Annotated in this window: 47 protein-coding genes and 2 pseudogenes; 32 read left to right on the top strand and 17 right to left on the bottom strand. The window is 60.3% G+C overall.

The annotated features are described in order from the left end of the window. Positions 1–201: 201 nt before the first annotated feature. The 4 genes from Q1B16_RS20975 to torT form a co-directional block, all read right to left on the bottom strand. Positions 202–447 carry an FCD domain-containing protein gene (locus Q1B16_RS20975; RefSeq protein WP_366140183.1) on the bottom strand — a complete coding sequence of 82 codons (246 nt, stop codon included), beginning with the start codon at positions 445–447 and terminating at the stop codon, positions 202–204. After that, positions 437–724 carry a hypothetical protein gene (locus Q1B16_RS20970; protein ID WP_299793966.1) on the bottom strand — a complete coding sequence of 96 codons (288 nt, stop codon included), beginning with the start codon at positions 722–724 and terminating at the stop codon, positions 437–439. The genes Q1B16_RS20975 and Q1B16_RS20970 overlap by 11 nt, the downstream gene beginning before the upstream one ends. A 721-nt stretch (positions 725–1,445) precedes the next feature. Next, positions 1,446–1,898: a uroporphyrinogen-III synthase gene (locus Q1B16_RS20965; RefSeq protein ID WP_299793963.1), complete on the bottom strand. Its 453-nt coding sequence runs from the start codon at positions 1,896–1,898 to the stop codon at positions 1,446–1,448. A gap of 78 nt (positions 1,899–1,976) precedes the next feature. Beyond that, complete coding sequence (torT, locus tag Q1B16_RS20960) at positions 1,977–2,969, bottom strand: TMAO reductase system periplasmic protein TorT (protein WP_299793960.1); 993 nt, start codon at positions 2,967–2,969, stop codon at positions 1,977–1,979. Between torT and Q1B16_RS20955 the strand changes: the two genes are divergently transcribed. Continuing rightward, entirely contained in the window at positions 2,968–5,745 is a 2,778-nt protein-coding gene (locus Q1B16_RS20955) for an ATP-binding protein (RefSeq protein WP_299793957.1), read from the top strand. The two genes, torT and Q1B16_RS20955, sit on opposite strands and share 2 nt — an antisense overlap. Here Q1B16_RS20955 and Q1B16_RS20950 read toward each other — a convergent pair. After that, complete coding sequence (locus Q1B16_RS20950) at positions 5,718–6,422, bottom strand: response regulator (RefSeq protein WP_299793978.1); 705 nt, start codon at positions 6,420–6,422, stop codon at positions 5,718–5,720. The genes Q1B16_RS20955 and Q1B16_RS20950 overlap by 28 nt on opposite strands. 114 nt (positions 6,423–6,536) lie before the next feature. On the opposite strand from Q1B16_RS20950, the gene Q1B16_RS20945 reads away from it, so the two are divergent. The 7 genes from Q1B16_RS20945 to Q1B16_RS20915 all read left to right on the top strand — a co-directional run bounded on the left by Q1B16_RS20945 (position 6,537) and on the right by Q1B16_RS20915 (position 13,715). Next, positions 6,537–9,206, top strand: coding sequence for a molybdopterin-dependent oxidoreductase (locus Q1B16_RS20945; protein WP_299793954.1), 2,670 nt, complete (start codon positions 6,537–6,539; stop codon positions 9,204–9,206). An 86-nt stretch (positions 9,207–9,292) separates the two neighbouring features. Further along, positions 9,293–10,564, top strand: coding sequence for a gephyrin-like molybdotransferase Glp (gene glp / locus Q1B16_RS20940; protein WP_299793952.1), 1,272 nt, complete (start codon positions 9,293–9,295; stop codon positions 10,562–10,564). Further along, entirely contained in the window at positions 10,561–11,088 is a 528-nt protein-coding gene (locus Q1B16_RS20935; RefSeq protein WP_299793950.1) for a DUF2478 domain-containing protein, read from the top strand. The genes glp and Q1B16_RS20935 overlap by 4 nt, the downstream gene beginning before the upstream one ends. Further along, positions 11,000–12,085, top strand: coding sequence for a GTP 3',8-cyclase MoaA (moaA, locus tag Q1B16_RS20930; RefSeq protein ID WP_366140182.1), 1,086 nt, complete (start codon positions 11,000–11,002; stop codon positions 12,083–12,085). Before Q1B16_RS20935 ends, moaA begins: the two co-directional genes overlap by 89 nt. A 28-nt stretch (positions 12,086–12,113) precedes the next feature. Further along, positions 12,114–12,551, top strand: a complete 438-nt coding sequence (locus tag Q1B16_RS20925) for a pseudoazurin (protein ID WP_299793948.1) — start codon at positions 12,114–12,116, stop codon at positions 12,549–12,551. Positions 12,552–12,565: 14 nt separating this feature from the next. Then, positions 12,566–12,880, top strand: a complete 315-nt coding sequence (locus tag Q1B16_RS20920) for a carboxymuconolactone decarboxylase family protein (protein ID WP_299793946.1) — start codon at positions 12,566–12,568, stop codon at positions 12,878–12,880. A 286-nt stretch (positions 12,881–13,166) separates the two neighbouring features. Beyond that, positions 13,167–13,715, top strand: coding sequence for a cytochrome c oxidase subunit 3 (locus Q1B16_RS20915; protein WP_299793944.1), 549 nt, complete (start codon positions 13,167–13,169; stop codon positions 13,713–13,715). 290 nt (positions 13,716–14,005) lie between these two features. On the opposite strand, the gene Q1B16_RS20910 is transcribed toward Q1B16_RS20915, so the two are convergent. Together Q1B16_RS20910 and Q1B16_RS20905 are read right to left on the bottom strand one after the other, a co-directional pair. Continuing rightward, entirely contained in the window at positions 14,006–14,239 is a 234-nt protein-coding gene (locus Q1B16_RS20910; RefSeq protein ID WP_299793941.1) for a hexameric tyrosine-coordinated heme protein, read from the bottom strand. A gap of 32 nt (positions 14,240–14,271) precedes the next feature. Continuing rightward, positions 14,272–14,691 (bottom strand): Rrf2 family transcriptional regulator, encoded by a 420-nt coding sequence (locus Q1B16_RS20905; RefSeq protein WP_299793938.1) that lies wholly within the window; start codon positions 14,689–14,691, stop codon positions 14,272–14,274. An 82-nt stretch (positions 14,692–14,773) separates the two neighbouring features. Here Q1B16_RS20905 and Q1B16_RS20900 point away from each other — a divergent pair, with 82 nt between their 5' ends. Together Q1B16_RS20900 and Q1B16_RS20895 are read left to right on the top strand one after the other, a co-directional pair. After that, positions 14,774–15,256 carry a group III truncated hemoglobin gene (locus tag Q1B16_RS20900; protein WP_366140181.1) on the top strand — a complete coding sequence of 161 codons (483 nt, stop codon included), beginning with the start codon at positions 14,774–14,776 and terminating at the stop codon, positions 15,254–15,256. A gap of 8 nt (positions 15,257–15,264) precedes the next feature. Beyond that, complete coding sequence (locus Q1B16_RS20895) at positions 15,265–15,798, top strand: DUF2478 domain-containing protein (protein ID WP_299793936.1); 534 nt, start codon at positions 15,265–15,267, stop codon at positions 15,796–15,798. Between the two features lie 161 nt (positions 15,799–15,959). Here Q1B16_RS20895 and Q1B16_RS20890 read toward each other — a convergent pair whose 3' ends face one another. The 4 genes from Q1B16_RS20890 to Q1B16_RS20875 form a co-directional block, all read right to left on the bottom strand. After that, a complete protein-coding gene (locus tag Q1B16_RS20890; RefSeq protein ID WP_299793933.1) occupies positions 15,960–16,115 on the bottom strand; it encodes a hypothetical protein in 156 nt (51 codons plus the stop codon). 427 nt (positions 16,116–16,542) lie between these two features. Further along, complete coding sequence (locus Q1B16_RS20885; protein ID WP_299793930.1) at positions 16,543–18,042, bottom strand: tripartite tricarboxylate transporter permease; 1,500 nt, start codon at positions 18,040–18,042, stop codon at positions 16,543–16,545. A 12-nt stretch (positions 18,043–18,054) separates the two neighbouring features. Further along, positions 18,055–18,513, bottom strand: coding sequence for a tripartite tricarboxylate transporter TctB family protein (locus Q1B16_RS20880; RefSeq protein WP_299793927.1), 459 nt, complete (start codon positions 18,511–18,513; stop codon positions 18,055–18,057). Between the two features lie 65 nt (positions 18,514–18,578). Beyond that, positions 18,579–19,622: a tripartite tricarboxylate transporter substrate binding protein gene (locus Q1B16_RS20875; protein ID WP_299793924.1), complete on the bottom strand. Its 1,044-nt coding sequence runs from the start codon at positions 19,620–19,622 to the stop codon at positions 18,579–18,581. Positions 19,623–19,661: 39 nt separating this feature from the next. Between Q1B16_RS20875 and Q1B16_RS20870 the strand changes: the two genes are divergently transcribed. Then, positions 19,662–20,696 (top strand): LacI family DNA-binding transcriptional regulator, encoded by a 1,035-nt coding sequence (locus tag Q1B16_RS20870; RefSeq protein ID WP_299793921.1) that lies wholly within the window; start codon positions 19,662–19,664, stop codon positions 20,694–20,696. Between the two features lie 252 nt (positions 20,697–20,948). Here Q1B16_RS20870 and Q1B16_RS20865 read toward each other — a convergent pair. From Q1B16_RS20865 to Q1B16_RS20845, 5 genes and pseudogenes are all read right to left on the bottom strand, one after another. Continuing rightward, positions 20,949–22,139: pseudogene (locus tag Q1B16_RS20865) on the bottom strand (ISL3 family transposase); the annotation flags it as partial. Between the two features lie 387 nt (positions 22,140–22,526). Continuing rightward, a complete protein-coding gene (locus Q1B16_RS20860) occupies positions 22,527–23,759 on the bottom strand; it encodes an ABC transporter substrate-binding protein (protein WP_299793918.1) in 1,233 nt (410 codons plus the stop codon). Between the two features lie 50 nt (positions 23,760–23,809). Further along, positions 23,810–24,601: a carbohydrate ABC transporter permease gene (locus Q1B16_RS20855; RefSeq protein WP_299793915.1), complete on the bottom strand. Its 792-nt coding sequence runs from the start codon at positions 24,599–24,601 to the stop codon at positions 23,810–23,812. A 13-nt stretch (positions 24,602–24,614) separates the two neighbouring features. Continuing rightward, on the bottom strand, positions 24,615–25,538 hold the full coding sequence (locus Q1B16_RS20850; RefSeq protein WP_299793912.1) for a sugar ABC transporter permease: 924 nt from the start codon (positions 25,536–25,538) through the stop codon (positions 24,615–24,617). Further along, positions 25,539–26,747 carry an ABC transporter ATP-binding protein gene (locus tag Q1B16_RS20845; RefSeq protein ID WP_299793909.1) on the bottom strand — a complete coding sequence of 403 codons (1,209 nt, stop codon included), beginning with the start codon at positions 26,745–26,747 and terminating at the stop codon, positions 25,539–25,541. It lies immediately after the preceding gene. Positions 26,748–26,900: 153 nt separating this feature from the next. Between Q1B16_RS20845 and Q1B16_RS20840 the strand changes: the two genes are divergently transcribed. The 5 genes and pseudogenes from Q1B16_RS20840 to Q1B16_RS20820 form a co-directional block, all read left to right on the top strand. Continuing rightward, positions 26,901–27,089, top strand: coding sequence for a hypothetical protein (locus Q1B16_RS20840; protein ID WP_299793907.1), 189 nt, complete (start codon positions 26,901–26,903; stop codon positions 27,087–27,089). Positions 27,090–27,311: 222 nt separating this feature from the next. After that, positions 27,312–27,728 (top strand): CopG family transcriptional regulator, encoded by a 417-nt coding sequence (locus Q1B16_RS20835; protein WP_299793904.1) that lies wholly within the window; start codon positions 27,312–27,314, stop codon positions 27,726–27,728. A gap of 19 nt (positions 27,729–27,747) precedes the next feature. Beyond that, the gene (locus Q1B16_RS20830; RefSeq protein ID WP_299793902.1) at positions 27,748–28,857 is read left to right on the top strand and encodes a PHB depolymerase family esterase; all 1,110 of its coding nucleotides are present in this window, start codon (positions 27,748–27,750) and stop codon (positions 28,855–28,857) included. After that, positions 28,854–29,171, top strand: coding sequence for a hypothetical protein (locus tag Q1B16_RS20825; RefSeq protein WP_366140184.1), 318 nt, complete (start codon positions 28,854–28,856; stop codon positions 29,169–29,171). Before Q1B16_RS20830 ends, Q1B16_RS20825 begins: the two co-directional genes overlap by 4 nt. Further along, positions 29,104–29,283 (top strand): annotated as a pseudogene (locus Q1B16_RS20820) (hypothetical protein); the annotation flags it as partial. The gene Q1B16_RS20825 and the pseudogene Q1B16_RS20820, both read left to right, overlap by 68 nt. A gap of 40 nt (positions 29,284–29,323) precedes the next feature. On the opposite strand, the gene Q1B16_RS20815 reads toward Q1B16_RS20820, so the two are convergent. Further along, positions 29,324–29,839: a YetF domain-containing protein gene (locus Q1B16_RS20815; RefSeq protein ID WP_299793899.1), complete on the bottom strand. Its 516-nt coding sequence runs from the start codon at positions 29,837–29,839 to the stop codon at positions 29,324–29,326. A 170-nt stretch (positions 29,840–30,009) separates the two neighbouring features. On the opposite strand from Q1B16_RS20815, the gene Q1B16_RS20810 reads away from it, so the two are divergent. The 16 genes from Q1B16_RS20810 to Q1B16_RS20735 all read left to right on the top strand — a co-directional run bounded on the left by Q1B16_RS20810 (position 30,010) and on the right by Q1B16_RS20735 (position 43,091). After that, positions 30,010–30,453: an MgtC/SapB family protein gene (locus Q1B16_RS20810; RefSeq protein WP_299793896.1), complete on the top strand. Its 444-nt coding sequence runs from the start codon at positions 30,010–30,012 to the stop codon at positions 30,451–30,453. A 10-nt stretch (positions 30,454–30,463) separates the two neighbouring features. Then, positions 30,464–31,201, top strand: a complete 738-nt coding sequence (locus Q1B16_RS20805; protein ID WP_299793894.1) for a Crp/Fnr family transcriptional regulator — start codon at positions 30,464–30,466, stop codon at positions 31,199–31,201. Positions 31,202–31,400: 199 nt separating this feature from the next. Next, positions 31,401–32,858 (top strand): glycosyltransferase family 2 protein, encoded by a 1,458-nt coding sequence (locus Q1B16_RS20800; protein ID WP_299793891.1) that lies wholly within the window; start codon positions 31,401–31,403, stop codon positions 32,856–32,858. Further along, positions 32,855–33,823: a glycosyltransferase family 2 protein gene (locus tag Q1B16_RS20795; protein WP_299793888.1), complete on the top strand. Its 969-nt coding sequence runs from the start codon at positions 32,855–32,857 to the stop codon at positions 33,821–33,823. The genes Q1B16_RS20800 and Q1B16_RS20795 overlap by 4 nt, the downstream gene beginning before the upstream one ends. Continuing rightward, entirely contained in the window at positions 33,820–34,875 is a 1,056-nt protein-coding gene (locus tag Q1B16_RS20790; protein ID WP_299793884.1) for a glycosyltransferase, read from the top strand. The genes Q1B16_RS20795 and Q1B16_RS20790 overlap by 4 nt, the downstream gene beginning before the upstream one ends. Continuing rightward, on the top strand, positions 34,872–35,969 hold the full coding sequence (locus Q1B16_RS20785) for an acyl-CoA dehydrogenase (protein WP_299793881.1): 1,098 nt from the start codon (positions 34,872–34,874) through the stop codon (positions 35,967–35,969). The genes Q1B16_RS20790 and Q1B16_RS20785 overlap by 4 nt, the downstream gene beginning before the upstream one ends. Continuing rightward, entirely contained in the window at positions 35,966–36,670 is a 705-nt protein-coding gene (locus Q1B16_RS20780) for a PIG-L family deacetylase (protein WP_299793878.1), read from the top strand. Before Q1B16_RS20785 ends, Q1B16_RS20780 begins: the two co-directional genes overlap by 4 nt. Next, complete coding sequence (locus Q1B16_RS20775) at positions 36,670–37,233, top strand: SAM-dependent methyltransferase (RefSeq protein WP_299793875.1); 564 nt, start codon at positions 36,670–36,672, stop codon at positions 37,231–37,233. Before Q1B16_RS20780 ends, Q1B16_RS20775 begins: the two co-directional genes overlap by 1 nt. After that, positions 37,230–38,336, top strand: coding sequence for a glycosyltransferase family 2 protein (locus tag Q1B16_RS20770; RefSeq protein WP_299793872.1), 1,107 nt, complete (start codon positions 37,230–37,232; stop codon positions 38,334–38,336). The genes Q1B16_RS20775 and Q1B16_RS20770 overlap by 4 nt, the downstream gene beginning before the upstream one ends. A gap of 1 nt (position 38,337) precedes the next feature. Further along, positions 38,338–38,826, top strand: a complete 489-nt coding sequence (locus Q1B16_RS20765; RefSeq protein WP_299793869.1) for a DUF892 family protein — start codon at positions 38,338–38,340, stop codon at positions 38,824–38,826. A gap of 72 nt (positions 38,827–38,898) precedes the next feature. Further along, on the top strand, positions 38,899–39,306 hold the full coding sequence (locus tag Q1B16_RS20760; protein WP_299793866.1) for a hypothetical protein: 408 nt from the start codon (positions 38,899–38,901) through the stop codon (positions 39,304–39,306). A gap of 133 nt (positions 39,307–39,439) precedes the next feature. Next, entirely contained in the window at positions 39,440–40,003 is a 564-nt protein-coding gene (locus Q1B16_RS20755; protein WP_299793863.1) for a hypothetical protein, read from the top strand. Then, positions 40,000–40,398, top strand: coding sequence for a phage holin family protein (locus Q1B16_RS20750; RefSeq protein WP_299793860.1), 399 nt, complete (start codon positions 40,000–40,002; stop codon positions 40,396–40,398). Before Q1B16_RS20755 ends, Q1B16_RS20750 begins: the two co-directional genes overlap by 4 nt. Next, positions 40,388–41,605, top strand: coding sequence for a DUF3618 domain-containing protein (locus tag Q1B16_RS20745; RefSeq protein WP_299793857.1), 1,218 nt, complete (start codon positions 40,388–40,390; stop codon positions 41,603–41,605). Before Q1B16_RS20750 ends, Q1B16_RS20745 begins: the two co-directional genes overlap by 11 nt. Before the next feature lie 69 nt (positions 41,606–41,674). Next, positions 41,675–42,625, top strand: coding sequence for a YihY/virulence factor BrkB family protein (locus Q1B16_RS20740; RefSeq protein ID WP_299793854.1), 951 nt, complete (start codon positions 41,675–41,677; stop codon positions 42,623–42,625). Positions 42,626–42,794: 169 nt separating this feature from the next. Then, positions 42,795–43,091, top strand: coding sequence for a PRC-barrel domain-containing protein (locus Q1B16_RS20735; protein ID WP_299793851.1), 297 nt, complete (start codon positions 42,795–42,797; stop codon positions 43,089–43,091). Positions 43,092–43,621: the final 530 nt, after the last annotated feature.

The following is a 43,621-nucleotide window of genomic DNA, read 5'->3' as shown; positions in this document are numbered from 1 at the left end:
CTTCTTCGAACTCACAACTATCCCTCCTGAATTTTCCAGTTTCAGGATAGTTGCGCCACACAAAGTGAGGCAGAGCCGACTTATGGGCTACGCGACAGCAGGGTTTTCGTCAACGGAGCGAAAACAGTCGTGCTCTGAACAGCTCGAATACGCTGAAGCGGTCCAGGGGTCTTTCTGATACTCCGCCGTCGAGGCATCGCCTCAGAGGTTCTCTGACATGTTCGCCTTTATGGGTTCAAGGTGTTCTGTCATGAACACGGGCGCACCTTCCGCATCACGTTGTTCGATCACGTCGACGATGCGTTCATGCTGATCGCTGTGCAGGGTTTGAAACGCCAGCGTTTCGATGCGTCGGTAAGTGCGTTCCCATTCCCGCAGCCAGACGACTCGGAGGCGCACACTCGAGAGGTAGTTCAGAAAGCCGATCCGCATCGGGTTACCGGAGATCTGCGCCAGCGCGCGGTGGAACGGGTCGTCCGCCTGTTTGCAGGCGGCCCGGTCTCGGGCCCTCGATCAGGAGCGTATCGCGCAGAGGCAGGTGGCGCGGTCGCGATCCGCGGAAGGAGCCCTGACCGACATGGCGCCAGAATTCGCTGTCCTCTTCCAGCGTTGCAAGGCAGGTCCGGAGGGTCTGCCGCGAGCAGCCGAGGCGCTCTTCCGGTGCCAGGTCATTAAGAAGCCGGCGCAGTCCAGGTTCGATATCCGTCGCGGATCGTCTTGGCATGGATAACTCCTTTGCAGACCAATTCGCAGACCGTTGGGGGAAAGCCGCAATGACGCCGCATACCAGCGAAGGAGCTTGCGCCATGCTGACTGACCGTCTCTTGCTCTGCCTCGCCGTGCCGGTCTGTGGAGGGTATTTCAATGGCGGTCTCGGGAGCATGCTGCTGGCCACGTCCGGCTTGTTGGGCACGTGGTCCTGCATGGCAAGTCCGGGCGTTCGGGACCAGGAAGGAAATCGGGGAGGGCGGCATGACGCCATCAGGCCGCAGCGCTCCGTTAAGTCCTGCCGGATGCGGCTGTCAACTCGACCAGCCCCTCTTCAGTTGGTTGAACCAACAGGGCCGCTTGACGCATTCTCAGGCAACCTCGACTGCTTGCTCAGATGAAATCGCGCACTATCGCGCGAAAAGGGGCGGCTCGGTGAAAGCCGCATCTCGCAACCAAGCGAGAGACTGCCGCCAAACCTATTGCGTTTCAGATTAACGGACAGCGCGACAGAGCTCTGACTTCATCGAACAAAGCACATCGACGATGCCATCATTCGACAGGGTTTTTGCCACGAGGATCTGTCGCCAGTGACTGGATTGAAGACCGCTTGCCACCTTTTCCGAAAGTTTTGCAGCAGTCGCAGAGCAGAGACAGCTCGTCAGTCCTGCGGATTGGTACAAAGCGGTGAAGCAAGCGGCGGTGCGGTACGACATAAAAATCACACAGTCGATTTTCTACCCGCGCAGCAGGTCCTGTGTGTGAGCTGACAGCGCGCGAGAAGGTCGGGCTTCGTAAACAACGACACGCTTTGCGTCATATCCCCGATCCACCAATAATTGCGCAATGTCCGCCGTGATGTCCTGCCCGCTGATGTAGAAAATCGTCCCATCCGTGGGCGTCACGTTCTTCAGGATAAGGCTGAGAAGGCTCTTTGCATCTCCTTCGGCTTGAAACACCTTGCTGAAACCCGCTTTACGGAGCGGTGCTGCCGTTCCCGGGCCCACAGCGTAGATCGGCGTGGTTTTTGCCATCATGCCCGCGTTGATGAGATGGAGGGATGCGTAAACGGACGTTACCACGAATATGTCAGTCTCCCGCAGCGCATCGTGATTCGGGTCCGTCGAAGACACGTCCGAAACGGGTTCAAGAGAAACCTTGTAGCCCTTTTTTTCCAGCGACGGGCGCATGAGGTCGGCTTGGAGGGAGGGGGGGGGGTGAGCAGAACGTGCATGTTGGGCTTTATCAGATCGCCACGTGTAGGTGTCTTACTGGATCAAAGGGAAGAAGTTGGCCGGTGAAAAGGTGATCTTATTCAAGTCTTCGTCTCCGGCCTCTACAAGGCGTATCGGTGGCCCAACCCAATCGAATGACGTGCCATCGTCTATCGCGGCAACAGCATGTTCAATCGCCATAGCACCCTGTTGTACCGGATCGTCGAAAGGGGCTGCGATGACACGCCCGCTTTTCAATCCGCGCAGGATCGAAGGCGTGACGTAGGTTGAGACGAGCAGCGGCTGTTCCATTGCGTTGCCTGCCGCAGTCATGCCAAGCGCCGCCTCTATCGCAGGTGCGCTGCCGATCAGGTAGTCAACGCCTGCACGCCGGGTCAACGCGGTCTCGACGAGGTCCAGCTGTGCGCGTACCCCCGTGTCCGCCCGCAACACATCGACGATCTCGACCGAGCTTTTCGCGAGAGCTTGCCTGAGCCCATCCTCCAGCGGCGCTGTCCATCCTGCTTCTGCCGGTCCATTCAGCAATACGGCTGTTTTTGCTTCTGCGGCCTTGGGGTGCCTCCGCGACAAGAATGCGCCGACCTCGTAACCCATATTGCGCCAATCCACGCCTATTTGGCCCGCCAGCCCGTCTGCGTGTAGTTCATTGACCAGTGCAAAAACCGGCACTGCGTTCGAGGCGCGGGAAATGGCGGTGGTCATATCCGGATGATCAGAGGTGACAGTACCGATCAGGATGCCATCGACCCCGGCGCGTGCGCAGTCGTCAAGCTGGCCGACCTGCTCGGCCAACGCCCGGTATCCGCCCGCCTCGTAGAAACTCAGGTGCACCTTCTGGCGCGCGGCTTCATGTTCGATTCCGAACCCGACACTGAGCCAGTAGTCATCCTTGAAATGAGGAACGAGCACGCAGAAATGGCGGTTCTCCTCCGCTTGCGCATCGCCGGAAAGACCCACCGCGCAGAGAACGATGGCGATGATTGTGCAACGGAACTCGGCTCCGTACTGTTGGGGTATGCAACGCATGAGTTTCGACAGACGGCTGAAACAGGTTCTGACCGCCATGGCGGCATTGGCAGTTATCGTGGGGATCGTGGCCGTCGCCGTCAATCGCTATTTGGTGAGCACCTATGATACGCTTGTGCGAACGAACCTCCCTGCAATTGAACTGGCCAGCCAGATAGATTCATCGCTGAACGTCGTGTCATCGCTGCAACGGACACTTGGTCAGGCAACGACGCTTGAAAGCGTGGAAGAAGCCTCTGCTTCACTGAGAAATGTGGTTCTTACGATTGAGAGAGCGACCTATGATATCGAGGGTGCGACTGGGTCCGATGGCAATGATGACGGTTCGGCGAGCGCCGTTTCCATTGTCGACGGGATCACGGCGTACGCGCGCGAACGGCTGGAACTGCGCGCGCGGTTTGCCGATAGCCTCGTGGCGATTGATCAGGCAGGCGCCCGGCTTGCATCTGTTTTGGAAGCGGAAACCGATTTGGCGCGGCTTCGGATCACTGCGGGCATCGCGGGCCTTTACAGACCGCCAGGCGAAGACCCGCGCCCGGCGCTCGATATCCTTGCCGATAGGTCGTTCTTTGCCTTCGAGCGTTTGACAGAGTTAAGCCGGATGCTGAGTTCAAATGAACGGCAGGTGCAGCAGGTGCGCGGTCTTGAGACCCAAGCGGCGGTCGAAACTGCGCGCGCAGAAATGTCAAAGCGCCTTAACGTCATGTCGCGCCGCCTGATCTATCTACCGTCGCAAAGCGGCATGGCTGACGCGCGCTTGCTAATGGACCGGCTTGACGTCTTGGCGCTTGGCGGCGGCGGATTGCTGAACCAGCAAAGTCAGCGCCTTGCGCTCGAAGACAACCTCGAAAGGAGTGATCAGCTTTTACAAGATACACTGGCTGACCTCTCGGCCCGTGCACGTGACGCGCGCGACGTTGTCCAGATGAGGGGGTTGGAACAGATCGCTGTTGCCGAGCGGCGTGCTTCGGTCATTCTGATCACCCTGCTTGGGATGGTTGTCGCCGCTGTCGCCGCAGGCACGGCTCTCTGGGTCTATGCCCGTCGGCAGTTGATCACGCGGCTTGCCACGATCTCTCAGAGGATCGTGTCCGTCGCTGGCGGGGACTATGGCGCTCCGGTTGCCATAAGTGGTCAGGATGAAATCGGGCGGATGGAAAAAGCACTCAATATCCTGCGCCGACGGGCGCGTGATGCAGACCGACTGCGCGATAGCCTTGAAGACGCAGTGATCGCCCGGACCGGCGATGTGGTGGCTGAGATGCAGGCCTCGGACGCAGCACGCGCCGAGGCCGAGGCGGCCAACCGCAGCAAAACTGAATTTCTGGCCCGGATGAGCCATGAAATCCGCACGCCTTTGAACGGTGTCATCGGGATGCTGGACTTGTTGCAAGCAGACACGAAGGACGCGGAGGGCCAGGCGCGTCTGCACGCTGCACTGCAATCGGCGCAAGACCTGCGCGAGATTACAAATGACATTCTGACATTTTCCAGCACCGTGGACACAGGGGATCGAATGAATCCGGTTCACTTCATGCTGCGCGACCTCGTGGGGCAGATGGGGCACCACTTACAGTCGCTGGCGGCGCAAAAAAGACTGGAGGCGGATATCGACCTTTCGCAAAGCGCGCCCCCGGCGTTGTTCGGGGACGTCGTGAAGATCCGCCAGATTGTCACCAATCTTGTCTCCAACGCGGTGAAATACACCAAGCAGGGCAGGGTGGCGTTGGTCGTGGATCATGCTGAGGACGCACAGTCAGGCCTGCCCGTCCTGAGCTTTACCGTCAGCGATACCGGCGTCGGTATGACGCGTGAGGCTATCACGCATGCCTTTGATGCTTACACACGCGCGGATGCTGCCAAACGGGCCGGGATCGAGGGATTGGGGCTTGGGCTTGCGATATCGCGGAGTTTGACCGAAGCGATTCGCGGTGCGTTGAGCGTGGAAAGCCAGCCGGGCATCGGCAGTCGTTTTATTCTGACCGTCCCGCTATTGCCGGGGGATGCAGATCTGGCCACGCAGGACGAAAGCCGAAATGCGATGTCGGGCGCTGCAAAGTCAGTTCTTGTTATTGACGATCACGCCGTCAATCGCATGGTCGCGCGAGGATATCTTGAGCGGTTGGGCTGTGCAGTCGAGGAGGCGGGTACAGGTCACGCCGGTCTTGATATGGTCAGAAGCACGGCTTTTGATCTTGTGCTGCTGGACCTCGATTTGCCCGATATGCGCGGCGAAGAGGTTGCGGCACAGATCGCCGTATTTGACGATCCTCCCGAAGTGATCGCCCTGACTGCACATTTGATCGACGATACGCCAGCGGAACAGGCCCGCCTCGGTGTGGCGCGGGTATTGACCAAGCCGATTTCGCCCCGTGCGCTTGCCGAGGTTCTGGGCGCGCAAAATGATACTGCCGTCCCGCATATCGAAACAGACCCCGTTCTAGAGACGGTGCGCGCGGACGTGGCTGATCTTGGGTCGGAGATCACGGGGCAGATTATTTCCGAATTTCTGGCAGATCTCCCCCAGAGTTTGAGAGACCTGCGCGATGCTGCCCCGCCAGATCGTGGAAAACTTGCCCACAAGCTCAAGGGAGCGGCATCGAATTTCCGGCTGGATGATCTTTGCGCTGCGCTCAAATCAGCGGAGGACGCTGGCGAGCCGTGCGACACAGCATGGGAATATCATGTGACGGCGACAGCAGAAGAGGCAAAAGACCGGCTTGTTGACGCCGCCAAAGCTGCCGGACTTCATATCGAGGTGGGATCGACAAAGTGATATCCTTTGCCGTGTTCGGTCAGGATCCAATCGGGGTGGGCTGGGTCATTCTCAATCTTCTTGCGCAAGCGCCCGACAATCACATCAATCATCCGGTCATTTGACCGCATCGCGCGGCGTCCCATCAATTCAGCCAGGCGCGCACGGCTGAGCGTCTGGCCCGGATGACCGGCCAGGGCTGACATGACGTCGAATTCCTGTTTCGTGAGTGACTCGGTGCGGGCCACCGACACCAGCCTGCGCCGGATGCGATCAAATGCCCAGGGGCCGAATTTCTCGACGGGAGGTGCTCCTTGCGGGGCTTGTCCGATATCAGCAATCCGCGCCAACAGATTTTTGACGCGTGCCGAAAGCTCGCGCTTGTCAAATGGCTTTGTGATGTAATCGTCTGCGCCCATCTCAAGGCCCACGATCTTGTCGACTTGATCGTCGCGCGCTGTCAGCAGGATGATACCCACACGCGAAATCGCGCGCTGCTCACGCGTTATGGTGAGCCCGTCCTTGCCTTCAAGATTGATATCCACCATCAAAAGCTCGGCAGGGTCCTCGGTCAGGGTGCGCTCCATCTCCTCGGCATCTTCGGCCTCTGAGACGCGATACCCCTGCTCGCGCAGATAGGCGGCAAGTCGCATGCGCGTCGTGCGGTCGTCCTCGATGATCAGGATATGCTGGCCCATAAGGGTTTTTACAATCATTTACATTTTCGAACAAGCGCTGTTGACTCCGGTCAAAGTCCAGTGGCGGTCCCGAAAGATAATCTGGCCCCAGATCGTCATTCACAGGAGGCCAGCATGTCCTTTTCTCAACCAACGCGTCGCGCGTTTCTTCAGGGCGGCGCGGCCGCGTTCGGCGTTGCCAACCTTATGGGATCGACCGCTCTTGCGTCGATTGATCCCAACTCACACGCGAACCGTGTTTTCCACGCCACACACTTTGGCCCGTTCGAAGCCGTGGTGCGCGATGGCAAGCTCGTGAACATATCGTCCATGACCGAGATCGACGCGCAGCCGACAGAGATGTTGTCCTATGGCATCAAGGACCGCACATACGACAAGAGCCGCATCAACTATCCCATGGTGCGCAAGTCCTATCTTGCAGGCTGGGAGAGCGGCGACATCAAGCCCGAGCTGCGCGGCAAGGAAGAATACGTGCGCGTCGATTGGGACACCGCCTGGGGTTTGGCGGCCAAGGCGCTGCTCGATACGGCCACCAACCACGGCAACGAGGCGATCTTCAGCTCGTCCTATGGCGGCTGGTCCAACGCTGGCAGCTTCCGCCCGAACGTGCTTCAGGGCCGCTTGCTGAACCTCATGGGCGGCTGCACGAACACCCAGGGCGACTGGTCCGCCGGTGCTTCACAAATCTCATTGCCGCATATCATCGGCGATATGGAGGTCTATTCCGCGCAATCCGCATGGGAGACCATCCGCGACGAAGGCGAGGTCTTTGTGCTTGTGGGCTGTGACCCGATCAAGAACAACCGCATCGAATACCGCGTCGCCGACCATGGCATGTATGCCCACTGGAAGAGCATTCGCGATGCCGGTGTGAAATTCATCTCGATCAACCCGCAACGCACCGCATCTGACGAATACCTTGATGCCGACTGGGTGCGGATCGTCCCCAATACCGATGTCGCTCTGTTCCTTGGCATGGCGCATCACGTGCTGGAAAACGGCCTTGAAGACCGTGCCTACATGGATCGCTACACCGTGGGCGCCGACAAGTGGATCGCCTATGTGAACGGCGAAACCGATGGTGAAGCCAAGACGCCCGAATGGGCGGCCGGCATCACCGGCATCGACGCTGACAAGATCCGCGAGCTGGCCGAGTTGTTCGCCACCTCCAACACCAACATCGCCGGCGCATGGGCGCTTCAACGAGCGCAGCATGGTGAATTGACCCACTGGGCGATTGTCAACTTCGCGGCGCTGACCGGCAAGATCGGAAAACCGGGTTGCGGGGTTGGCTTCAGCTGGCACTACGGAAACGGCGGCATGCCCGCCTCCGGCAAATCCACACCGTCCGGCATGAGCCAGGGCCGCAACTGGGTCAAGGGCGTTGTGCCTGCGAGCCGGATTACCGACGCTTTGGAAAACCCCGGCAAAGAGGTGTTCTACAACGGCAACACCCACACCTATCCTGACATCAAGGTCGTCTTTAACGCCGGCAATAACTTCATGTCGCACCAGCAGGACACCAACCGGCTGATCCGCGCGCTTGAGAAGGTTGAGACCATCATCTCGGTCGATGTGTGGTGGACGGCGGCGGTCCGCTGGGCCGATATCGTGCTGCCCGCCGCCTCGACTCTGGAACAAGACGACATCACCTCGGGCGGGACCTACTCGAACGACAAGGTCTACGCGATGAAGAAGGTGATCGAGCCCATCGGTGAGAGCCTGCCGGACTACGAGATCTTCGAAGGTCTGGCCGACAAGCTGGGTCTCTGGGCGCAGTTCACTGACGGTGAAGACAAGATGTACCACATCCGTCAGGCCTATGAGAAATCCAGCGCGGCGGAGCACACCCCATTCGAGGAGTTCTGGGAAAAGGGCTATGCCTTCATGGAGGTACCGGAAGAGGCCCGCAAGTGGACCCGCCACGGCGCGTTCTATGAAGACCCCGAAGGCAATCCGCTGCACACCACTTCGGGCAAGATCGAGATGTATTGTGAAGATTTCAAGAAATACGAGATCGACGACATGCCCGCCATGCCGATCTGGCTTGAAAAGCACGAGTATCTCGGCAACGCCAAAGAGGGTCAGTTGCACGTGGTCAGCCCGCACCCCTGGTTCCGCCTGCACAGCCAGATGGACCAGTCGGAAAGCCTGCGCGACCTTTACAAGGTTCAGGGCCGCGAGCCGGTGCGCATCAACTCCCAGGACGCCGCGGATCGCGGGATCGAAAATGGCGATCTGGTCGAGCTTTTCAACGACCGAGGCACTGTGATCGCGGGCGCGGTTGTCAGCGATGACATCATGCAGGGCGTGGTCTCGATCTACGAAGGCGCATGGCCGCAACTCGACAGCAAGGGCCGGTGCAACTCGGGTCTGGTCAACTTCCTGACCTCGACCCAGCGGTCTTCGGGTTTGTCTCAGGCGACAACGGCCAACACCGTGCTGTGCTACATGCGCAAATGCGAGGATCCCGAAGGGCCCAACATGGCCTATGAAAAGCCTCCGATCATCGAAGATATGGAGATCGCGGCGATTGATGAGGACAAGCTCGGTCTCGACCGGATCTACGACATCACCGATAAGCTGTTCGCCGATATGGGTCCGGGCGAAAAGATCTTCTACGAGCGCTGCACCGTATGTCACGGCCCGCGCGAACCCTCGCACTTCAGCCAGCAGCAGTGGAAGGGTATCACCCCATCGATGTTCCCCCGCGCCGGTCTTGATGAAAGCGAAGCGGCGCTGGTTATGGAATACCTGATGGAGAACGCGTCCGACGCGATGTAAGCGCCGGGGCGGCGACCAGAAGGCAGGCCGGGACGCCCGGCCTGCCACTTTAAGAAACCCCCGCAAACTCTTTTGGGAGACGACCAATGCAGATGACGCGTATCGCTTCAGGCTGCGGATGTGACGGTCCGATGGTCGCTGACGCTTTGATGTCTGTTGATGATGCGGTGAATCGGGCGTTGGACCTTGTTACACCCATCGTAAAAGGGCAGGTAGTCGCGCTTGGAGATGCACTCGGATGGGTCAGCGACGGGCCTGTGACGGCACCCCGCGCCATGCCGCTTTTTGACAACGCGGCGATGGATGGGTTTGCGCTGCGCGCTTCCGATCTTGAGGGGCGCTGCTGTCTGCCGGTTGCAGGCACAGTTGCGGCCGGTGACCCCCCGCGCGATCTGCCTCATGGCACTGCGCTACGCATATTCACTGGAGCCCCGCTTCCCAAGGGGGCGGATACCGTCGTGATGATCGAAGCCTGTATCGACAAAGATCACAAAGTGCATATCGCGCGCAAACCTGCGCCCGGGATGAACATTCGCCTTGCAGGCAGTGATCAGGACAAAGGCGCTTGTGTGCTGCACTCTGGCGCCCGCATCATGCCGCACCATATTGGCCTTCTGGCTGCCAACGGCATCACGCACGTAACCGTCACCAGACGTCCGCGCGTTGCCGTGTTTTCAACCGGGGATGAGCTGTGCAGTGGCCCGCTTGCGCCCGGCCAGATATCCGATGCCAATCGGCCGATGCTTTTGGCGCTTGCGGCGCAGGCCGGGGCGGAGGTTCACGACCTTGGCATTATACCGGACGACAAAGAAGCGACCGCCAAGGCACTGTCACGGGCCGCCGGAAAGTACGACCTGATTGTATCCTCTGGTGCCGTGTCGATGGGTGGCAAGGACCATATCCGCACAGCCGTCGAGGCGGCGGGCGGTGGGATCAAGGGCTGGCGCGTGGCGCTCAAGCCCGGCAAGCCCGTGATGTTCGGCAAGATCGGCGACACGGCATTCACCGGACTTCCCGGCAATTCCTTTGCCGTTCATGTAGGCTTTCAGCTGTTTGTTCTGCCGCAGCTTCAACGGTTGTCGGGACAAATGAACGAGCCCTTTGCGCCCATGCCTGCCATTGCGGGATTCAACTGGACCCGCAAAGCAGGCCGATCCGAGGTTTTCCCGGTCCGCAGGGTCGGTTTTGACGCCCATGGCACGCCCGTCTTGCAGCGTCTTGGCCGCAGCGTATCCGCAACGCTATTCCCGTTGAGCGGTGCCGATGGTTTGGCCATTGTGTCCGCTGAAACATCCGGGATCCAATCCGGCGCACCGCTTTTCTGGCGCCCCTTTGGCACCGAAGGAGGTCAGGCATGACCAACTTTTCTCTCGCGGCAATCCGCTTTGACAACGGCGACATAGACGCATTTTTCAGCGATATCGCGCAGACATTGGCCGGGCAGGGCATGCGCGTCCGTGGCGCGCTTCAGACGCGCGGCGCGGAGAGGGGGGAATGCCACTGCGCCGACATGGACCTGACGACGCTTGGCTCCGGGCGGACCTTTCGCATCTCGCAACCTTTGGGCAATGGCTCGAGCGGCTGCCGCCTGCACCCCGGAGCGCTGGCTGAATGTTCCTCTTTCATCGAGCGCGAGCTTGATGAGGGCGCTGATCTGCTGATCCTCAACCGCTTTGGCCGCGGCGAAAGTGAGGGGCGTGGGTTTCGGGATTTGATCGGCAAGGCCATGGCGTTGGAGGTGCCGGTCCTGACGGCGGTACGCCCGATCTATGCCGACGCCTGGGCGGCCTTTGGTGCCGGTCTTGCATGCGATTTGCCAATGGCACGGGCAGCCGTGTTGGATTGGATCCGCCCGAGACGGGAGCTGCGCCATGTCGTTTGATACCTCTTCTGCGGCCTTCGTGGACAGCTTTGGTCGTGCGGTACGTTATCTGCGGCTATCGGTGACTGATCGGTGCGATCTGCGCTGCACCTATTGCATGGCCGAGAAAATGAAATTTCTGCCGCGCAAAGATGTTCTGAGCGTGGAGGAAATGCTGAAGCTGGCGCGGATCTTCGTGACCCGCGGCACCCGCAAGATCCGCGTCACCGGTGGAGAGCCGCTGGTACGTTCGGATATGATGGACCTGTTCGAAGGTCTGGCGCCCTGGCGCGCATGCGGCGATCTCGATGAGATTACGCTGACCACCAATGGCACACTTCTGGCCCGCTATGCCGAGGATCTGACCCGCTTCGGTGTTCGCCGGGTCAATGTTTCGCTCGATACGCTTGATGCGGATCGCTACCGCGCGCTGACGCGGCTGGGCAATATCCAACGTGTGCTCGACGGCATTGACGCCGCGCGCGAAGCCGGTCTGCGCATCCGGTTGAATGCGGTGGCCAGCCGGGGTGCCTTCGAAGAGGAAGTCGATGACCTGATCTCTTTCGCTCATCTGCGCGGCATGGACCTTGCCATAATCGAGGAAATGCCGCTCGGTCAGACAGGTTGTGACCGAGGTCAAAGCTGCTTGTCCAACGCCACCTTACGCAAAAGTCTGAGCCAGCGGTGGACATTGACGCCTGCTCGCAACGACAGCGGAGGGCCGGCGCAAGTTTTCCAAGTCGCTGAAACGGGGGGCAAACTGGGGTTCATATCGCCCATCTCCTGCAATTTCTGTGCTGCCTGCAACCGAGTCCGGCTGAGTTGCACAGGGCGCTTGTTTACGTGCCTAGGCGATGAGGGATCCGTTGATTTGCGCACGCCCGCGCAACGGTCGGACGCCGACGTGATTGCCGCAATCCGCGACGCGCTTTGGCAGAAACCTGAACGACACAGTTTCGATCAGGCAACGATTTCATCACCCAATCTTGACCGGCACATGTCGGTCCTGGGCGGATAACTCTCCTGAAGAAAGAAGGAAGACTGACATGAAACTCAAATCATTTGCCATGGCCGCCGCATTGTCCCTCGCGCCGTTTGCCGCCTTGGCCGACATTATCGAAGTTAAGATGCTCAATCGCGGTGAAGCAGGCGCCATGGTATTCGAGCCGCGTTTTGTCTCGGCCAATGTGGGTGATACTGTGAAGTTCATCGCGGTGGACAAGGGACACAACGCCGAGACCATGAACGGTATGGTGCCAGAGGGCCAAGAACCCTTCAAGGGCAAGATCAACGAAGAGATCGCCGTCGAAATGACTGCGGAAGGCACAATCGGTGTGATCTGCAAACCGCACCTTGGTATGGGTATGGTCATGGTCATTCAGGTGGGCGATGCTGAGATTGCCGAAGATTTCCTCGATGTGAAGATGCCGAAGCGGGCCGAGGCCAAGTTCGAGGAAGCCATCGCAGAACGCCCGCAAAGCTAACTGGAAGGAACACCATGTCCAACGATTTACCCGGGGCCGCCGGTGCGCTGGCAAAGAAACACCCACAGGTTTGGGAGGCATATGCCGCCCTTGGTGCTGCAACAGCCGGTGCCGGTGACTTGACTGAACGTGAGCGGCGCCTGGTCAAGCTGGCGCTTGCTGTCGGTGCCGCATCCGAAGGAGCAGTGCATTCGCACACGCGCCGCGGCCTTGACGAAGGGATCGCCGCTTCTGATCTCCATCAGGTTGCCTTGCTGGCAATCGGCACGCTGGGCCTGCCCCGTGCGGTTGCCGCCGGCACTTGGATTGCGGACGTGACGGACAAATAGGGCACCACTCCCCGACACAGCGACGCAAGCCGCTGTGTCGAAACTCCTGGGCTTAAAGTGGTACATGGAGAGACCTTGCGAATAGGTATATTAAATACTAGTATAACTCTCGACATTTATTCGCCGAGAGGCAATACACGATCATGTCGGCGCGACATTCGGCAAGGCCCGTTTTCCCTTTCCCGACGGAACGGTCGCGTGCGCTGAGTTGTCTCGGGACACGCTGCCTGTGCCCGGCGTCGAGAATTCCTTGAAAGCCAAAAATTCAAAGTAAGGCACGCACAATATGACCGAACACTCTGCGCTGGACGAACTACCCGGAGAGCTGTTGATGTGGATCCTCATCGTCAGCGAACTCCGTGTCTTCGGTGCGGGACTGATTGCCTTCCTGTCGGTCCGCATCACCGACCCTGTGGGCTTCGCCGAGGCGCAAAGCGGCCTCGACCGAAGCGCGGCGGGGATCAACACGATCGTCCTGATCACCAGCGGTTTTCTTGCTGCTCTGGCCTGCAAGTTTCGACAGGGCGGTAGGCGCGGGCGTGCCCGGCTGGCACTGGTCGGGGCAGCGCTGCTTGGGATGGTGTTTTTGTGGATCAAGACCGTGGAATATGCATCGAAGGCGGCGAGCGGCATTGTTTGGGACACGCACACTTTCTTCAACTTCTACTTCATGCTGACCGGTTTTCACGCCGCGCATGTCGCCGCTGGGGTGGTCCTGTTACTGCTTGTGGCCTGGCGGGATCACGTCGACAATATTGAGGACGCGACAGCGTTTTGGCACATGGTCGATCTGATCTGGGTTTTGCTCTTCCCAGTGATCTACCTGCTGCAATGACGCCGCGGTCTCTCTTTTTCGCCTGGGCTGCCTTGATCGCCCTGAGCCTCGGATCGACGCTGTTGGCGCGTTCGGGTATCTGGGCGCATTGGTCGATCGCGGCGGGCGTGGCCGTTATGGCGCTAGCTTGGCAAAAGGCTCGGATATTCAAGCGCAATACTTGGGGCTCGCTGATGCGCCGACATGGAGGAGGGGGTTCGATCTTGCCCTGACGGGCCTGTGCCTGCTGATGCTTGGCCTCTACCTCGTTCCACTCTTCCTTTGAGCCGCGCGCAAAACGGTAGCTCGGATCAGGAGGGGTCGCGCCAATAGTGGTTGGCTGCCGAAATCGTAGCGAAATGCGTGGCGATAACTTGGCTCACCGCGATGAGGGATTTCGCATCCTCGGCGTATTCCGGGCGCAAACGGTCGCGGACGGCTGCATCGGGTTGCGTCATCTTTATCGCAACGCGAGACAGCTTTACGGCAAGGTCGTAGCCCTCTTCGGGCGTGGCAGTGATCAGGCTGGGAAGCCAAGAAGTCATGGGATGTCCTTTCGGTTTGTGGTGGAGGCAGTTCAGCCGACATTCTGGAGTTCGGGCAGCGCGATGTCGGCAAGGGTCGACCGGTTCAGATCGTCGATAAATGCGCGTTCGGCAGAGCGCAGCCGCGCCTTAAGCCGACACTGCGCATCGATCGTGCAGCGATTGGGACCCGGGCCGAAGCATTCCACGAGCGCCTGATCGGCTTCCAACACGGCAATGACTTGACCCAACAACAGCTCTGATGCCGGGCGCGCAAGCCGCGCGCCGCCTCCACCGCCACGGCGTGTCTCGACAATGCCGGCGCGGGCAAGTTGCTGCACGATCTTGCTCAGGTGATTTCGCGAAAGCTCGAACTCATCAGCAAGCTCTGCCGTTGAGAACGCGCGGTCCGGCGCGCTGGCCATGCGCATCAACATGCGCAGTCCGTAATCGGTGAAAGATGTCAGGCGCATGCGGCATCTCGCTCCTTAACTGGTATTTACAATGCTTATTGCTAAGCTTACGGTCAAAAGCAACGAAAAAGGGCCTTCTCTCTTGACCGACGTTGATACGATCAGCCCAAAGGTTTCTTCAGCACGCCCGGCCATGACGCGCGAGATCATGGAGCAAACCGGGCTGGATGAGGATACGTTGAAGATCCTCGTGCACGGTTTTTATGCAAAGGTTCGTCGCGATGCGGTCCTCGGACCCATCTTTGCAGACCGGATCACGGATTGGAGTCCACATTTGGAGCGCATGGTAGATTTCTGGTCGTCGGTCGCGTTGATGACCGGCCGGTATCACGGCGCTCCAGTGCCAGCGCACACCAGCCTCCCCGTCAAATCGGCGCATTTCGATCGCTGGTTGGATCTGTTCCGCGAGACCGCACACGAGGTCTGCACGCCCGAGGGGGCCGTCCATGTCAATTCTCGCGCGGAACGCATCGCGAGATCGCTCAACATGGCGGTCGAGGATGCACAGCGTCTGTGTCCGCACGCCGTCCCTGTTTTGCGTCAGAACAATGTGAGGCACGATTGAGTTTGAATATGAGACTTGCATCCCTCACGGGAAAACAACCCGGTGAAACAGACAGGCTCTTGGTATCGGTCGTCGCCCGCTTGAGAGGAGAAGGCTTCAGACTGCTCGGGGCGATACGCACAAGCGACGCATCGCGTCCCGCCGACTATTGTGAAACCTCGCTTTCGCTCCTGCCGGACGGTCCTGTCGTTCGGATCACACAGGACTTGGGCGCGGGGTCATCCGCCTGCCGGATGGATGCGGGAGCACTAGAAGACGCTGTTGGCATTGCCACCGCGCGTTTGGTTTCGGACGGAGCCGATCTGGTCATCTTAAACAAATTTGGTCTGAGCGAAGCCGAAGGACGCGGCTTCCGTGCCTTTATCGGAGAGGCGCTCGCGCGGGATATTCCAGTTTTACTAGGCCTGTCCAAGACACATCGTGCTGCCTTCGAAGCCTTCGCGGATCGATCGGCGATCAGCTTGCCACCGGACGAAGCTGCAATTGCACATTGGTGCGATGGCGTTCTTGATTCCACTCGGGCGGGAGGCGAGAGCGTTTAGATCCTGTCAATGGGTGCGCGTTTCCATTGACGTGATCCCGGTGGGCTGGTCTGAAAGCCGGTTGGTAGAGCCCTTCAGTGGGGCCGGCGTGGCTCCCTCCACACCAGGTCCAGCGCCCGCAGCGTTCTTTTGAATTCGACCTTAGACCGCCGAGACGGTTTCTAAACAACTACGATCCAGACGACGATCAGGCTAACGATCAGGTAGACAAGCGTGTTGACCATCCAACGGATGAGCCCTGCTTCGCCCTCGGGATCGACTCCGAGACGTTCGCAGACTTTGGTTCCCGGCCAGAGAAATGCTTCTGATAAGGTCATCGTGTCGATTCCTTAATTGGTATCCTCAATATGTATTAAGTACCCAAGTTAATTCGGTATTGCAAATACTGATTTGCTCGGTCTGGATCTAAATGGAATAAGGCGTGGTGGCCGTGGTGCTCGCCAATAAGGCACCACGAGGTTTCGTTGGATCGAGCCTCTGAGGTGCGCGCTTGGTTCATTTGGCAAAATGTCCCGGTGGCATCGGATATGCTCGAACGCGGGGGAAAATGGAAGGTTGAGGTCGACAAAGAGACCGTGCGGTCGTTGCATGCGAAGACCGGGGAGCTGACCGTTGCCAATGGTTTGAATTCAGAAAGCTCAAGCTCTGGACCAGCAAGAAAGGCGCTGCATGATCGAAGGCCAGCACCAAGGCATGACAGCCGATGCCTCTTAACCAGCTTTTCAACCGCTGTGTGTGTCGCCTTCACGTTGTTTTGGAAAGACGTCGGCGCGCGAGGGTGCCCCGGACAATCGGAAACGCAAGCGCAAGGGCCGTAATGACGAACAGCACACCTGCGATCGGGTGATCCGTCGCGAATGACGTCATGTCTCCACGTGTTAGGATCAAGCCTTGCCGCAAGGTCAATTCCAGCGTCGGACCGAGCACCATGCCAATGACAAGCGGCGCCATTGGGACGCCCTGCCGCCGCAGAATGAAGCCGAAAACCCCTGCAAACCCCATCACCAACAAGTCGAACGGATTACCGCGCACGAAATAGATGCCAACCCCGCACAGGAGTACAACGCCGGTCATCATGAAGCCTTCGCGCATCCGCAAAATTGGGGCCGCAACCCGGGCAAGCCCCATCCCCAGGGGCAAGAGCAATAGGTTGATGATGAAAAACCCCGCGAAAATGGCGGCGATGAGTGTCGGGTTGTCTTCCATCAGACGAAAGCCAGGCGTGATCCCGTGAAGTGTCAACGTGGCGAGCATCACAGCGGTGATCGCGTCGCCTGGAATACCCAAAGCCATGGTGGGCACAAGCGCCCCCCCGGTAACTGCGTTATTTGCCGCTTCGGAGGACACGATGCCGTCGGGCTCTCCGGTGCCAAAGGCATCTCTATTGGGTGAAGACCGCTTGCCTTCGGCATAGGAAATGAAGGCCGCCGTGGCAGCGCCGGTGCCCGGAAGCACACCGATAACGTTGCCGATGAGAACCGATTTTGCGAGATTCTTCTTTCGGCCGGTCCAATCGCGCCAACGGGGAATGACAATACCACGGAACTGGGCCAACTCGCTGATCTCATCGGCCTTTTTGCTTGCCCGAACGAAAACTTCGGACAGTGCGAAGATGCCGATGACTACGGCTAGGAGGTTAAAGCCTGAGATCAGTTGCCAATTGCCGAATGTAAAGCGCGGTTGACCTGTGACCGGATCGCCGCCAACGGAAGCAAGGAAAATACCGATGGCACCCGCAAGAAGGCCCTTCACGAGCGACCCCGTAGACACCGAGACGATGCAGGTCAGTCCCAGTAAAACCAATGCGAAGGTTTCGATCGGGCCAAAGTTGAGCGCAAGCGCCGCGAGTTGAGGTGCGGCAATCAGCAGGACCACAGCGGAGACGAGGCCGCCCACAACGGATGCAACCGTGGCCCAACCCATCGCCTGACCTGCCTCGCCTCTTTGGGCCATGGGATAGCCGTCAAAACAGGTGGCCGCCGATTGCGGCGTGCCGGGTGTGTTGATGAGAATAGCCGAGATGGAACCGCCATAGACAGACCCCGCATAAACCGCGAGAAGAAGGAGAATTGCAGGAGCTTGCCCCATCGACAGAGTAAAGGGCAGCACCATCGCGACAGCAACAGTCGACCCGATGCCGGGCATAGCGCCTAGTATGATCCCCAACACAGTGCCCAGTACCAGCGTCAAGAGCGCTTCGGTGGTCAGCAACAGCGCCAACGCGTCGGGGATGGCCGAAATCATAACAATGCCTCTTTAAAAGAAGTAGGTGAAAGGCGACGTCGGCAGCGGGAGTTTAAGTATATGATTGAAGAGGACCACAATACTGCCCGGCACGGCTACCGCATAGGCCGCAATGATCAACGGGCTTCGAATATTGAATATCCATAGCGCCAGTGCCGAAAACGGCACGGCGGACACCATAAAGCCCAGTCGCGTGATCGCATTTGCAAACACAAGCGAAGCGATCACGAAAACGACCAGCGTCCCCCATTTCTCTACGGCGGGTGGAATGTCCTGCGCCATGAGGTCCTGCACCATGACGATGACTGAGAGCCCCATGATCAGGCCCAAGATGATCCGTGGGAAGAAGACCGGCGATTGGACCGTGCCCAATAGCCGATACTCCGCACCCAGCGTAGAAGCAAAAAGCCCTCCCGCCGCAATCAGAACGGCCAAAAGAACGAGAATACGTTCCGAGTAGATTATTTGCATGAGATATCCGAAGACGGTGGTTGGAACCGATCCTACACAAGGGATCGGCCCAATGGCATTGAGTTTCAATTCAGGCCGGCGGCTTCGATCAAGACCGAGTTGGCCTCATATTGCGCGCGGAAAAAGGCGTCAAACTCTGACGCTCCGCGGTAGTTGATGACGGTGCCGGAATTCGCGGCGAACTCATTGAAGCCATCGGACGAAACCGCTTCCTCGCAAGCGCTCTCCAACTTGGCGACAACTTCGGGTTCCACACCGGCCGGCGCGAACAATCCGCCCCAAAGATACAGTTCGTTCAGCGGCGCTTCGATACCAGCTTCGGCGGCTGTCGGCACGTCGGGATACGTCTCGAGGCGTTCGTTATTGAAAACCATCAGGGGACGGAAATCGCCGCGCTGCATCAGAATCTCCGTGTCGCCGAAGAACTGGATGGTTCCCGCCGTCAAAGCCTGAACTGCAGGGCCGGAGCCTTGAAACGGCAGATGCACCATGTCGTCGATGATATCGAGGCCCGCAAATGCCGCAACGGTTGTTAGATGCGTCATGGCGCCTGCGCCGGAAGAGCCGTAGACCAGCGCGCCAGGATTCGCTTTAACGGCCGCCACGACGTCTTCGGCGCTCATGTACGGCAAATCGGCGGATGTGAAGAGCAGCGTGGGTGAGGCAGCAACCGAACAAATCGGTGTCCAACTGTCCACACCGTAGGGGACATCCCGGATCTGCGGCTGGATCGTTGAAACGGTGATCGAAAAATAGCCGAGCTGATAGCCATCGGCGCGTTGGCCCTGAAGAGCGGATGCTGCAACGGTCCCGGATCCGCCAGCCATGTTCGAGACGAACACATCACCGCCAATTGCCTCGGCGAAATGAGGTGCCAGCCCGCGCAAAAGCAAGTCAGTCCCGCCACCCGCGTTGAACGGCGCGATCAGATTAATGGGGCGTTCGGGAAACTCGGCAACGGCTGCACCCGCAGACAAAATAAGCGAAATGACCCCGGTCGTAACGGAAACGTAGTTCATTTTTTCCTCCCTAAGCCCCGTGTCGTGGGGCTCTAAGTTTTTTCTCCCGTAAATTGGTAACGTTGTCATTTCATATGTCAACGTTGTCATTTTCAATTATTTCGTTCAGGAACGAATTCGAGAAACGATATGACCAAAACCCGTAATCACGTCACCCAGTCCGAACGTACACGTCGCGCCACTTTACGAGACGTGGCGCAGCTATCGGGGGTCAGTGAAATTTCAGTCTCTCGCGTCATGCGAAATGCGCCTTCAGTATCTGATCGCTTGCGGTCCCGTGTCCTTGCCGCTGCCGGTGAGCTTGGATACACGCCAAATCGCTTGGCTGGCGCACTAAAGACCAGCTCCACCAATCTTGTCGCTGTCATAGTGCCGTCCATCGGGAATGGAGTTTTTCCCGAGGTGCTTGACGGAATCGAATCTGTACTGGCGGACGCTGGTTTAAGGCCTGTTCTTGGCATCACTCAGTACGATCGCGCGCAAGAGGTGCAGGTTTTGCGCGACATGCTCGCTTGGTCACCGATGGGTGTAATCTTGGCGGGCACGGATCATGAACCCGCCGTAACTCGCATGATCGATCAGCAGGGAATTCCGGTGGTCGAGTTCATGGATATCGACCGGTCCCCGATGCAGTCGGCAGTCGGCATTTCCAATGTCAAGGCAGCCGTTGCGGTGGCTGACCTCCTCGCCAAGCGGAATTACAAACGTCCAGGCTACATCGGCGCTTGGTCAGAGCGCCCGGATCGATCCAAAGCGCGACGGCTGGCCTTTGAAGCGCGGTTGGTGGAACTTGGAATACCCCTCGTCGACAGGGAAATCGCATCGGTGAGAGCTTCGGCCGAAGTAGGTGCAAAGACCACTGAGACGCTTCTCAAACGCTCACCGGACATTGATGCAATCTTTTTTGCCAACGACGATCAGGCGCTTGGCGCTTTGTTCTATTGTCAGCGGACTGGACGGAAGGTGCCTGACGACATCGGAATCATCGGGTTCAACGGTATCGAGATCGGTAGCACAACGCCCACAATCCTCGCAAGTGTGGTCACACCCAGGTTCCAAATGGGAGTAGAGACGGCAAAACTCATGCTTCTGGCCGCAAGCGATCCATCCACGCGTAACGTGATCGATCTGGGGTTTGAAATACGCTTGGGCGAAAGTATCTGATCCACCATGTCGCGGGCGCAGACAAGAAGCTCGCCAGACTGAAGACCCATGTAGACCACTTCGTTTACATCAAGTTCGTCCGACGTGAGACATACGATCGTTTCAGAGCGAAACGGCAATCGGGAGTGGGCATAACCCCCAGGTTTTGCTTACTCCCCAAATTGAGGATGATCCGATTTAAGGGGTCATCCTCAATTTGTGTGGCGGAACGGTAGCATTCTCGCCCGCAACAACTCTGGACCGGCGCGGCGGGGTGATCTTTCCGCGGGGCTTGATGCACAGCGCGGCCGCGATGACCGGTGAGATCGCGTGCCCAGTTTCCGGGTCCCGGACTGGCTTAAGGCTTTCTTGCTCGACCTTGGAGTCGTTCGCTAGCTGTTCGGCTCTGCGACAACCCGCCAACAGGCGCTGCAAATGCGACTGGCTCGCCTCGTAGCCACGCTCTTGGATCAGTTGGAACAGGGTGCTTGCATTTCGAATGCCTTCCTTGCTGCTTTGACTCAGGAACTCTTCAAAGTACCACGGCGACGTCGGCTTCAAAGGGGCCCGCCTGCGGTCCGGTGGTGTCTCGAACTGCAGCCATTTCGCGATGCTGCGACGCGGGTACCCTGTGTGCCGCCCGAACTCGCTGCAGGAAAGCCCCTGATTCCGGAGCGCATGGATGGTGGTGAAAATCTCTTCCCGAGACGTCCTGTGCGCAAGGCGGGACTTTAGAAGTCTGCCGGCGGCGGTGATATTATCGGCATCGGACAGCAGCGCCCTGCCGGTCGCACGGCCGTGGAGGTTCATTTGCTCCTCGATGGCCTGCCGCAGGTTTTGCACGATATGGAACCGGTCAGCGACCTGCTTCGCCTGCGGTGCCCCTTGCCGGGCAGCTTGGGCGTAGAGACCGCAGCGATCTCTGCTGATCACTTCCACCTCAGGATGTCGCTTAAGCCAATCGGTGCAGGTGACGACATCTCGATCCTCGAGAATGTCGATGACCACGCGACGCTCCAGATCGACAATGATCGTGCAGTAGGTTTGCGACTTACGCCAGCTCCAGTCGTCGATCCCGATGACCGTCGGCAGCTCGGCGGTGCCTTGAACACACTTCTTCAGCTGCCTGAGCACCGTGTCGTCGCTGACCCCAAGGCCCAAACGGTGCAAGAGCCGCTCGGCAGGCCGCCCGCCGGCCGCATGCCCAAGATGGCTGACAATCTCCCCGACACGCGAGGTGCGCCGCGCAAAAGGACGCGCAATCGAGGCGATCTGGTCCGAGAAAGTCCGGCGCGGGCAAGCGAGCGCCAAACATCGCCAACTGCAAACCCCGAGATCAATCGTTACCTCGTCTCCATGCGCGGGATAATCCTGCAGCCGCCGACGCCGCCAGCCGTGACGTCGGCGTGAGTGCAATCCACAGTCTGGGCAGATGCCGTTTGGTGTCAGACTGCCCAATACAATCCACCCGCCGGAATCATTTCGCTCTACGCTTTGAATCGAAACTTCGCCCCCAGGCGACCAATAGTGCTTCGAAGTCATGGCTATCCCTCCCGAAGTTTCCTGCTTCAGGATAGTTCCGCCACACAAATTGACGATGAGCCGATTAAAGGGCAACGCGACAACCTGAGAAGAGGCCGTCAAAATGACTCTCTCAAAAGCTGCCAATCTGTTTCGTCGAAACCGTAGAGCGCGGAGCTGCCATCCGGTTTCCGTGCCGCCGCGAGATAGGACGAGTTGCCGGCGGCCCAGCCGAGGCGCTGAGCCGCTCCGGCGGAAACCAGTCATCTCTTCGCGTGCGCCGTCATCCGTCGAAAACCCCATCCGCCGGGGCGCATGGGGGCATGGTCTTTAGTCGGGCAGCTGTGCGCTGATCTTTTCAGACAGCGCCGCCGCCGCGTCTTTGGCGCTTTGCTGATCATTGGCGATCGAGGCCATTTCATCAAGCACGATCTGGCTGATCCGTGCGCCGTTCTGCCCGGGCCATCCGAACCAAGGGTAAGCTCGGTCCGTTTGCTCTGCGCTTGTCTTGAATTGCGGATGGTCTTCGTAAAACGCGCTGAGTTCGTCAATCGCGCCGCTGTTCACGGGCATGTATCCGGTGTTTTGAACAACGAAGGCCTGTGCTTCGGCACCGGTGCCATACAGCAGGTAGTCCCACGCGGCCTGCCGCTTTTCGGGATCATCGGTCAGAATCACGGCAGCCATGCCACCGGCGGCCACGCCCCCTTCATCGACCATACGCGGCATTTGCGCAGTGCCCCATTCAAAGCGGTCACCGATTTCACGGTCGAAACTGCGCACCGCCGCGGTCGAGTTGTAGTAAAGCCCCAGCTTTCCCGCATACATCTGCTGCCGCCCATCGTTGTTGGAAATCGCGGTCTGGCCGCCTTCGTCATGGAACCGTTCGAACAAGGCAATCGCCTGTTCGCCTGTTTCGGTGTTGAAGGCGATGGAACCGTCCTCGGAGATCGGGGCCAACCCGGCGGACGCGAGCAGGTTCTGTGTCATCCAGTCGTCGTCACCTGGGGTATAGTACATGCCCATGATGTCCTCACCCAACGCGTCGATGTCGGCGGCGAGGGCGATGGTGTCGTCCCACGTTGTCGGCATGTTGTCGGGATCACCGCCTGCCTGTTCCACCAGTTCGGCATTGTAAAACATCACCGGGGTCGAGGACGTCCAGGGCAGGCCATATTGCACGCCGTCGATCTGAGTGAAGGCCAGCACTTCGTCCGTATAGCCTTGCGCGTTCATGTCGGTATCGCCGATCAGATCGTCAAGCGGCTCTACCATCTCGCGCGCGACCAGATCGCCCAGGAGGTGACTTCCTACCATGAAGATATCGGGAGGATCACCCGCCATGTTCTGACGGATCACCGACACAAGCCCTTCGTCATAGTCGGGCGAGGGTGCTTGGAATTCGATCTGGACATCGGGGTTCTGAACCATGAATTCTTCGGCGATCTGCGTTTGCCATTCGGCGTGATGGGGCCATGCGTGATAGACGGTCAGGGTCGTCTCGGCCAGCGCGGGCCCGGCGGCCAGCAGCGCGATACCCGTCAGCGTTGGAATGTGTTTCATCAGTCGGCTCCTTGTTGTGGACTTGATTGTGAGGTTGAGGATGAGCGCGGTCAGCTGGCCCCGATCCCAAGGCCGCGAATGAGGTGTCGTTGGAAGAAGACAAAGGCGATCACCAGCGGGGCGGTCACCATCACGCCGCCCGCCATCAGCGCTCCGGGGTTGCCGGTGCTTTCGCCGTTGGATCGGAATGCCGCCAGCCCCAGGGGCGGGGTCATCATGTCGGTGTCGGTGATGACGACCAGAGGCCAGTAGAGGTCGTTCCAATGGGCGATGACGCTGATCGTGGCAAAAGCGGCCACCGCGGGCCATGCGGCGGGCAGCATCAGCCGCCAGACAATCGCCAATTCGGAAAAGCCGTCAAGCCGGGCGGCATCCAGCACCTCGTCCGGGTAAGAGGTGAAGAACTGACGGAACAGGAAGATCGCAAAGGCCGAGATGATGACGGGCAGGATCAGCGCGGTATAGGTGTTCAGCAGCCCGGCGTAGGCCAGTGCAACGTAAAGCGGGATCGCGGGCACCTGGATGGGGATCATCAGCGCCAGGATCACCGCCCCGAACAACAACCCGCGTCCGCGAAACGGCAGCTTGGCCAGCGCATAGCCCGCAGGGGCGGCGACCAGCACTTGCAGCACAAGGATCATCGCGCAGACGAACGCGCCATTGGCCATGTAGCGCAGCAGCGGGACTTCGGTCAGGGCGTAGGCATAATTGGCGCGCGCGGCGTCGAGCGATGGGGCCGGCAGCAGTGACCCGGACCAAAGCGCGCCGGTCGGCGCAAGGCTGACCGCGATCATGTAGATGAACGGCAGTAGCGTCACTGCCGCCGCCAGTGTCAGGATCAAGGTTCCGCCCGCCCTAGACATAGCGCGCCGTGCGGTCGAACAGCCGCACCTTGAGGATGGACAGCGCCGCTACGAACCCCAGGAACGCCACCGAAATCGCCGCCGCCAGCCCGATGTTGAAAAAGCGGAAGGCTTCTTCGTACAGGGTGTACAGCATCATGTCGGTGGCCCCGTTCGGCCCGCCATTGGTCAGCACCGCCACCGTTTCGAATTCCGAAAACGCGCGGATCAGGGTGATTGTGATAACGAACAACGTCACTGGGCCAAGCAGGGGCCATGTGACCAGTGTAAAGCGTCGCCAACCGCGTTCGGCCCCGTCGATGGAAGCGGCCTCGTAGAGATCATGGGGGATTTGGCTCATACCGGCGATGAACAGCAGGGTGTTGTAGCCGACCATCTTCCAGACACCGATTGCCGCAAGCGACCACAGCGCGATATCGGGATCGGTCAGGAAACGCTGCTTGTCGAAACCCAGCCCTGCCAGCGCGGTGTTCACCAGTCCGAAACTGGGATGCAGCAGCACTTCCCATGCGGTCGCCATTGCAACCAGCGTTGCCGTGACAGGCAGAAAGAACACCGCCCGGTACAGCCCGCGCAGCGCGCCTTGCGCTTCGATCAAGATTGCAAGGCCCAGTCCAAGCAGGATCGAGATCGGCGCGACGGTGCCCACGTAACGCAACGTGTTGGTCAGCGAATTAAGGAACCGCGCATCGCTCAGCATAGCGCGGTAATTGTCGAGCCCGACATACGCGAACCCGGACATGCCGAACTGGTAATCGGTCAACGACATGATCAGAACACCGCTCGATGGTACGAAAAGCAGCGTGACCAACAGAAAAATCGCGGGAAAGGCGAGCACGCCCCCGGTGCTGCGTTGCTCGGGTTGGACATCGCGGCTGTCCGCGAGGACGGTCGGGGCGTCGGGCGGTGCGCTCACTTATGCCACCTTCATCGCGTCTCGGTCGGTATCGGCCGTCTGTTCGGGAACCGGAAAAATCCACGCGGCCTCTGTATCAATTCGCAGGTTGGCAGGCGTACCGCCGGGCCAGCGAGGGATGTCCGATGACGGGATACGGACCACCAGCTGTGTGTCGCTGCCTTGCAGGGTGACGAACAGGTTGGCGTCTGATCCGGCGTGCTCTGCCCGGTCCACTGTCACCCGAAGCGCAGGTTCGGCGCGGTCGCTTTCGGGATGCACGCTGGCATGTTCGGCGCGAAAGGCCACGACACCTGTCTGTTCGCGCAAGGGCAAGCCGCGCACACGGGCGGTCGGTCGTCCCGGCCCGGCTTCGAGGTGATGCGCGGCGGTATCCATGTGGATACAGTTCAGCCACGGTTGCGACAAAAAACGCGCGACATCTATATCGGCGGGGTTGCGATACAGGTCGTCGGGAGTGCCGATCTGCCGGACCTGACCGTCGAACATCACGACAATGCGGTCCGAGATGGCCATCGCTTCGGCCTGATCGTGGGTGACAAACAAAGTCGTCGCTCCGACCCGCCGTTGCAGCGCGTGCAGTTCGGCACGCGTGGTGTTTCGCAAGGCCGCATCAAGGTTTGCCAGCGGTTCGTCCAGCAAGAACAGCTTGGGTTCGCGGATCAGTGCCCGACCAAGTGCCACGCGCTGGCGCTGCCCGCCGGACAATTGTCCGGGGCGGCGGTCCAGCATGGGGCCGATCTGCAATTGATCCGCGATCTTGTCAACGCGCGATGCGATCCGTGCCCGCGTGTGACGAGCCTTGGGCGACAAACGGTGCAGCAGCGGAGTGCGCCCTAGCGCGGACAGTTCTGTCATTACCAACGGCGCAGCTATGTTCTGCCGACATGTCATATGTGGATAGAGCGCGTAGGACTGGAAAACGAAGGCGACCTCGCGTTCGCTTGGGCGCAGGGCGTGCACATCCTTGCCGCCGACGTGAATTCCCCCGTCGTCAATACGTTCAAGCCCGGCGATGCTGCGCAGCAAGGTCGATTTTCCGCATCCCGAGGGGCCGATAATCGACATGAATTCGGCGGGCTTTGCCGTGAAGGACACGTCTTTCAACGCGGCGACGTCGCCGAAACGGCAGGTGACATCGAGCAGTTCCAGACCGACCGACTGTGTTTTTTGCCCTGAGGCGGAATCGCAGGCAGATGCTGTTTGCATCGGTGTCATATCCCCAACGTGTCAAACGTGTCGCCGCGATGGTCATTGGGACAGTTCGATAACTACAACTCGGGGCCAACGCCGATGCGACTGGAAGAGTCCCCGAAGACTTAAAAGTTGTTGAGATTTGTCAGAATTTGGTGGTCAAGCCTGTTGCTGACGCTGCTCGTCATGTTCAGCTTCTTCGGCGACCTGTTGTATCTGGTGATCATATCCGTATTTTCCGAAAGCCTGATGGAAAGCTGGCCGGGTGCGGGAGAGGCGACGACCGGGCTTGACCACCTAAAGCTCAGTCTCTTTCTGGCGGCGATGGGCGTACTCGCTGGCTCGCTCGGCGGTTGAGCAGACAGCCGCGACTTCGTTAGGGACGCCCTCCTCATCACCGAAAATACCTGACGAGATCAAATCTGGCGCTTTCAGGAGCAGCGGAATAATGCGCTCGCATCCGACGAGGCGTCCGCCTGAACCAAGAAAGTCCGAGAGAGTCCATAGTTGCCCTTGCAAACATCCTTTTAACATCCATATACCATCCATGCAGATGTTAATACACCGTCGGAGGCTGCAATGAGCAATGTCACACCCATCCGGGACAAGCTGCCTGAAAACGAAAAGATCACGATCAACCTCGGCTTCGTGGATCTAGGACGTATCGACCTGTTGGTTCAGGAAGGCTTTTATTCGAACCGGAGCGATTTCATCCGCACCGCGATCCGCAATCAGATCGAGGCGCAGGGCGATGTTGTACGCAAATCGGTCGAGCGGCACACGATGGAACTTGGGCTGCGCGACTATACCAAGGAAGACCTCGAGGCGCTGCGCGACGCCGGCGAGATGCTGCATGTCAAGGTCGTCGGCCTGGCCCGCTTCGCCCCCGACATCACGCCCGAACTGGCAAGACAGACGATAGGAACGATCACCGTTCTGGGGGCCATTCAGGCCAGCCCGGAACTGAAGAAGGCACTGGCTGACAGGATCAGCTGACAAAACCAAAGGAAAAATCATGGACTTTCTCAACGCGGGCGCCTCCCGCCCGGCGAATGATGGCGCGCGCGCCGATCACCTCAGAGCCGCGAACGATCTTGTACGGCAGACCCTTGCCCGGCATGGGCTCATCTCGACGGGCGGGGAGGGAAAAACGCCGCCGCATGGCGATCTGCAACAAACGATATCGAACGCGCTCGCCCAGGCCGGGATTGCGACAAGCACGCCCTTGCAGTTCCGCAAGCCGGGAACGGCCATTCCCGTGCCGGACGGGGCCGAGTTCCGCCAAGGCAGCTTCACGGGGCGGACCGGCAGGCGGGACTATCGAACCTACATTCCCGCTTCCGCCAGCGAGGGTGTCACCGGGATCGTCGTGATGCTGCACGGCTGCACGCAGACGCCCGAGGATTTCGCGCTCGGCACCGGCATGAACGCGCTGGCCGAAACCCACCGCTTCATCGTGATTTATCCGGCGCAGTCACGGGGCGACAACGCCCAATCCTGCTGGAACTGGTTCAGCAAGGGCGACCAGCGCCGCGGTCGGGGAGAGCCCGAAATCCTGGCCGGGATCGCCCGCGCGGCAATGGCCGAGCATGGCGTGCCGTCCGAACGCTGCTTTGTCGCGGGGCTCTCGGCGGGTGCGGCCATGGCCGTGATCCTCGGGGAAACCTACCCGGATGTCTTCGCCGCGGTCGGCGCCCATTCCGGCTTGCCTTTCGGCGCGGCCAGCGACGTTCCGTCCGCCTTCGCCGCCATGGCCGGAACACCGTCGTCCGAACGTGTCGACCAGGCGGAGACCGGGTTGCGCACGATCGTCTTTCACGGCGATGCCGACCGCACGGTCAGCCCAGTGAACAGCGATGCGATCGCTCGACAGGCCGAACGCCACGGCGCGACCGGGGCGGTCTCGACCACCCAGACCGGGCGGGCGAACGGGCGCCGCTTCAGCCGGACCCTGACGACTGATCGCGATGATGCGCCGCAGACCGAGCATTGGCGCATCGAGGGGCTGGGCCACGCCTGGTCTGGCGGACGCAGTGAAGGCAACTACGCCGATCCCGCAGGCCCCGATGCCAGCGCCGAGATGATCCGGTTCTTCTTCCAGACGGCAGAAGGAACAATGACATGACGACGATGGCATTCGATGCGGTGAGCGAGGATCTGCCTGGCGCGAAATGGCTCGCCAGGTGGTACCGCTCCTGGCCGTCCTACGAGGCTTGGTTCATCGCCCGCGGCGGCGATGCCGGTCCCGATGCGGCGACCTGCCGCGCCGCACTCGGCCGCCACATGCCGGAATTGCTGGTCACCTATGACCGATTGGTGGCGATCACCGGCGGCTCTGAAAGGGCGGCGCGGTTCCTCTCCACCTGGTGCCCGAAGATGGCTTCCAAGGAAGCGCGACATCACGGCAGTGACAGATTATGGATCGAAAATGATCTGTGACCGCCTCAACGCAACACCCAGACAATGCCTCGGATGGAAGACGCCATCCGAGGTCTTTCGCGAAAAGATGATGGAAGAGATCGGCCAGCGCCCCTACCCTCAACGCAAGTAGGCGTCGCTCTTCAAGTGTCGCTCGCTCATTGGCTTCCATCCTAGGCGTCGGCGACCCCCTTGAACAGGGCCTCGCCCACATGATCGCCGTGCAGCACCGAGATATCGCCGGTTGTCTCCAGCACCACGGCACGAACGGATGAGAAATCAAGCGCATTGGCCTCCCGCAACTTTGCGATCAAGTCTTCCTCGGCAACACGCGTCGCGCGCAAGGCATCGTGCAGGATGACGCCGTCCTTCATCAGCAGGACCGGCGTATTCTGAACCAGCGCGTCGAGCCGCGGTGACCAGCGCCGCAGCCGCGAGACGCCATACTGGACGGCAAAGAGGCTGGCCATCGCCGTCGCTGTCTGCACGAACCCGGTCCATTGCTGCGATTGCGACGCCCCCGCCAGAAGCGAGCCCATGGCGACGGTCATCACGAAATCGAAATTCGTCATCTTTGAGAACGATCGCAGGCCGACGATACGGACCAGCAATATAATCCAGGCAATGCCGATCCCGCTCAGCAGGGCACCTTTGGCGAGGGCATCGATGAAGGGTTCGTCGAAGAACATCAGGCTTCTCCTGTTGTGCAAGGTCGGTGTGCCGGGATCGTTCTGCGCTGTCACGGAGTTGTAACCCTGCGACCGCCGGCCCAATTCAATGCAGATTAAACTGAAATCATCCCGGTAACGCTAAAGAAACCCCTCCGGTTTAGAAAACTGTGAAAGGAGATCTGTCGCCAATGGTCGAGTTCAGCGAATTCATCCTGCGCGTCCTTTTTTCTGGAGGGTGTGGTCTTGTCGTCGGGCTCGACCGCGAGATCAAGGGCAAGCCGCTGGGTGCCGGAGTTTACGTCCTGGTCGCCATTGGCTCTGCCGCCTTGATGGCAGTCACCCTTAATTTTGCCCTGAGCGGCGTTGCCGAAGACGAGGCCATAACGATCGACCCGACCCGTCTGATTCAAGGCATCGTCGGCGGCATCGGCTTTCTCGGCGCTGGGGCGATCATGTCGCCGCGCGACAACGGGCGGTTGAAAGGGGTGCGCAGCGGCGCCGCCATCTGGGCGGTGGGGTCGATTGGCATCGCCTGCGGGCTAGGTTACCTGAAGGAGGCGGCGTTCATCTCGGTGCTGATCTTTATCGTCCTCAACATCTTCGACTGGCTTCATATCCGGGGAAACAAATAAGGGGGCCGTCATGTCCAGTACATCCAGTTGCCTCGTCACCAAGCTGTCTCATTACGTCTCTCTGTCCGAGGCGGATTGCGTAAGGCTGGCTACCCTTGAAAAGGCAGAGCGCACATTCGATGCCGGACACGAGGTGTATCAGGGCGGTGACGAGAACAAGGACCTCTATGTCGTGAAACACGGCTGGGCCTTCAGCTATACCGATCTGCCCGATGGCCGCCGCCAGATCGTCAAGATCCATCACCCGGGCGACATCATCGGCTTTCCGGATGTCGCCCTGAAACATGCGACGACGACCTTGCGCACGGTCGAGGACGTATGCCTCTGCCCGTTTCCGAAATCGTCGCTGGACGAGATCCTGCGCGAGTCTCCGAAGCTTTCAGCACTTTTGCTATCGATAGCACTTCGCGACCAGGTTGTTTTGATCGATGTTCTCCGCGCAATGGGCCGGATGAGTGCGCAGGAACGGGTCAGCTACATGTTGCTGGATCTCATATCCCGTCTCCGGATCACCAATCCGGGCATAACCGACACGATCCGCCTGCCGATGACGCAGAGCCAGATCGCTGATTACCTCGGCCTGACCAATGTCTACATCAGCAAGACCTTCATCCGGATGGAAGAGGATGGCTATATTCACCGCGATCAGAATCGGCTCCAGATCCTTCGGGAAGATGCGATGATCGAACTTACGGATTTCCATGATCGCTATGCCGACATGGATACCTCTTGGTTTCCGCAAGACTGACCGCCGCGGCGGAATTCAATCCAGTTGAAAGCATGGTTTGGCGGTGTCGCGCATCTTTGGCACACCCGCGTCGGCGATGAATCATCCGAAGTGGGAACCAACGAGCAACGAAATTTGTTGGACCGTCGGTAGCGTCGAAATCTGACAAGCTACTGATCGATAAATTTTATTGCTACTTAACTATCGCTCGGGGGCGAATGTGGAACTGCGGGCTGTCATCATCTGGGGAATACTGATTCTGTCTGCCGTCCTCCCGGCGGTCGGTCTGTTCCTTTGTGCGGTCATCATCGTGGTTCAGATCGGTTTGATGGGCCTTCGGCCATTTGTTGCCTGTCTGCCCGCCCGGCTGGCGACGGGTCGGCAGGACTTCGCCAGCCCGCGTTTTTCAATCCATGTCGCGACCCATGCGGAACCGCCCCGGCTGGTGATCCGCACCCTGCGGGCCCTGCTGGATCAGGATTGGCCGTCGGATGACTACGAGATCGTCGTGATGGACAACAACACCGCCGATCCCGCGCTGTGGAAGCCGGTGGAGAGGTTTTGCGCCGCGCATCCGGGCCGGATCGCCTTCCTGCACCGGACGGGTGTCAAGGGTGCCAAGGCCGGCGCGCTCAACATCGCGCTGGCGCATACGCGCGACGATGCGACCCATGTGGTCACCGTCGATGCGGATTACGTGGTCGGCCGCGATTTCCTGCGCCGCGCGGCGGAGGCGCTGCACCGGACCGGGGCGGATTACGTGCAGTTTCCGCAATCCTATGTCGCCACGACGACCACCGCACCGGGCGTGGATGCCGAGCTTGAGGAATATTTCCGCACCAATGCCGCCGCCGCCGATGAGGCCGAGGCGGTGCTGTTGACCGGCACGCTCTGCGTGATTTCGAAGACTGCGCTGGTTTCCGTTGGCGGGTGGTCGGGCGCCACCACGACCGAGGATGCGGACCTGGGCGTGCGGCTTTGCCACGCGGGCTTCGCGGGCCGGTTCATCAACCGGGTCGTGGGCAAGGGCCTGCTGCCGCTGTCCCTGCGCGATCTCGAAAGGCAGCGGTATCGCTGGTGCAGCGGCAACGTCCAGACCCTGCTGCGGCATGGGCGGACGATCCTCACCCCCGCGGGCGATTTCGACCTGCACAAGCGGCTGGTGATCCTCACGCAACTGACCGCATGGTTCAGCCTCGCCCTCGTGCCTTTCGCGCTGCTGACGGTCTGGCTGCTGACCGGGCAGGGGCATACGGTCGCCGCCGCGCTGGCTGCGGTGGCCATCCTGCTCGCGCTTTGCGACATCGTTTCACGCGTCGTCGCGCGCGGGTTGCGCGACGGGCAGGCCCTTCCGGTCATCCTGCACGCGCTGGCCTGTCGCATCGCGCTAGCGCCGCAATCGGCCAAGGCGACCTTCGATGCGCTCACGGGCTGCCGCCTGAAATTCGTGGTCACCGACAAATCGGGCGGCAAGGGCGCCGGTTCCCTGTCCATCTGTCACCTCATGGTTTTCCTCACCGCGCTCCTGCTGCTGCTCGGCGGGCACCCTGCGGAGCCGCTGATCCGCGCCGCGCTGCTGGCGCTCCTGCTGCCGTTGCCCGCCGCGCTGCTGACCGACAGGAGCCTGCGCGCCTATCGTGCCACCATCGCCTCACCTGTGAAGGAGGTTTCCGCATGACATCCGATCCGCTGGCCCCCCTGGTCGATATCGTCATCCCGACCTGGAACCGCGCTCATTTGATCGTCGGGGCCATCCGCGCGGCACTCGAACAAAGCTGGTGGAACATCCGCGTCACGGTGATCGACGACGCCAGCACCGACGCGACCGAAGACGCGGTGCGGTGCTTCCTGGCCGATCCGCGTTTCAACTATATCCGGCTGTCGCAGAACCTCGGCACCGCCAATGCCAAGAATGCAGGCCTTTTGCTGACCGGGGGCGACGCCGTCACCTTTCACGATTCCGACGACATCCCGCATCGCGATAAGGTCCTGCACCAGGTCCGCGTGCTGACCGCGCAGAACATCGGTGCCGATGAATGTCTGAACTGGAAATTAGCGAATAAGAAGGCGGGTCAGCGGCTGGAGGTCAGCGCGGCGTTGACCCACCATGAGTTGATCCTGCCGGACGGGCGGCGCGTCGAGATCAGGCGCGACCTGTCCCTGCTCGATGACGTCTTTCCGAACCTTCAGATGGGCGCGCAGGTGCCGGGAGAATGGACGCACATCAACTCCGGCCTGTTCCGCGCGGATGTGTTCCGCCGTCTCGGCGGGTTCGAGGATTGCATCGAGGAGGACCGCGAATTCCGCAACCGGCTGATCCTGAACGGCGAGATCATCTGGATCGTGCCGGAACTGCTGCTGACCAAGATCGAGACCCCCGACAGCCTGACGCAATCCGCAGTCTCGGATTACGACAGCACCCGGCGCAAGGCGGACCGGCAGCTGGTTTGGGCCAAGGTCGAGGAGTGGCGGCAGAACGGCAGGGTCGCCTCCGTGCCGGTGGATATCCCGACCCTCGGCGTCAGCCATGTCAGCCGGCCCGACTTTCTGGCACGGCGCGACATGCCCGCCACGTCCGCCACGTCGGCCCGGGTCGGGCACATCTTCGCCTCTGCCCCGGAAACAGGGATGGCCGCGCAATGAAGGCGTTTCGCCAAGAGGCAGCGCGCGCACCCGTGGCGATCGTCGATCCGTGCTCTGCCGCGGGTTACGACCTGCCCGACCTCAGGACCGGCGGTCTTGGCGGCACCGAAGCGACGGTGCTGCGGGTGGCCGCAGCACTCGGCTCCCGTTTCGAGATCACGCAGTATCAGCAGGGTCGCGGCCACCGGCAGCTGTCCGACGCGGGGAAGTTGCGGCCCCTGCAAGACCTCGATGACGCGCAAAACCCCGCCGCCCTGATCGTCATCAACCGCTGGAAGGTGGCGATCAAGCTGCGCAAGCAGCACCCCGACATGCCGATCTTCCTCTGGCTGCACGTTTATCCCGGCCGTCACAACCGCAGAATGGGCGTGGCGCTGAAGGCTGCCGACATCACCGTCATCTGTGTATCGAACACGCACGCGCGTGCGCTTGCCGGGTTCCTCGGGGCGGAGGATGTGCCGCCCATCCGGGTGATCTACAATCCGCTCGATGACGATCTGCACCCCGACGCCACGCCCCGCGATCCCGACCGGCTGCTCTTTGCCAGTTCGCCCCACAAGGGGTTGGCCGAGGTGTTCGAACAATTCGCCGCCCTGCGCCGTGACCTTCCGAAGCTGACCCTTGCCGTGGCCGATCCGGGCTATCTGCGCTGGGATACCGGGCCGGTGCCCGAGGGCGTGGTTTTTCTGGGATCCCTGTCCCATGGGGCGCTCATCCGGCAGATGCGCTGTGCGCTCTGCCTGTTCTATCCCCAGACGACATTTGCCGAGACCTTCGGCCTGGTGCTGGCCGAGGCCAATGCGGTCGGCACGCCGGTGCTGGTGCATGATGGGCTGGGTGCCAATGCGGAAATCGTGGCGGATGCCACGCAGCGCGTGGATGGTCATGACCCGGCGCAGATCCTTGGGCGCATTCAGGCGTGGCGGCGTGCGCCGCCTCAGGTCACCGCCAATCCCGCCTTCCGGCTGGGCCGGGTCACCGGGGACTGGGTGCAGCTGCTGGAACACGCCGCTGCAAGGCATCCTGAGATGGAGATGGTAAAGAGCACATGACAGCTTCCAGACCCCTTGCCGAGTTGCCGCCTTCGACCACCGCCGGGCCGGTGCCGTCCGATGTCGCGGAGGCCCTGCGGGCTGCCGCCGCAGAAGAGGAGCGTGGCGCGCGCCCGATCGGCCGCTCCATCGATCTGCTGCGACAGGCGGACCTTCTGACCGATGACGGCGCGACCGATCCCGCCCGCACCGCCCGGGTGCTGATGCAGGTGGGCGCTGCGAACCTCGGCGTCGGGAGGCTGTTCGAAGGGCATGTCAACGCGCTGCACCTGGTCCGCCTTTATGGAACGAAGGTGCAAGAGGCGCAGGTCGATCGCCAGATCGCCGAGGGTGCCCTGCTGGGCGTCTGGGGGGCCGATGGCGCGGCGCCGGTGACGCTGGATGCCACGGGGCAGCATTTGCAGGGCGGCAAGTGCTATGCCTCGGGGCTGGGCACCGTGACCCATGCGCTGGTCACTGTGAATTCCGGTCCCGAGGTGCGGCTGGCGCTGGTCGATGTGACGGACGGCGCCCCCGCGGACCCGTCCGCATGGGACATGCAGGGGATGCGGGCGACTGCCTCGGGCAGCTTTGATTTCACCGACCTGCCGGTCGACAGGATCGAATGGATCGGCGACCCCGGCGATTACCTGAAGGAGCCGCATTTCGTCGGCGGTGTTTGGCGGATCGCGGCCTTGCAGGCCGGCGCCACCGTCGGCCTGCTGGACGTGGCCGCGACAGAGCTTCGCGCCGCAGGCCGCATGGCGGCGGAAGCCCAGAAGAGCCGTCTGATGGATGCGCTGATGCGCGTCTGGGCCGGCATGGCCCTGACCGAGCGCGCCGCCGGAGCCGCTGCCGATCGCCACATCGCGCCGGACCACATCGTTACCACCTCCATCGCGGCCCGGCTCTTTACCGAGGAGGTCGGGCTCGATGCCATCCGGGCCGTCGAGCAGAGCATCGGCCTGCGGCATTTCGAGGCCGGTTCCGAGACCGGACGCATGGCCCGCGATCTGGCGGTCTATCTGCGGCAGGCCGCGCGGGATGCGTTCTTGCAACGCGCGGCGCAGACGGCTCTCGGGGAAGACGGGCGCATCTGGGGAGTGTTCGGATGAATGTCGCGCACCTCCCTTTATTGCCGGACGTGTTCGAGGGTCGCGAAAGCCTCGTCGTCTTGGCCCCGCATCCCGACGATGAATCCCTCGGCTGCGGCGCACTTCTGGTGCGAGGTTTCGCAGGCGCCGGCGCGCATGTCATTTGCCTGACGGATGGCAGTGCGAGCCACCCCGGATCTCGCCAATGGACGCCCCGGCGGCTGGCCCGCCAGCGACGTGCGGAGATGGTAGCGGCCATCGAATGTCTCGGCGGTTCCGCGCGCGATCTGACCTGGCTGGGCATGGCCGACAGCCGTCTCTATCAGGCCGATGCGACAGAGGTTGCCGCCAGGCTGGAACAGATCATCGAAGGTCATGGCGCGCGCCATGTCTTCGTGCCTGCTGCCGAGGATCACCACGAAGACCACCAGGCGACGGCGCGGTTCGCCGGCGCGTTGCGCCGCCGCCGCCCGGAGTGGGCGTTCTACAGCTATCCCGTCTGGTGCCGCTGGGACGATCCCGATTTCCGCCAGACCGCCACCCGTCACGCCCCGGTGTGCGTGCCCCCGGAGGACCTGCGCGACAGGAAACGCGCGGCAATCCATGCGCATCGAAGCCAACTGGGCAGGGTCGTCACCGATGATCCATCGGGCTTCATTCTTCCGGCAGGGTTCATCGAGAAATTCGTGACCGAAGACGAGATCTTCTGGAGGATGCCGTGATGGGTGTGGGCCGCGATCACCTGCACGCGCTTTATGCCGACACCTCGGACCCTTGGGATTTCGAGCACAGTGGTTACGAACAGGCCAAGTTCGCCGCGACGCGGGCGGCGCTGACGCGGCCCCGCTACGCCTCGGCCTTCGAGCTGGGCTGCGGCAACGGGCAGCTTGCACAGCATCTGGTGGACATCTGTGACCGCTATACCGGCATGGATGCGGTGGCCATTGCGATCGAGGCAGCGCGCCGTGCCGTGCCGGATGCCACCTTCATCCACGACTTTTACCCCTGTCCGCTGCCAAGGGGCGATTTCGACCTGCTGATCCTGTCCGAGATCCTCTATTTCCTCGATGAGGGCAGCTTGCGCAAACTGGCATTGGATATCGCTAGCGCCTGGCCGAAGGCGGAGGTGCTCTGCGTGAGTTGGCTTGGCGAAACCGACCATGATTTGCAGGGCGAAGAAGCGCTGGCGATCTTCACGGCGGCGCTGGACACCCATGAGTTCGATTGCGTGGCGCAGACCGACGGGTATCGCATCGACCGCGGACTGTTGAAGGGCACGACATGACCCGCCCCGCCGCAAAAGACACCGCCATCGTCATCCCGGCCCGCAACGAGGAAGCCCGGATCGGTGCCTGTCTCACTGCCTTGGCTGGGCAAGGCAACGCGGTGGTGATCCTGGTGCTCAACAACACCACCGACCGCACCGGCAGCGTGGCCCACGACATCGCCGCGCGGCATGACCTTGACCTGACGGTGCTGGAACGGACACTGCCTTCACGGGAGGGTGTCGGCACCGCCCGGCGGATCGGATGCGATCACGCCCTGCAGACCATGCCCGCGCTTCGCTACCTTTTGACCACCGACGCCGATTGCATCGTCGCCCCGGATTGGATCGCGCAGAACCTTGCCCACCTGAAGACGGCGGACGCTGTCTGCGGCAAGGTCGATCTGATCGCGGGCGAGGCAGATATCCTCGATGGCATGGACCCCCACCTCGCCGAACTGGAAGGCATCTATAGGGCCCTGGTGCAGGACATCTACGCCCGCCAGGCGCCCGGAAGTGCGGATATCGGCTACACCCACGGCGAAGCGGCGGGGGCGAGCCTCGGGTTCACACGCGCGGCCTATCTGGCAGGAGGCGGGTTCGCGCCCGTTCGTTGCGGCGAAGACCGCCGGATCGTTCGCGCGCTCCGCGCGGCGGGTTGCCGGGTCCGTCACGCCGACGATGTGACGGTGCAGGCCTCGTGCCGCCTGATCGGACGCGCGGCGGGGGGCATGTCCGACGCGCTCAAGGCGCGGATCGGGGACCTGGATTACCTGATCGACGATTGCCTGCCGCCGGCGGACTGGCTGGTCAGGCAGGCCAGCGGCAAGACGCTGGGCCCCTGGCCGCCGCAGGTGCCCGCCCGCTTCCGCCTGCATGTGCGGGATCTCCCGCAGCATATTGAAATACTGGAGAAGTTCAGGAATTCGGAGCGGCTGATATCCGCCTCGATAGCTTCGGCAGCAACGATGCCATGTTCCCACCTTGACACGCTGCTGCCGGGCAAGGGGTCAGCAAATGTCCCCGCTGGCCCCGGCATGCGGGCCTGTCCGGTCCCTGTGGATCGTCTGCCCTCACCCACTCAAACCAATGCGTCGGCACTGCCGACCGTGAAAGGAGCATAAGATGACAACGTTGAAAGACCTTTATATCGATGAACTACAGGATCTCTGGTCCGCAAACGACCAGATGTCGAAGGTGGTGTCGGCGATGGCCGACAAGGCGTCCGACAGCAAGCTGGCCGACCGGTTGAGTTCGGCCAAGGATGGGATCGACCAGCATACCCGCCTTCTGAAATCCGTGCTCGAGGACACCGGTGCCGATGTGAAGAAAGAGCATTGCAAGGGTATGGAAGGGCTCGTGAAGGAGGCCAGGAAGCACGCGCTCGACAGTGACATGAGCGATGCCGCGCTCGACGTGGCGATCATCGCGCAATACCAGCGCATGTGCCATTACGGCATCGCCGGGTTCGGCACGGCCAAGGCATTCGCCGAGGCACTCGGCAATGATGAGGCGGCGCGCAAGCTCGACGAAGCGTTGGACAACATCTACGGGTCCGACGATTTCATGACCCAATTGGCTGAACGTTCCCGAAACGTCGACGCCAACGCTTGATTGCCGGAGTTTGGTGGGGCGAATTCCACCGCCCCACTGATTCACTAAAAGAATTCTACGGAGCGCGAACAAATGTCGAGTTCAAATCAGAACCTAGTGGATCTTCACCGCTGCCTGCTTGAGACAAACGGAGCTTACGATGCTCTATATCAACGGGTGCAAGACACGGAACTGGGGGACGCTATCAGCGTAATCCTCTCCCGTCGTGAGGAGAACATTCAGGAACTTGAGAACTTTCTTGCAAGCGAAGGAGAGGAGATCGCTTCGCCTGAAGCCCCTCAACCCACGGATGTTTCGACCCCAGGGGAGGTCGTCGCGAATGAAAACAAAATCCTCGACGCCTACGATAGAGCGATCCGTCCGATTTCAGGTGAACATGAGAAGTTCGGGTTTCTTGTCGATCAATACGATTGGTTGAAAGAGGTCGTGGATAGGTTGGAAGCGACCATCGTCGAACTCCCGGGAACTTACGAACAATGAGACGGTTAAATTTACAATAACAGAAAGTTGAACAAACAGGAGAAACCCCAATGCACGGCATCTTCTATCTCATCGGCCTGATCGTGGTCGTTCTCGCCGTTCTCAATCTCATCTTCTAAGCAGGGAGAATAACATGACGAATACTGACAAAGGCCAATCGACCGAAAACAAGCCTCTCGGTGAAAAGGCAAAAGAGGCCGCCGCCTCCGTATCGAACCAGGCGAAAAACCAGGCCCAAGGTATTGCCGACACAGTCACGACCGAAGCTGGCAACTATGCGGGCCAAGCCAAAGACGCTGCGGCAGACGAGGTAAAAAGTGTCGCGTCAGCTTTGCGGACCGCGGCGGAGGAGATGCGCAGCGGTTCACCGCAAGAGCGCACGTTCAGCCAGATTGCGGAGGGTCTGGCGGATGCGTCAGATGCCGTGCGCGACAAGGACCTGGGCGAGATGGTGGGAGCGGTGAGTGATTTCGCGAGACGCAATCCCATGGTTTTTCTCGGTAGTGCCGCGCTGATCGGCTTTGCAGCGACCCGTTTTGCAAAGGCATCCAGCCATTCGACATCGCACCAACCGACCTACGGCGATCCTGATCGTTCTATGGAACGCCCAGTTCCTGCTGACCGTTCCGACTTCTCGGGTGCAGGCGGCGTAGCGAGTTCTGCGATCAAAACCTCTCAAGAAGGGAGCAAGATATGACCACCGATCCAAATAAAACCACCGGGGGACTACTCAGCGATGCACTGACGCACGTCAGCTCCCTTGTGCGTAGCGAAGTTGATCTGGCTCGGGCCGAAGTGAACGAGAATCTCAAGAGTGCCGGTGTCGCCATCGGCATGATTGTCGGAGCGATCGTGGTTGCTCTGACCGCTCTCAATGTCCTGTCAGCGGCGCTTGTCGCTGCGCTGACAGAGGCAGGGATCCCTGCCGGCTGGTCGGCGCTGATCGTAGGCGTGATCTTTGCAATCATCGCTTACGTGATGCTCAACAAAGGCACGAACGATCTGAAACTCAGCAGTCTTGCACCGTCGCGGACCGCGAAAAACGTAAAGCGCGATGCGCAGGCCGTGAAGGAGGTTTACGATGACAAATGATACACGCAGCCCTGAAGAGATCGAACGCGAGATTGAACGTGAACGGGCCGGTTTGACGGACACCCTGGACGATCTTCAGGACAGGTTTTCGGTCGAGCATGTCGCAAGGCAAGTTTCAGACCAGTTTCGTGAACATGGTGGCGATATCGGACGATCCGTGTCCGAGGCTGTCAAGCGCAATCCGGTCGCGCTGGCCCTGACCGGCGTCGGACTTGCATGGTTGATGATGGGCGACAGACCCGGTGACCGTGACCGCTATCGTCGTGACGCCATTGATAATCGTGACTATGACAGGTATGCGCGAGACAGGCGTTTGAATGATGGACGCGACAGCCGAACAGGCTTGCCGGACGACACCGCTTCTCGCACCTCCCACCAACGCAAGCTTGGCCCACAACCGGGTCTCGCTCGGAATGAGCCTATCGGCGGCTATCGCTATCGCCGTGACGTGCCAAGCTGGGCGCGGTCAGACGGCGACGATGGCGAAGGCGCTGTCGGGTCAGAGGAGAGCAGTGCTGCGTCCAGTGCGGGCGGTGGCGTGAAACAGGCAGCATCAACGGCCGGACATACGGCACGCAAAGCAGGTTCGAAGATAGCCGATACCGCCAAAGTTGCCGCAGATGCGGTGATCGGCGCGGGCGAGAGCGTCGCTGGCAGCGCTGAGGACCTCGCAACGTCTGCCTCCGAGCGGGCGACGGCGTTGCGCGAACGCTTGGCAGAAGGTACCGAAAACTTCACCGAGGAGGCACGCAACCGCGTAATTGCCGCGCGGGAGAGAGCCTTGGAGGCGCGCGATGCTGCGGCGTCCTATGCCCGCCAAGGCCGTGAGCATACTGTTGACATATTCGAGGAGCAGCCCCTGATCGCCGGTGCGCTCGCAGTGGCCCTTGGTGCTGCATTAGGAGCGGCGCTGCCGCGCAGCCGGGTCGAAGATCAGTATCTCGGCGAAACAAGCGACCAACTCATGGACGAGGCGGAACGAATTTTCCAGGAAGAGAAGCAAAAGCTTGGGAAGGTCGCGAAAGCCGCCACGGACGAAGCGAAGAGCATCGTCAGCGAAGCCAAAAAGGATGCTGATGATGCGGCACCGGCAGAAACGGCGGCTCAAGCGGTCGCTGATAAAGCCAAATTTTCAGGAAAACGGACTGTCGACGCTGCGGAATCCGAAGACAAGAAACAGAACGTGGGCGATGTGAAGAAATCGTAAGCGTGATGTGAACTGAATCTAACAGCCCGCGCTAATCGTGCGGGCTGCTTCATCTCAAGGAGCGAACAGATGAACCGTGGCAGGAACGCCGAAACACCCAAGGAAATTCCGGCAAAAGGGTGGAAAGACATCATCCTGCGTGTGAAGGATGAGTTGGCCTCCGATCACGTCGGGCTGATCGCCGCGGGGGTGGCATTCTATGCACTTCTGGCAATCTTCCCAGCCATCACGGCGCTAATGGCGCTTGGCGGGCTGGTTCTGGAACCCGCGGAGGTGACGGCACAGCTTGAGGCATTGACCGAGATGATCCCGGAAGAGGCAGCGCAAATCATTCTTGATCAGGCAGTCGCTGTCGCAGGTTCGGAACAGGTGGGCCTCGGCATCGCATTTGTCATCGGTCTGCTGCTGGCCATCTATTCCGCGTCAAAGGGCATGAGCAGTCTGATGGAGGGCCTGAATGTTGCGTATGACGAAGAAGAGACACGCGGTATTATCAAGAAAACCCTTTGGACGCTCGGACTTACCGTATTCCTAATCGTTGGGCTGGTCTTGGGTCTTCTCGCTGCACTTGCGGTTCCAACCGCGATCAACCTGATGGCGCTTCCGGGTTGGCTGGAAACAGTCCTATCCCTGTCGCGATGGGTGATATTGGCACTAATGACCGTGTTCGGTCTGGCCGTGCTCTATCGGTATGGACCAGCACGGGATAACGCCGAGTGGCAGTGGTTGTCATCGGGTGCGATCGCGGCCTGCGTCATTTGGATTGTCGCATCCGTCGGCTTCTCGATCTACGTCAGCAATTTCGGCAGCTACAACGAGTCGTTCGGCAGCATGGCCGGGGTAATCATCCTGCTCATGTGGCTGTGGATTTCCGCTTTCATCGTTCTACTTGGGGCGGAGCTCAACGCCGAGATGGAAGCACAAACGTCCGCCGACACGACCGTGGGACCTGACGAACCGATGGGAACACGGGGAGCTGAGAAAGCGGACAATCTGGGTGATGCGAAGGACGTGTTATGATCGGCAAAGAACTAGAATATTGTGAATATATATAGCGCATTTTCGCAATCGACGACGTGACTACCAATCAATGCGCGGATCACCGCTTGCCGGACCTCGTGACCGGAACTGTGATGCCGTCGAATAGGTTAGTCTAACAGTAGAAAACTTCAGCAGAGATGATGCTATCATGGACCATTCCAAACATACACCCCTTCGCCCGGACGAACTGACCTCCGAGACCGTCGATGGTGCAAACGTCTACGGCCCTGACGACAATCATATCGGGGACGTGTCGCATTTCCACGGTGCAGGCCAGAATGCCCAAGCCGTTGTTGATGTCGGTGGGTTCCTCGGTATCGGCGCCAAACCGGTTTCACTGCCGGTTTCGAGCTTGAACTTCATGCGGGACGAGAGTGGCAAAGTTCACGCAACCACGTCTATGACGAAGGACCAACTACAAGACCTTCCGATGCATAACCACTAACGTGCGGATCTGTAGCCTAACCAGGTTGCCTTATAAGGCTGCTTTGGGTCCGATCTTGCTCCTAAACTCGCAACCTCGGGGAGTCTGACTTGGTGTTGGGCTCTTCGATTTTATAACAGATCAACTTCCGTGGCACGCTCACTTGAGATGACACTGCATCGCGCTAATGTGACGGTCAAAAATTCGCTCACTCAACATAAAACGTGTGTGGATGCCCCGTTTACTGTTAGTGATTTCTAAGCTTTGGAACGCTTGATCGGGTGCAGTCATGTGTCCGGCCTCTGAAGTGCCGCAACACGCGCGGCGGGCCCTTATGGAGATGCGAGGCGCGGGTCCCACTGGTTTGTCCGCTGCCGATCTCATGATCGTCGTGTTCCTTAATTTGTCCTTCGTCCTCTCAGTCCTGCCGGTATCCTGACTGCGCCGTTTTAGGCGGCAGCCCGAATGTCGTAGGTAAGCATCCGGCGTAGGCCACAGCGAGGTCAACGTGCGTGTTGACGGTCCATTTCGATGAGCTCGCACAGGTTTTC

This window comes from uncultured Marivita sp. (genome assembly GCF_947488135.1).
Lineage (GTDB): Bacteria > Pseudomonadota > Alphaproteobacteria > Rhodobacterales > Rhodobacteraceae > Marivita.
The sequence above is the reverse complement of the archived record's forward strand: the minus strand, read 5'-3'. Positions and strand labels throughout refer to the sequence as shown.

Excerpts from the sequence above, each read along its gene's own strand:
- Q1B16_RS20780 (WP_299793878.1), top strand. The coding sequence starts at position 35,966 with ATGAATGTCGCGCACCTCCCTTTATTGCCGGACGTGTTCGAGGGTCGC.
- Q1B16_RS20830 (WP_299793902.1), top strand. The coding sequence starts at position 27,748 with ATGGACTTTCTCAACGCGGGCGCCTCCCGCCCGGCGAATGATGGCGCG.
- Q1B16_RS20885 (WP_299793930.1), bottom strand. The coding sequence starts at position 18,042 with ATGATTTCGGCCATCCCCGACGCGTTGGCGCTGTTGCTGACCACCGAA.
- Q1B16_RS20955 (WP_299793957.1), top strand. The coding sequence starts at position 2,968 with ATGAGTTTCGACAGACGGCTGAAACAGGTTCTGACCGCCATGGCGGCA.
- Q1B16_RS20970 (WP_299793966.1), bottom strand. The coding sequence starts at position 724 with ATGCCAAGACGATCCGCGACGGATATCGAACCTGGACTGCGCCGGCTT.
- Q1B16_RS20790 (WP_299793884.1), top strand. The coding sequence starts at position 33,820 with ATGAAGGCGTTTCGCCAAGAGGCAGCGCGCGCACCCGTGGCGATCGTC.
- Q1B16_RS20880 (WP_299793927.1), bottom strand. The coding sequence starts at position 18,513 with ATGCAAATAATCTACTCGGAACGTATTCTCGTTCTTTTGGCCGTTCTG.
- Q1B16_RS20905 (WP_299793938.1), bottom strand. The coding sequence starts at position 14,691 with ATGCGCCTGACATCTTTCACCGATTACGGACTGCGCATGTTGATGCGC.
- Q1B16_RS20935 (WP_299793950.1), top strand. The coding sequence starts at position 10,561 with ATGACCAACTTTTCTCTCGCGGCAATCCGCTTTGACAACGGCGACATA.
- Q1B16_RS20835 (WP_299793904.1), top strand. The coding sequence starts at position 27,312 with ATGAGCAATGTCACACCCATCCGGGACAAGCTGCCTGAAAACGAAAAG.
- Q1B16_RS20785 (WP_299793881.1), top strand. The coding sequence starts at position 34,872 with ATGACAGCTTCCAGACCCCTTGCCGAGTTGCCGCCTTCGACCACCGCC.
- Q1B16_RS20890 (WP_299793933.1), bottom strand. The coding sequence starts at position 16,115 with ATGACCTTATCAGAAGCATTTCTCTGGCCGGGAACCAAAGTCTGCGAA.
- torT (WP_299793960.1), bottom strand. The coding sequence starts at position 2,969 with ATGCGTTGCATACCCCAACAGTACGGAGCCGAGTTCCGTTGCACAATC.
- Q1B16_RS20870 (WP_299793921.1), top strand. The coding sequence starts at position 19,662 with ATGACCAAAACCCGTAATCACGTCACCCAGTCCGAACGTACACGTCGC.
- Q1B16_RS20895 (WP_299793936.1), top strand. The coding sequence starts at position 15,265 with ATGAGACTTGCATCCCTCACGGGAAAACAACCCGGTGAAACAGACAGG.
- Q1B16_RS20845 (WP_299793909.1), bottom strand. The coding sequence starts at position 26,747 with ATGCAAACAGCATCTGCCTGCGATTCCGCCTCAGGGCAAAAAACACAG.
- Q1B16_RS20740 (WP_299793854.1), top strand. The coding sequence starts at position 41,675 with ATGAACCGTGGCAGGAACGCCGAAACACCCAAGGAAATTCCGGCAAAA.
- Q1B16_RS20760 (WP_299793866.1), top strand. The coding sequence starts at position 38,899 with ATGTCGAGTTCAAATCAGAACCTAGTGGATCTTCACCGCTGCCTGCTT.
- Q1B16_RS20805 (WP_299793894.1), top strand. The coding sequence starts at position 30,464 with ATGTCCAGTACATCCAGTTGCCTCGTCACCAAGCTGTCTCATTACGTC.
- Q1B16_RS20775 (WP_299793875.1), top strand. The coding sequence starts at position 36,670 with ATGGGTGTGGGCCGCGATCACCTGCACGCGCTTTATGCCGACACCTCG.
- Q1B16_RS20750 (WP_299793860.1), top strand. The coding sequence starts at position 40,000 with ATGACCACCGATCCAAATAAAACCACCGGGGGACTACTCAGCGATGCA.
- Q1B16_RS20735 (WP_299793851.1), top strand. The coding sequence starts at position 42,795 with ATGGACCATTCCAAACATACACCCCTTCGCCCGGACGAACTGACCTCC.
- glp (WP_299793952.1), top strand. The coding sequence starts at position 9,293 with ATGCAGATGACGCGTATCGCTTCAGGCTGCGGATGTGACGGTCCGATG.
- Q1B16_RS20860 (WP_299793918.1), bottom strand. The coding sequence starts at position 23,759 with ATGAAACACATTCCAACGCTGACGGGTATCGCGCTGCTGGCCGCCGGG.
- Q1B16_RS20910 (WP_299793941.1), bottom strand. The coding sequence starts at position 14,239 with ATGACTTCTTGGCTTCCCAGCCTGATCACTGCCACGCCCGAAGAGGGC.
- Q1B16_RS20765 (WP_299793869.1), top strand. The coding sequence starts at position 38,338 with ATGACAACGTTGAAAGACCTTTATATCGATGAACTACAGGATCTCTGG.
- Q1B16_RS20815 (WP_299793899.1), bottom strand. The coding sequence starts at position 29,839 with ATGTTCTTCGACGAACCCTTCATCGATGCCCTCGCCAAAGGTGCCCTG.
- Q1B16_RS20965 (WP_299793963.1), bottom strand. The coding sequence starts at position 1,898 with ATGCGCCCGTCGCTGGAAAAAAAGGGCTACAAGGTTTCTCTTGAACCC.
- Q1B16_RS20950 (WP_299793978.1), bottom strand. The coding sequence starts at position 6,422 with ATGGGCCAGCATATCCTGATCATCGAGGACGACCGCACGACGCGCATG.
- Q1B16_RS20825 (WP_366140184.1), top strand. The coding sequence starts at position 28,854 with ATGACGACGATGGCATTCGATGCGGTGAGCGAGGATCTGCCTGGCGCG.
- Q1B16_RS20945 (WP_299793954.1), top strand. The coding sequence starts at position 6,537 with ATGTCCTTTTCTCAACCAACGCGTCGCGCGTTTCTTCAGGGCGGCGCG.
- Q1B16_RS20755 (WP_299793863.1), top strand. The coding sequence starts at position 39,440 with ATGACGAATACTGACAAAGGCCAATCGACCGAAAACAAGCCTCTCGGT.
- Q1B16_RS20925 (WP_299793948.1), top strand. The coding sequence starts at position 12,114 with ATGAAACTCAAATCATTTGCCATGGCCGCCGCATTGTCCCTCGCGCCG.
- Q1B16_RS20770 (WP_299793872.1), top strand. The coding sequence starts at position 37,230 with ATGACCCGCCCCGCCGCAAAAGACACCGCCATCGTCATCCCGGCCCGC.
- Q1B16_RS20795 (WP_299793888.1), top strand. The coding sequence starts at position 32,855 with ATGACATCCGATCCGCTGGCCCCCCTGGTCGATATCGTCATCCCGACC.
- Q1B16_RS20810 (WP_299793896.1), top strand. The coding sequence starts at position 30,010 with ATGGTCGAGTTCAGCGAATTCATCCTGCGCGTCCTTTTTTCTGGAGGG.
- Q1B16_RS20875 (WP_299793924.1), bottom strand. The coding sequence starts at position 19,622 with ATGACAACGTTGACATATGAAATGACAACGTTACCAATTTACGGGAGA.
- Q1B16_RS20915 (WP_299793944.1), top strand. The coding sequence starts at position 13,167 with ATGACCGAACACTCTGCGCTGGACGAACTACCCGGAGAGCTGTTGATG.
- Q1B16_RS20920 (WP_299793946.1), top strand. The coding sequence starts at position 12,566 with ATGTCCAACGATTTACCCGGGGCCGCCGGTGCGCTGGCAAAGAAACAC.
- Q1B16_RS20745 (WP_299793857.1), top strand. The coding sequence starts at position 40,388 with ATGACAAATGATACACGCAGCCCTGAAGAGATCGAACGCGAGATTGAA.